The 57,671-nt window shown below is 31.0% G+C and carries 56 protein-coding genes and 1 tRNA gene (2 of these 57 cut by a window edge); 25 read left to right on the forward strand and 32 right to left on the reverse strand.

Going from position 1 to position 57,671, the window contains the following annotated elements; all coding sequences use genetic code 11:
- The 9 genes from J1D01_RS03655 to J1D01_RS03695 all read left to right on the forward strand — a co-directional run.
- Positions 1 to 972 carry the 3' portion of an ABC1 kinase family protein gene (locus J1D01_RS03655; RefSeq protein WP_421149869.1) on the forward strand. 339 nt of this gene lie to the left of the window's left edge, so 972 of the gene's 1,311 nt are visible here — the last part of the coding sequence; the start codon falls outside the window, past its left edge; the stop codon is at positions 970 to 972.
- 64 nt (positions 973 to 1,036) lie between these two features.
- The gene (locus J1D01_RS03660; RefSeq protein ID WP_372938322.1) at positions 1,037 to 2,467 is read left to right on the forward strand and encodes an SDR family oxidoreductase; all 1,431 of its coding nucleotides are present in this window, start codon (positions 1,037 to 1,039) and stop codon (positions 2,465 to 2,467) included.
- 80 nt (positions 2,468 to 2,547) lie between these two features.
- Positions 2,548 to 2,769 carry a hypothetical protein gene (locus J1D01_RS03665; protein WP_372938324.1) on the forward strand — a complete coding sequence of 74 codons (222 nt, stop codon included), beginning with the start codon at positions 2,548 to 2,550 and terminating at the stop codon, positions 2,767 to 2,769.
- Positions 2,770 to 2,796: 27 nt separating this feature from the next.
- Positions 2,797 to 3,480, forward strand: a complete 684-nt coding sequence (locus tag J1D01_RS03670) for an SDR family NAD(P)-dependent oxidoreductase (RefSeq protein WP_421149870.1) — start codon at positions 2,797 to 2,799, stop codon at positions 3,478 to 3,480.
- Between the two features lie 6 nt (positions 3,481 to 3,486).
- Positions 3,487 to 4,020 carry a glutathione peroxidase gene (locus tag J1D01_RS03675; protein WP_421149871.1) on the forward strand — a complete coding sequence of 178 codons (534 nt, stop codon included), beginning with the start codon at positions 3,487 to 3,489 and terminating at the stop codon, positions 4,018 to 4,020.
- A gap of 21 nt (positions 4,021 to 4,041) precedes the next feature.
- Positions 4,042 to 4,221 (forward strand): Lacal_2735 family protein, encoded by a 180-nt coding sequence (locus J1D01_RS03680; protein WP_421149872.1) that lies wholly within the window; start codon positions 4,042 to 4,044, stop codon positions 4,219 to 4,221.
- Positions 4,205 to 4,669: a TspO/MBR family protein gene (locus J1D01_RS03685; protein ID WP_421149873.1), complete on the forward strand. Its 465-nt coding sequence runs from the start codon at positions 4,205 to 4,207 to the stop codon at positions 4,667 to 4,669. The genes J1D01_RS03680 and J1D01_RS03685 overlap by 17 nt, the downstream gene beginning before the upstream one ends.
- Before the next feature lies 1 nt (position 4,670).
- Positions 4,671 to 5,138, forward strand: coding sequence for an SRPBCC family protein (locus J1D01_RS03690; RefSeq protein ID WP_421149874.1), 468 nt, complete (start codon positions 4,671 to 4,673; stop codon positions 5,136 to 5,138).
- A 174-nt stretch (positions 5,139 to 5,312) separates the two neighbouring features.
- Positions 5,313 to 5,531, forward strand: a complete 219-nt coding sequence (locus J1D01_RS03695) for a hypothetical protein (RefSeq protein ID WP_076702080.1) — start codon at positions 5,313 to 5,315, stop codon at positions 5,529 to 5,531.
- Positions 5,532 to 5,609: 78 nt separating this feature from the next.
- Here the strand turns inward: J1D01_RS03695 and murA are convergent, their stop codons facing one another.
- The 3 genes from murA to J1D01_RS03710 form a co-directional block, all read right to left on the reverse strand.
- Positions 5,610 to 6,920 (reverse strand): UDP-N-acetylglucosamine 1-carboxyvinyltransferase, encoded by a 1,311-nt coding sequence (gene murA, locus J1D01_RS03700; protein WP_421149875.1) that lies wholly within the window; start codon positions 6,918 to 6,920, stop codon positions 5,610 to 5,612.
- A 7-nt stretch (positions 6,921 to 6,927) separates the two neighbouring features.
- On the reverse strand, positions 6,928 to 7,557 hold the full coding sequence (locus tag J1D01_RS03705) for a DUF4290 domain-containing protein (RefSeq protein WP_076702085.1): 630 nt from the start codon (positions 7,555 to 7,557) through the stop codon (positions 6,928 to 6,930).
- A gap of 66 nt (positions 7,558 to 7,623) precedes the next feature.
- On the reverse strand, positions 7,624 to 7,917 hold the full coding sequence (locus J1D01_RS03710; RefSeq protein ID WP_372937732.1) for a DUF493 domain-containing protein: 294 nt from the start codon (positions 7,915 to 7,917) through the stop codon (positions 7,624 to 7,626).
- 190 nt (positions 7,918 to 8,107) lie between these two features.
- Here J1D01_RS03710 and J1D01_RS03715 point away from each other — a divergent pair, with 190 nt between their 5' ends.
- The 5 genes from J1D01_RS03715 to J1D01_RS03735 all read left to right on the forward strand — a co-directional run bounded on the left by J1D01_RS03715 (position 8,108) and on the right by J1D01_RS03735 (position 12,649).
- Positions 8,108 to 8,641, forward strand: coding sequence for an AAA family ATPase (locus tag J1D01_RS03715; protein ID WP_421149876.1), 534 nt, complete (start codon positions 8,108 to 8,110; stop codon positions 8,639 to 8,641).
- Positions 8,642 to 8,647: 6 nt separating this feature from the next.
- Positions 8,648 to 10,555: a RecQ family ATP-dependent DNA helicase gene (locus J1D01_RS03720; RefSeq protein ID WP_421149877.1), complete on the forward strand. Its 1,908-nt coding sequence runs from the start codon at positions 8,648 to 8,650 to the stop codon at positions 10,553 to 10,555.
- Positions 10,552 to 11,499, forward strand: coding sequence for a methionyl-tRNA formyltransferase (gene fmt / locus J1D01_RS03725; protein WP_372937729.1), 948 nt, complete (start codon positions 10,552 to 10,554; stop codon positions 11,497 to 11,499). Before J1D01_RS03720 ends, fmt begins: the two co-directional genes overlap by 4 nt.
- Positions 11,500 to 11,689: 190 nt before the next feature.
- A complete protein-coding gene (locus J1D01_RS03730) occupies positions 11,690 to 11,962 on the forward strand; it encodes an HU family DNA-binding protein (RefSeq protein WP_148541332.1) in 273 nt (90 codons plus the stop codon).
- 126 nt (positions 11,963 to 12,088) lie between these two features.
- The gene (locus J1D01_RS03735; protein ID WP_372937728.1) at positions 12,089 to 12,649 is read left to right on the forward strand and encodes a YqgE/AlgH family protein; all 561 of its coding nucleotides are present in this window, start codon (positions 12,089 to 12,091) and stop codon (positions 12,647 to 12,649) included.
- Here J1D01_RS03735 and J1D01_RS03740 read toward each other — a convergent pair.
- Together J1D01_RS03740 and J1D01_RS03745 are read right to left on the reverse strand one after the other, a co-directional pair.
- The gene (locus tag J1D01_RS03740) at positions 12,646 to 13,488 is read right to left on the reverse strand and encodes an aminotransferase class IV (RefSeq protein WP_421149878.1); all 843 of its coding nucleotides are present in this window, start codon (positions 13,486 to 13,488) and stop codon (positions 12,646 to 12,648) included. The two genes, J1D01_RS03735 and J1D01_RS03740, sit on opposite strands and share 4 nt — an antisense overlap.
- Positions 13,489 to 13,553: 65 nt before the next feature.
- Positions 13,554 to 13,946 (reverse strand): START-like domain-containing protein, encoded by a 393-nt coding sequence (locus J1D01_RS03745; RefSeq protein WP_372937726.1) that lies wholly within the window; start codon positions 13,944 to 13,946, stop codon positions 13,554 to 13,556.
- 134 nt (positions 13,947 to 14,080) lie between these two features.
- On the opposite strand from J1D01_RS03745, the gene J1D01_RS03750 reads away from it, so the two are divergent.
- The 6 genes from J1D01_RS03750 (at position 14,081) to J1D01_RS03775 (ending at position 18,378) form a co-directional block, all read left to right on the forward strand.
- Positions 14,081 to 14,154, forward strand: a tRNA-Met gene (locus J1D01_RS03750).
- A 54-nt stretch (positions 14,155 to 14,208) separates the two neighbouring features.
- Entirely contained in the window at positions 14,209 to 15,552 is a 1,344-nt protein-coding gene (locus tag J1D01_RS03755) for a tyrosine-type recombinase/integrase (protein WP_421149879.1), read from the forward strand.
- Positions 15,553 to 15,554: 2 nt separating this feature from the next.
- Positions 15,555 to 16,214, forward strand: coding sequence for a hypothetical protein (locus J1D01_RS03760; protein ID WP_421149880.1), 660 nt, complete (start codon positions 15,555 to 15,557; stop codon positions 16,212 to 16,214).
- Positions 16,215 to 16,271: 57 nt separating this feature from the next.
- The gene (locus J1D01_RS03765) at positions 16,272 to 16,688 is read left to right on the forward strand and encodes a hypothetical protein (protein WP_421149881.1); all 417 of its coding nucleotides are present in this window, start codon (positions 16,272 to 16,274) and stop codon (positions 16,686 to 16,688) included.
- Positions 16,689 to 17,057: 369 nt separating this feature from the next.
- Positions 17,058 to 17,651, forward strand: coding sequence for a YkgJ family cysteine cluster protein (locus tag J1D01_RS03770; RefSeq protein ID WP_421149882.1), 594 nt, complete (start codon positions 17,058 to 17,060; stop codon positions 17,649 to 17,651).
- 10 nt (positions 17,652 to 17,661) lie between these two features.
- The gene (locus J1D01_RS03775) at positions 17,662 to 18,378 is read left to right on the forward strand and encodes a hypothetical protein (protein WP_421149883.1); all 717 of its coding nucleotides are present in this window, start codon (positions 17,662 to 17,664) and stop codon (positions 18,376 to 18,378) included.
- Positions 18,379 to 18,715: 337 nt separating this feature from the next.
- Here the strand turns inward: J1D01_RS03775 and J1D01_RS03780 are convergent, their stop codons facing one another.
- The 20 genes from J1D01_RS03780 to J1D01_RS03875 all read right to left on the reverse strand — a co-directional run bounded on the left by J1D01_RS03780 (position 18,716) and on the right by J1D01_RS03875 (position 41,655).
- On the reverse strand, positions 18,716 to 21,124 hold the full coding sequence (locus J1D01_RS03780) for a UvrD-helicase domain-containing protein (RefSeq protein WP_421149884.1): 2,409 nt from the start codon (positions 21,122 to 21,124) through the stop codon (positions 18,716 to 18,718).
- Positions 21,125 to 21,147: 23 nt separating this feature from the next.
- Complete coding sequence (gene rnhA / locus J1D01_RS03785; RefSeq protein ID WP_421149885.1) at positions 21,148 to 21,852, reverse strand: ribonuclease HI; 705 nt, start codon at positions 21,850 to 21,852, stop codon at positions 21,148 to 21,150.
- A gap of 30 nt (positions 21,853 to 21,882) precedes the next feature.
- A complete protein-coding gene (locus J1D01_RS03790) occupies positions 21,883 to 22,293 on the reverse strand; it encodes a hypothetical protein (protein ID WP_421149886.1) in 411 nt (136 codons plus the stop codon).
- Between the two features lie 53 nt (positions 22,294 to 22,346).
- Positions 22,347 to 25,070, reverse strand: a complete 2,724-nt coding sequence (locus J1D01_RS03795; protein WP_421149887.1) for a DEAD/DEAH box helicase — start codon at positions 25,068 to 25,070, stop codon at positions 22,347 to 22,349.
- A 126-nt stretch (positions 25,071 to 25,196) separates the two neighbouring features.
- Entirely contained in the window at positions 25,197 to 25,439 is a 243-nt protein-coding gene (locus tag J1D01_RS03800; RefSeq protein ID WP_421149888.1) for a hypothetical protein, read from the reverse strand.
- 12 nt (positions 25,440 to 25,451) lie between these two features.
- The gene (locus J1D01_RS03805) at positions 25,452 to 25,631 is read right to left on the reverse strand and encodes a hypothetical protein (protein ID WP_421149889.1); all 180 of its coding nucleotides are present in this window, start codon (positions 25,629 to 25,631) and stop codon (positions 25,452 to 25,454) included.
- A complete protein-coding gene (locus J1D01_RS03810; RefSeq protein WP_421149890.1) occupies positions 25,613 to 26,212 on the reverse strand; it encodes a hypothetical protein in 600 nt (199 codons plus the stop codon). Before J1D01_RS03810 ends, J1D01_RS03805 begins: the two co-directional genes overlap by 19 nt.
- On the reverse strand, positions 26,209 to 27,849 hold the full coding sequence (locus tag J1D01_RS03815) for a restriction endonuclease subunit S (protein ID WP_421149891.1): 1,641 nt from the start codon (positions 27,847 to 27,849) through the stop codon (positions 26,209 to 26,211). Before J1D01_RS03815 ends, J1D01_RS03810 begins: the two co-directional genes overlap by 4 nt.
- A gap of 56 nt (positions 27,850 to 27,905) precedes the next feature.
- Positions 27,906 to 29,336, reverse strand: coding sequence for an N-6 DNA methylase (locus J1D01_RS03820; protein ID WP_421149892.1), 1,431 nt, complete (start codon positions 29,334 to 29,336; stop codon positions 27,906 to 27,908).
- Positions 29,333 to 30,535: a PD-(D/E)XK nuclease family protein gene (locus J1D01_RS03825; RefSeq protein WP_421149893.1), complete on the reverse strand. Its 1,203-nt coding sequence runs from the start codon at positions 30,533 to 30,535 to the stop codon at positions 29,333 to 29,335. The genes J1D01_RS03820 and J1D01_RS03825 overlap by 4 nt, the downstream gene beginning before the upstream one ends.
- A complete protein-coding gene (gene hsdR, locus J1D01_RS03830) occupies positions 30,536 to 32,908 on the reverse strand; it encodes an EcoAI/FtnUII family type I restriction enzme subunit R (protein WP_421149894.1) in 2,373 nt (790 codons plus the stop codon).
- 455 nt (positions 32,909 to 33,363) lie between these two features.
- Positions 33,364 to 33,684, reverse strand: coding sequence for a hypothetical protein (locus tag J1D01_RS03835; RefSeq protein ID WP_421149895.1), 321 nt, complete (start codon positions 33,682 to 33,684; stop codon positions 33,364 to 33,366).
- The gene (locus tag J1D01_RS03840) at positions 33,684 to 34,151 is read right to left on the reverse strand and encodes a thermonuclease family protein (RefSeq protein WP_421149896.1); all 468 of its coding nucleotides are present in this window, start codon (positions 34,149 to 34,151) and stop codon (positions 33,684 to 33,686) included. Before J1D01_RS03840 ends, J1D01_RS03835 begins: the two co-directional genes overlap by 1 nt.
- Positions 34,152 to 34,168: 17 nt before the next feature.
- On the reverse strand, positions 34,169 to 35,554 hold the full coding sequence (locus tag J1D01_RS03845) for a DUF4407 domain-containing protein (RefSeq protein WP_421149897.1): 1,386 nt from the start codon (positions 35,552 to 35,554) through the stop codon (positions 34,169 to 34,171).
- Positions 35,541 to 36,962, reverse strand: coding sequence for a protein kinase domain-containing protein (locus tag J1D01_RS03850; RefSeq protein WP_421149898.1), 1,422 nt, complete (start codon positions 36,960 to 36,962; stop codon positions 35,541 to 35,543). Before J1D01_RS03850 ends, J1D01_RS03845 begins: the two co-directional genes overlap by 14 nt.
- 2 nt (positions 36,963 to 36,964) lie before the next feature.
- Positions 36,965 to 37,534 (reverse strand): phospholipase D-like domain-containing protein, encoded by a 570-nt coding sequence (locus J1D01_RS03855; RefSeq protein WP_421149899.1) that lies wholly within the window; start codon positions 37,532 to 37,534, stop codon positions 36,965 to 36,967.
- The gene (locus J1D01_RS03860; RefSeq protein ID WP_421149900.1) at positions 37,534 to 38,541 is read right to left on the reverse strand and encodes a protein kinase domain-containing protein; all 1,008 of its coding nucleotides are present in this window, start codon (positions 38,539 to 38,541) and stop codon (positions 37,534 to 37,536) included. The genes J1D01_RS03855 and J1D01_RS03860 overlap by 1 nt, the downstream gene beginning before the upstream one ends.
- 2 nt (positions 38,542 to 38,543) lie before the next feature.
- Positions 38,544 to 39,884 carry a hypothetical protein gene (locus J1D01_RS03865; protein WP_421149901.1) on the reverse strand — a complete coding sequence of 447 codons (1,341 nt, stop codon included), beginning with the start codon at positions 39,882 to 39,884 and terminating at the stop codon, positions 38,544 to 38,546.
- A gap of 6 nt (positions 39,885 to 39,890) precedes the next feature.
- On the reverse strand, positions 39,891 to 40,739 hold the full coding sequence (locus J1D01_RS03870) for a hypothetical protein (protein ID WP_421149902.1): 849 nt from the start codon (positions 40,737 to 40,739) through the stop codon (positions 39,891 to 39,893).
- 751 nt (positions 40,740 to 41,490) lie between these two features.
- A complete protein-coding gene (locus J1D01_RS03875; protein ID WP_421149903.1) occupies positions 41,491 to 41,655 on the reverse strand; it encodes a hypothetical protein in 165 nt (54 codons plus the stop codon).
- Positions 41,656 to 41,995: 340 nt separating this feature from the next.
- Here J1D01_RS03875 and J1D01_RS03880 point away from each other — a divergent pair, with 340 nt between their 5' ends.
- Positions 41,996 to 42,682, forward strand: a complete 687-nt coding sequence (locus tag J1D01_RS03880) for a hypothetical protein (RefSeq protein WP_421149904.1) — start codon at positions 41,996 to 41,998, stop codon at positions 42,680 to 42,682.
- Between the two features lie 370 nt (positions 42,683 to 43,052).
- Here J1D01_RS03880 and J1D01_RS03885 read toward each other — a convergent pair whose 3' ends face one another.
- Entirely contained in the window at positions 43,053 to 43,328 is a 276-nt protein-coding gene (locus tag J1D01_RS03885; protein ID WP_421150197.1) for a winged helix-turn-helix transcriptional regulator, read from the reverse strand.
- Positions 43,329 to 43,485: 157 nt separating this feature from the next.
- Between J1D01_RS03885 and J1D01_RS03890 the strand changes: the two genes are divergently transcribed.
- Positions 43,486 to 43,998, forward strand: coding sequence for a VOC family protein (locus J1D01_RS03890; RefSeq protein WP_421149905.1), 513 nt, complete (start codon positions 43,486 to 43,488; stop codon positions 43,996 to 43,998).
- A 172-nt stretch (positions 43,999 to 44,170) separates the two neighbouring features.
- Here the strand turns inward: J1D01_RS03890 and J1D01_RS03895 are convergent, their stop codons facing one another.
- From J1D01_RS03895 to J1D01_RS03920, 6 genes are all read right to left on the reverse strand, one after another.
- Positions 44,171 to 44,629, reverse strand: coding sequence for a PEGA domain-containing protein (locus tag J1D01_RS03895; RefSeq protein WP_421149906.1), 459 nt, complete (start codon positions 44,627 to 44,629; stop codon positions 44,171 to 44,173).
- A gap of 247 nt (positions 44,630 to 44,876) precedes the next feature.
- On the reverse strand, positions 44,877 to 45,542 hold the full coding sequence (locus tag J1D01_RS03900) for a response regulator (protein ID WP_372938628.1): 666 nt from the start codon (positions 45,540 to 45,542) through the stop codon (positions 44,877 to 44,879).
- 2 nt (positions 45,543 to 45,544) lie between these two features.
- Entirely contained in the window at positions 45,545 to 47,200 is a 1,656-nt protein-coding gene (locus tag J1D01_RS03905) for a tetratricopeptide repeat-containing sensor histidine kinase (RefSeq protein WP_421149907.1), read from the reverse strand.
- 122 nt (positions 47,201 to 47,322) lie between these two features.
- Positions 47,323 to 49,392, reverse strand: coding sequence for a hypothetical protein (locus J1D01_RS03910; protein WP_421149908.1), 2,070 nt, complete (start codon positions 49,390 to 49,392; stop codon positions 47,323 to 47,325).
- Positions 49,393 to 49,425: 33 nt separating this feature from the next.
- Positions 49,426 to 49,872, reverse strand: a complete 447-nt coding sequence (locus J1D01_RS03915) for an acyl-CoA thioesterase (RefSeq protein WP_372937632.1) — start codon at positions 49,870 to 49,872, stop codon at positions 49,426 to 49,428.
- 9 nt (positions 49,873 to 49,881) lie between these two features.
- Positions 49,882 to 50,448: a DUF134 domain-containing protein gene (locus tag J1D01_RS03920; protein WP_421149909.1), complete on the reverse strand. Its 567-nt coding sequence runs from the start codon at positions 50,446 to 50,448 to the stop codon at positions 49,882 to 49,884.
- A gap of 238 nt (positions 50,449 to 50,686) precedes the next feature.
- Here J1D01_RS03920 and J1D01_RS03925 point away from each other — a divergent pair, with 238 nt between their 5' ends.
- The 3 genes from J1D01_RS03925 to J1D01_RS03935 form a co-directional block, all read left to right on the forward strand.
- Positions 50,687 to 54,247 carry a LamG-like jellyroll fold domain-containing protein gene (locus tag J1D01_RS03925; RefSeq protein ID WP_421149910.1) on the forward strand — a complete coding sequence of 1,187 codons (3,561 nt, stop codon included), beginning with the start codon at positions 50,687 to 50,689 and terminating at the stop codon, positions 54,245 to 54,247.
- Positions 54,248 to 54,548: 301 nt separating this feature from the next.
- On the forward strand, positions 54,549 to 56,207 hold the full coding sequence (locus J1D01_RS03930) for a PQQ-dependent sugar dehydrogenase (RefSeq protein WP_421149911.1): 1,659 nt from the start codon (positions 54,549 to 54,551) through the stop codon (positions 56,205 to 56,207).
- Positions 56,208 to 56,346: 139 nt separating this feature from the next.
- Positions 56,347 to 57,671, forward strand: the beginning of a protein-coding gene (locus J1D01_RS03935) for a LamG-like jellyroll fold domain-containing protein (protein ID WP_421149912.1). 3,568 nt of this gene lie beyond the right edge of the window; only the first 1,325 of its 4,893 coding nucleotides appear in the window; it begins with the start codon at positions 56,347 to 56,349; its stop codon lies beyond the right edge, outside the window.

Below are 57,671 nucleotides of genomic sequence, written 5' to 3' on the forward strand. Positions count from 1 at the left end.
AAACACCCCAATGAATTATTTGATACTTTCAATGCAACTTCTGTAAATGCTGCAAGCATCGGTCAGGTGCACATAGCAACTAAGAATGGGAAAAAACTTGCTGTGAAAATCCAATATCCAGGAGTTGCAGAAAGTATTGCATCAGATTTAGCCATGGTTAAACCTGTTGCCATGAGTATGTTTAATATTAAAGGAAAAGATTCTGACAAATACTTTAAAGAAGTAGAGCATAAACTTATTGAAGAAACCAATTATATTTTAGAGCTACAACAAAGCAAAGAAATTGCCTCCGCTTGTGCACACATTAACAATTTAAGATTTCCTGAATATTACCAAGAATTATCTTCTGAACGTATTATTACCATGGATTATATGGATGGCGAACATCTTTCAGAATTTACGTTGCACAATACCAATCAAGACACTGCAAATAAATTAGGACAAGCCCTTTGGGATTTTTACATGTACCAAATTCATAATTTAAAAAAAGTACATGCAGATCCTCATCCTGGGAATTTTCTAATTTCTAAAAAAGGTGAATTAATAGCTTTAGATTTTGGATGTATGAAATCTATTCCAGTAGAATTTTACATTCCTTATTTTGAATTAGCAAAACAAGAAAACATTGCTAATCGCAATTTTTTTATAGCTAAACTTCATGAGTTAGAAATTTTAAAAGTTAGTGATTCTAAAGAAGAAAAAGAATTTTTCACTAATATGTTTTACGAGATGCTAAGTTTGTTTACCCAACCTTTTCATCAAGAAAATTTCGACTTTTCTAATGCAGATTTCTTTGGGAAAATTGCACAATTAGGAGAACGCTATTCTAAAAATTCCGATTTAAAAAAGATGAATGGTAACCGTGGTTCTAAACATTTCATTTATATAAATAGAACATTTTTTGGTTTGTATAATTTAATGTTCGATTTAAAAGCGCAAAATATCAAAATAAACAACTACTTAAAATTATAATACTTAACAAAAGTAAAAATAACGCTACGGATGCAAAAAATCCAAAGCATTAATACAAAATAAAATGACCATTCTAGTAACAGGAGCTACCGGCTACATAGGCAAACGCTTAATACCTTTGTTATTAAACCAAGGTCATAAGGTAGTTTGTGTGGTTCGCGACAAATTACGTGCCGATAAAAATTACATAGAAGACCCTAATATTTTTGTTATTGAAGCTGATTTTTTAAACCACAAAACACTAAAAAACATTCCTCAGAACATAGATGTTGCGTATTATTTAATTCATTCTATGTCTAATTCTTCTAAAAACTTTGAGTCTTTAGAAAAACAATGTGCCTTTAATTTTAAAAATTACATAGAAACCACACAAACAAAACAAGTTATATACCTAAGTGGTATAACCAATGAAGATTATCTTTCTAAGCATTTACAATCTAGAAAAAATGTAGAAACCATATTAAAATCTAAACATTATGCTTTAACCATTTTTAAAGCAGGTATCATAGTGGGGTCTGGGAGTTCTTCTTTTGAAATTATTAGGGATTTAGTTGAAAAACTCCCCATTATGGTAACTCCAAAATGGTTAAATACCAAAACACAGCCCCTAGCTGTTAGAGATGTTTTAACCTTTTTATTTAGAGCAGCAGGAAATAAAAATGTGTTTAACCAAACGTATGATGTCTTTGGCCCAGAAATAATTACGTACAAAGAAATGTTACTACAATTTGCCGAAGTACGAGGTTTAAAACGATATATTTTAACCGTACCAGTAATGACACCAAAATTATCTTCTTACTGGCTTTATTTTGTAACCTCAACATCTTACAAACTAGCCACTTCTCTAGTTGCTAGTATGGGTGTACCAATTATAGGCAAACCAAGCAACATTAATACTATTTTAGAGGTTAATCCAATTACATACAAAGCAGCTGTAAAACTAGCTTTTGAAAAAATTGAGCAAAATAGTATTGTGTCTAGTTGGAAAGATTCTATGGTTAGTAGTGGTAAATTAAGAAAGCGTTTACACCAATACGTGAATGTTCCCAAATATGGTTGCTTTACTGATTATAAGGAACGCCCTGTTATTAATGCAGAAAAAACCATTAATAAAATTTGGAGCATTGGTGGAAAGAATGGCTGGTACTATGGTAATTTTTTATGGCGCATTAGAGGGTATATAGATAAACTTTTTGGTGGTATAGGTTTAAGGCGCGGACGTACTAACCCTACCCAACTAGACGCAGGAGACGCTTTAGACTTTTGGCGTGTTATTTTTGCAAATAAAAAACAACAAAAACTGTTACTTTATGCCGAAATGCGCTTACCCGGAGAAGCTTGGTTAGAGTTTAAAATAGAAGAACATAAACTTAAACAAACAGCAACATTTAGACCGCGCGGACTTTGGGGTAGATTGTATTGGTACTCTGTATGGCCGTTTCATGGCTTAATTTTTTCTGGTATGATTAATAAATTGACATACGTAGAAAATTAAACTTGAATTATCTCATTTAGCTACAGCCAATTTATTACTAATTAATAATATTTAAGACTCAATTAAAAATAATTAAAAACATGGATTTAATAAACAAAGCATTAGAATTTGAACAAAGAAAATTAAGATCGCTTTCAACAAGTGATCGTGTTAAAATTTCAAGAGAAGCCAAAGCGCTCATTTTAGGTTTAAATAAAATATATAAAGAAAAAAAAGATGAGAAAATTATGGATATCATGAAGCGCTTAACCGCTATTAAAAGAAAGGTTGAAAAACGACTAAAAGGTCATATCTCTATTTAAGTCAACAAATTAAAAGACCGGGATACTATGAGAACAATTATTGTAATTGGCGGAAGCAAAGGCATAGGTAACGCTATAATTACCAAACTTCTTACTTCCTGCAAAGTGATAAACATAAGTAGAACATCTCCTGAACTAGCACATGAAAATTTAACTCATTTTAGCTGCGATGTTACTCAGGATGAACTCCCTAGTATTAAGAATGCAGATACATTAATTTATTGTCCCGGAAGTATAAACTTAAAACCTATTTCTAGGTTATCTATTGATGATTTTAAAAATGATTTTGAAATAAACGTCCTTAGTGCTGTTAAAGCCATTCAAAAATACTTACCCATTCTTAAAAACGCCAATGCTCCCTCTATTCTTATGTTTAGTACAGTTGCAACTAAACTAGGCATGCCTTTTCATGCCAGTATAGCTGTGGCAAAATCTGGTGTAGAAGGTTTAGTAAAATCTTTAGGTGCAGAATTAGCTCCCAAAGTTCAAATTAATGCCATTGCCCCAACAGTTACCAATACACAATTGGCATCAAAACTACTTAGAAATGACAAGATGATTGAAAATATAACTGAACGTCACCCACTAAAAAGAATTTTGTCTCCTTATGAAGTTGCAGATATGGCGCTGTTTTTAATATCAGATAAAAACACAGCCATTTCAGGACAAATATTTGAAATGGATTGCGGTATTGTAAGCTTTAAAATTTAATTATATATGGACATATTCAAAACTTTTATAGCAACCCTTGGCAACAAAACAAAGTCTCATAAATTACCTGTTAATTCTATTTATGACATTAGTATCAACGCTCTTAATGGCACCCCAATAAATTTATCTAAATTTAAAGGAAAGTATATGCTATTTGTAAATGTTGCTTCTAAATGCGGTTTTACACCACAATATCAAGATTTACAAAAATTACATGAGCATTACGGTGAGAACTTACAAGTTATTGGTGTGCCTTGTAATCAATTTGGAAAACAAGAACCTGGTAATACAGATGAAATCAAATCATTTTGCGAAATTAATTATGGTGTTAGTTTTCTAATTACTGAAAAATTAAATGTTAAAGGTAAAAACCAACACCCCTTATACACTTGGTTAACTCAAAAAATTAATAACGAAAAAACAGACTCTACCGTTAAGTGGAACTTTCAAAAATATTTATTAGACCCAAATGGTAACTTAATTGATTTCTATTTACCTTATACCAAACCATTAAGTAAAAAAATTATTAAACATTTATAATAAACATAAAAACTTATTGCTATGTTCTCATTTTTTAAAAGAAAATCTAAAAAAGAAAAATTAGAAATAAAATTCAAAAAGCTTATGCAAGAATGGCATCAACTATCATCTGTAAATAGAGCTGCTAGTGATGAGAAGTTTGCAAAAGCTCAATTAATTGCGGCTCAAATAAAATCTCTTAAACATGAACAACTTGACTAAGTACATCCTTGTTTTTTTAACTATTAATTTTTTAGCCCTAGCTTTAGGCAATTGGCTAATGGCAGGTGGCCCTCAAAAAGACTGGTATTTATCATTAAACAAAGCCCCATGGACTCCGCCTGGGTGGGTGTTTGGTGCTGCTTGGTTTACTATTATGGTGTGCTTTTCCTTTTTCATGGGCCACCTATATAAACTACACCCTAAACCCGAAATTATTATACTGTTTATCATCCAATTTATATTAAATATAAGTTGGAATTACGTGTTTTTTAATAGGCATTTAATTGGTGTAGGATTTATTGTAATTCTTATGCTTACCGCTGTTGTAGGTATATTTATGATATTATACCGAAAAACTTTAAGCTCTACCACCCTACTCATTTTACCCTATTTTATTTGGCTATTAATAGCTTCATCTCTTAATGGCTATATTTTCTTTAAAAATTAACATGAAAATTTATACCTTACATAAAACCCAAAAGTTACCAATTTCAGTTACTGAAGCTTGGGATTTTCTAAGTAATCCAAAAAACTTAAAAACAATAACACCCAATTACATGGGGTTTCACATTCTATCTGGCGCAGATAAAACCATGTATGCTGGTCAAATAATTCAATATATAGTAACACCTGTATTAGGAATTAAAACCAAATGGGTTACAGAAATTACTCATTGTAAAGACAAGGTTTATTTTATTGATGAACAACGTTTTGGCCCCTATGCGCTTTGGCATCATAAACATTTTTTAAAACCCATTGATGGAGGTGTTGAAATGGAAGATATAATAGATTACAAACTGCCTTTTGGGTTTATTGGCCAAATGTTTCATCCTATTTTAGTAAAACCTAAACTAGAAGAAATCTTTAATTACCGCCAGAAAAAATTAATAACATTGTTTGGAGAATACCAAATCTAAAAATTTGCTACATTTTAATTAAATAAAATATTTAACTGCATAATTATAAAAAAAGGTTAAATATTTAATTTCGTACAAAAAATACTTTAAAAAAACATAAGTTTGGGAAATTTTGTTATATTGTGAAAATACAATAAAATTTATTGTAATTAGTATTAATAATTGAAAATGACTATGGAATTGATAGATAAAGCTTTAGAGTTTGAGCAACGCAAACACACTTTTAAAACTACTAGCGAGCGTATTGAATCGTCTCGTGAAGTAAAGGCACTTATTTTAGAAATAAACAATGTTTATAAAGAAAATAAAGATCCTGAACTTATGGACTTAATGAAACGTTTAACAGTTATAAAACAAAAAATTGAAAAGCGTTTAAAAGGTAGAAATGTATAAATGTTAACATACTCTTTAACTAAAACAAAACGCCTCAATTTTATTGAGGCGTTTTGTTTTAAAGTACTCTAAGAATATTTATTCTAAACGTTCAATTTTAGCACCAATAGCACGTAAACGTTCATCTATATTTTCGTAACCTCTATCTATTTGTTCTATATTCATTATAGTTGATGTTCCTTTAGCAGATAAGGCAGCAATAAGTAAGGACACACCTGCACGAATATCAGGCGAGGTCATAGTAGTAGCTTTTAACGAAGATTTAAAATCATGACCTATTACTGTAGCTCTATGCGGATCACATAAAATGATTTTAGCTCCCATATCTATTAACTTATCTACAAAGAACAAACGACTTTCAAACATTTTTTGATGAATTAAAACACTACCTCTTGCTTGGGTTGCTACTACCAAAATTATACTTAATAAATCTGGTGTAAACCCAGGCCAAGGTGCATCAGAAACGGTTAAAATAGATCCATCTATAAAACTTTGTATTTCATAGCCATTGGTATGCGCTGGTATATGAATATCATCACCTTGTTTTTCAACGGTAATACCTAACTTTCTAAACACATTTGGTATTAATCCTAAATCATCCCAAGAGACATTGGTAATAGTTAATTCACTTTTAGTCATTGCAGCTAAACCAATCCAACTACCAATTTCAATCATGTCTGGCAGCATGGTGTGATCTGTACCTACTAAACTTTCTACTCCATCAATAATTAACATATTAGACCCAACTCCACTAATTTTGGCTCCCATTCTATTTAGCATTTTACAAAGCTGTTGTAGGTAAGGTTCGCAAGCCGCATTATATATAGTTGTTTGTCCTTCTGCTAAAACCGCTGCCATAACAATATTAGCAGTTCCTGTAACAGACGCTTCCTCTAGCAACATGTAAGTTCCTTTAAGTTTTTTGGCTTCTACACCATAAAACTGGTCTTCTTTACTGTAACCAAATTTAGCCCCTAACTTTATAAAGCCTTCAAAATGGGTATCTAACCTACGGCGTCCTATTTTATCGCCACCAGGTTTAGGAATATAACCTCTACCAAAACGAGCTAATAGTGGCCCTACAATCATTATGGAACCACGTAAGCCACGACCATCAATTTTAAATTCGTCAGATTCTAAATATTCTAGGTTAAGATTATCTGCTTGAAATGAGTAGGTACCTTTTGAAAGTTTTTCAACCTTAACACCTAGTTTTTTTAGCAAATTAATAAGTTTATTAACATCTACAATATCTGGTATATTATAAATGGTAACTTTTTCTGGAGTTAGTAAAACAGCACATAAAATTTGTAATGCTTCGTTTTTTGCACCTTGTGGTTGTATGCTTCCTTTAAGTTGATGACCACCTTCTATTTTAAATACTCCCATGCTTTAACTAATAGCGTTTTCTTTGTCTGTTCTTTTTATGGTGTTTTTTGCCAGAATACTTGGTTTTGGTTCTTATTAAACTTGAAGCATCTGATAGATCTTCTTCTGAGTCTCTAAGGTTTATTTTTCCATCAGATAACTCAAATAAATGATCATAAATTACAATATCTTCAACAGTGTCTTTATTCCAATTTAAAAAACACTTTTTCATGTGGTTTGCAATAGTATAAACCAAGGCTTGTTTAAGTTCTCCTTCTTCCCAAGTATTTGCCACATCAATCATGGTTTTTATATTGTTTCCGTAAAAACGATATTTTGGATGATTTTGGGGGTATTTTAAAGGCTCTGGGCGTTCTGTTAATAACTCTTTTGTTGGTTTTGTATAGGGAGAATCTACATCTAATTCAAAATTAGACATAATGAAAAGCTGATCCCAAAGTTTATGCTGAAAGTCTGGAACATCACGTAAATGAGGCTGCATATTTCCCATTACAGATATAATGGCTTTAGCAAGTTTATTACGTTCTTCTCTATCTTCAACGGTTTTAGCATGGTTTATCATTTTTTGCATATGACGACCATATTCAGGAATAATTAAATGCTCCCGTTCTGTATTGTATTCTAAAGTATTTGTCAAAATAATTGTGTGGAATTAAAATTTATGCACGTAGTTATTTATGCTTTTGCAAAATACAAAAAAATTCTAAAGACTTATAACGCCTTCAACTTTTTCTGCAACTTCTTTATACTTTTCTATGACACTGTTTGGATCTCTCATTAATAAATTAACAGATACACTGGTATATTTACCGTTTTTAGACTCTACAGTATTAATAACAGCTCCCATATTATCAAATATAGCTTCTATTTTTGCTATTTTTTTAATATCTGATTTTACAATGAATTTATACAAATATTCTGCTGGCCAACTGGTAGTTTCATAAAGTTGACTTCTTAATTTTTTATAAAATTCTTCTGATTTTTGTGATGCATCCATAGCTATTTTATATGCTGCAAATATACACTTTCATGTATTTATTTTGTTGTTTTTTTAATGTTTCATGTAGGCTTGGGGAATCTAAATTAACTTCTCCTATTATTTTTTCAATAATTTTAAATGCGCTGATTTCAATTCTATTTTTTTTATCAATTCTAAATTCCGATTTTTACAGATAAATTATAAGGTATTGAGAGCAAAAAAAGTTGTAATTACAGGAGGCCCTGGAACTGGAAAATCTACTATTATAAATGAGCTTATTAAAAGAGGGTTTTATTGTTTTGAAGAAATATCAAGACAAGTTATTCTAGAAGCTCAAAAAGAAGGTATAGAGCAGCTCTTTTTAACAGATCCGTTATTATTTAGTGAGCGTCTTTTAAGTGGCAGACACAAACAATTTATTGAAGCTCTAAATGCTGATTCTGACCTTGTTTTTTTAGACCGAGGTGTGCATGATGTATTGGCTTATATGGATTTTATTGGAGATACTTATCCGCAACATTTTGTTGATGTTTGTAATAGCAGCACTTATGATTGTACCTTTATTTTAAAACCATGGGAAGCTATTTACACTAGCGATAATGAGCGTTATGAAAATTTTGAGCAGGCATTAAAAATTCATAAACACCTTTTAAACACTTATAAATCTTACAATTACAATTTAATAGATGTACCATTTGGTACTGTGAAAGAACGTACAGATTTTATTTTAAATTCGCTTTAATGGCTTATGGAACACCCAATTAACATATTAGAGCGTTATTGGAATTTTACTTCTTTTAAAAATAATCAAGAAGCCATTATAGAATCGGTTATTGCAGGAGAAGACACTTTTGTTCTTTTGCCCACTGGTGGTGGTAAATCGCTATGTTTTCAAATTCCGGCGTTAGCAAAAAAAGGTATTTGTATTGTTATTTCACCGCTTATAGCTTTAATGAAAGACCAAGTACAAACCTTAAACAATAAAGGTATTAAAGCTTTAGCCATAACAAGTGGTATTTCTCATAATGATTTAGATACACTTTTAGATAATTGTATTTATGGCAATTACAAGTTTTTATATTTATCTCCAGAGCGTTTACAACAAGAGTTAGTACAAGACCGTATCAGGCAAATGCATGTAAATCTTATTGCTGTAGATGAAGCACATTGTATCTCTCAATGGGGTAATGACTTTAGGCCTGCCTATAAAAACATTGCTCTTTTAAGACAGCTACAACCTTCTGTAAACGTTGTAGCATTAACCGCTTCGGCTAAAACAGAAGTAGTTGAAGATATTATTAAAGAACTAGATTTTATTCAACCTAAAATCTTTAAACAATCCTTTCTAAGACCCAATATTGGTTATATGGTTTATCATGAAAATGATAAATATTACAGATTAGAAACCATTTTAAAAAAATATACACAATCATCTATTGTATATGTTAGAAATAGAAAATCTACCCTAGAAGTTAGTTCATTTTTAAATTCTAAAAATATTACTGCTACTTATTATCATGGAGGACTTTCGAATGCCGAAAAAGAAACCCATATGGCAGCGTGGTTAAACAACCAAAAACAAGTTATGGTTGCTACCAATGCTTTTGGAATGGGTATTGATAAGCCCGATGTAAAAACCGTTATTCATATAAATTTACCCGAAAGTATTGAAAGTTATTTTCAAGAAGCAGGAAGAGCTGGCAGAAATGGAGAAAAATCTTTTGCTGTTATTTTAAAAAATAATAGCGATATAGAATTAGTTAAAAACCAGTTTTTAAATGTTTTACCAACGGTAGATTTTATAAAACAAGTATACCGAAAACTCTGTAACTACTTTCAAATATCATATGGCGAAGGCGCATATACCACGTATGATTTTAACTTTAATACCTTTTGTAAAACATATAAATTTAGTTCTGTTTTATGTTACAATGCCATTCAAATACTAGATAGAAATAGTATTATTAATCTTTCTAAACAGTTTAAAAACAAGGTTACCGTACAATTTATAATATCTAACACCGCTATTTTTAACTATTTAGATCATCATCCAGATTTAAACATCATAATTAAATCTATTCTTAGAATGTATGGTGGTATTTTTGATCACGAAACAAAAATAAACACACTTAAGGTGGCTGAAAAAGCGTCTGTTACAGAATCTACTATAATTAATGTATTGCAAAGGCTAGAAAAAGACCAAGTTATTAGCCTTAATTTAGCCAAAACTGATGCACAAATAACTTTTATACAACCTAGGGAAGATGAAAAAACTATTAATAGAATTGCCACTACTGTAAAACAACAAAACAATATAAAACAAGGTCAAGTCAAAGCTATCTTAGATTATATAGAAAATGATAGTGTTTGCAAAAGCATGCAACTTCTCTCCTATTTTGGTGAAAAAAAATTAGAACCTTGTGGTGTTTGTTCTGTATGTATTGCAACAAAAAAAAAGACTAAAAAAGTTGACTACAACACATTAAAAAGCCGTATTATTGAACTCCTAGAACAACAAGGCGATTTATCATCTAGAGCAATCGTTTCAAAATTAAATTGCTCTGAAAAAGATTTAAAAACTACATTAAAACTTTTGTTAGAACACCATATTATTACAATAACAAAAACAAATACCTATAAATTAAATCCATTATGAAAGATTTAAGCATTGTTTTTATGGGAACTCCAGATTTTGCTGTTGCCACCTTAAAAACGTTAGTAGATAACCATTATAACATTGTTGGGGTTATTACAGCCCCAGACAAACCAGCAGGCAGAGGCAGAAAGCTTAATGAAAGTGCTGTTAAAAAATATGCTAAAGAAAACAACCTTAACATTCTGCAACCTACTAATTTAAAAAGCGAATCTTTTTTAAAAGAACTAAAAGCGCTTAAAGCCAATCTTCAAATTGTAGTAGCTTTTAGAATGTTACCTAAAGTAGTTTGGCAAATGCCAAAATACGGCACGTTTAATTTACACGCCTCGTTATTACCAAACTATCGTGGTGCAGCCCCCATTAATTGGGCTATTATAAATGGCGAAACAAAAACGGGTGTATCTACCTTTTTTATTGATGAAAAAATTGATACTGGTGAAATGATTCTTCAAGAAGAAGTTGCCATTGAGCCCAAGGAAAATGCTGGCAGTTTACACGATAAATTAATGATAACCGGTAGCCAATTGGTTTTAAAAACCGTTGCTCTAATTAAAAAAGGCTCTGTTACAACTAAACCTCAAGTTGATACCGATGCCATTAAAACTGCTCACAAACTCAATAGAGACAATTGCAAAATAAATTGGAACGACACCATTGATAATATTTACAATTTAATACGTGGCTTAAGTCCATATCCAGCCGCTTGGTGTACATTAATTAATGGTAATGAGCAATTAGATATAAAAATTTATGAAGTAGAAAAAGAAATTGAAGCCCACACTTTGGAAATTGGTAGCATAATTTCAACCAAAAATCAGTTAAAAGTAGCTGTTAAAAATGGGTATATATTAATAAAGGAAATAAAACTTCCGGGTAAACGCACAATGCATGTAGGATCTTTACTAAATGGTTATTCTTTAGAAAAAAATGCTAAAATGCTCTAAACCCTTACTAACAGTGATATTAGGAAAATATCGGTGAAATACACCACCTTTATTAACAAATCTCCTAAGTTATTAACAAATATGGGTTTTTCCCTTGCTATTACTTGCGTGATTGCATAATCCGTATAAATTTGTAGAGGATTTAAACAAAAATGTTTTAACCAATTTATTAATAATTAAACTTTATATTATGAACAAAACAGATTTAATCGATGCAATGGCAGAACATGCAGGAATTACTAAGGCAGCTGCTAAAAAAGCTTTAGAATGTGCAATTATTGAAATAGAAGGTGCTTTACAAAAAGGTAACAGAGTTTCTTTAGTTGGTTTTGGTTCTTGGTCAGTTTCTAAAAGAGCTGCTAGAGAAGGAAGAAACCCACAAACTGGTGAGACTATCAAAATAAAAGCAAAAAATGTTGTTAAATTTAAAGCTGGTGCAGATTTATCTAACGCTGTAAACTAATTAGTTAACAACTTATTATAACATTAAAAAGCCTTCTAAATTTGAAGGCTTTTTTGTTTCTAATAGGTAAATAGTTGCTTTTTTAATAAATAAATACTAGATTTAATTACTAAATCATTAAAAAGCATGATTACAATAAAGCCAAAAAAAGGAAATTTGTTAATCGCTGAGCCTTCAATAATTGGTGATGTTTCTTTCAATCGTTCTATTGTACTTATTGCAGACTATTCAGAAGAAGGTTCTATAGGTTTTATTTTAAATAAACCCTTAGATTACACTATTAAAGAGCTTGTTCCTGAAATTGAGTCTGATTTTAAAGTTTACAACGGCGGACCTGTAGAACAAGATAATTTATATTTTATTCACAAAATACCTGATTTAATACCAAACAGTATTGAAATATCTTTAGGTATTTATTGGGGAGGTGATTTTAACAAAGTAGCAGAGCTTATTGCTAACCATAGTATAAACGAGAAAGATATTAAGTTCTTTTTAGGATATTCTGGGTGGAGCGCTTTTCAGTTAGAAGATGAACTAAAAGCCAACTCTTGGGTAGTAACTGAAAATATATACAAAAAGAACATTATAGAAAAAGATTATAAATCTTTCTGGAAAGAAAAAATGTTAGAATTTGGTGGCGAATATAGTATTTGGTCTAATGCCCCAGAAAATCCTAATTACAACTAGCTTAATCTTATTTTAGCATTTAATTTCCCTATTATTTCTTTAGAAACTACTGTTGAAAACTGTTTCTTTCTGTATTTAGATATTGGCTGAATGCCCACAATTACATTGGTAATAAATATTTCATCGGCTTTTTGAATCTCAAAAGGAGAAACCGAAGCCTCTTCAATTTCATAATTAGGTATTTTACTAAGAATATCTATAATTTGTTTTCGCATAATACCCTTTAAGCAACCATCAGAAATTGGTGGTGTTTTAATAATATTACCTTTTACTAAAAACACATTACCGTTTAAGGCCTCTACTACATGTTTATTTGTATTTAAAATTAAACAGTTGCTTAACTTGTTTTCTTTTGCAAAAATACTACCAACCACATTTAATGCTTTATTATTGGTTTTTAAGGTTGATAATAAACTTGGAGACAGGTAATAATCTTTAAACAAATCTACTTCATAAAAATGATCACTTAAGGTATAAAAATCATCTTCTAAAGGTTTAACAGCTACTATAAAACTAACACTGTTATTTGATGGTGTGTACAAACCTCCTTCCTCTCTAAAAACGGTAAATTTTACTCTAGCAGAAGCCTGCATGAGGTTATTTTTTTCTATGGTTAAAAGGATTTGAGATTCTAAATATTCCATAGTAAAATTCATAGGAATATCCATTCTCATAATTCGCATAGACGCCATTAATCTAAAATAATGATCTTCTAAAAACAAAATTTTTCCGTGGCTAGCTTTAATAGTTTCAAAAAGTGCATCGCCATAGGCAAATCCTCTATTTTCTGTAGAAATAACCTTGTTATTGTCTAAAATAGTACCGTTAAAATTTATCATAAAAAAATCCCATTTTCATGGTTATTGAAAACAGGACAAATATAATTTAATTATATCATTTAAACTTATGCAGAACCTAATACCTGCTTTAAATCTGATATTTGATTTTCCCAGAGCATTTTAGCTTCATCAATTTCATCTTCTTCAGCAAAATCTGTTATCATTAAAGATACGTCTTTAGTAATTTCATCAACTTGAATTCTAATTTCAAAATAATAAGATGCACCCTCTTCTTCATCGGCCAACCATCTAAATTTAACCCGCTCGCCACTCTTTTTACTTAATAATTTAGCTTGCTCTTCACTATCATCCCAAATAAATGTAAATAACTCACCACGCGAGTTTACGTTATCTGAAAACCATTCTGATAAACCTGATGGTGTTGAAATATATTGATACAATAATTGCGGCGAAGCCTGAATAGGGAACTCTATATCAAATCTAATTTTATCGTCCATAAATACTTTAAAAATTTAATGTTGCCTAATATATACATTAATTGATAAGTAGCGTAATTTTTTTAATAATAATTTTAATTAGTTTATGTTTGTTGAGATAAATATTGTTTTTATATTTGCAGCCACAAAATTATGGCGAGGTAGCTCAGTTGGTTAGAGCGTCGGATTCATAACCCGGAGGTCTCGAGTTCAAATCTCGATCTCGCTACAACAGGAAAATCACCCAAAATCAACGGTTTAGTTCACTCTAAACCGTTTTTTTATGGAAAATATTTTAGATTTAATTACTTTAGAAGTCCAAAATGAACACGATTTGGAACACGATTTGGAACACAAAAAGAATTTCTCTAATCCAAAAATTTATACTGCAAACGGCGATTTATCAAAGCGCTGGTATGTATATTATTCCTTCCGAAATCCTGAGACAGGTAAGCTACAACGAATGAAAAACATTTATGGTAAAGCTAATTCTTTTAAAACCAAAGAAGAAAGACTATCAGCCTTATCACTATACAGAAGAAGGTTACTTAAATTTTTAAAAGAGGGGTACAACCCTTATGTTAACAATACAGAATTTCATAAGAATAAATTAGCTAAACAAAATAAAACTCAAAGTAATCATAGTCTAAAAGAAGAAACCAAACCTTTAGTTAAAAATTTGGTAAAAGAATCTGTACCTACCACAGAACCTACTCCTCAAGAAGAAAGAATGAGCTTAAAAGAGGCTTTTGATTTCAGTTTAAAAATCAAACAAAACCAAATTAGCCAAAGATCTCTTCAAGATTACACTTATGCTTCTGAAGCCTTTATTAAATGGCTTAAAACAAATCATCCTGAGATAAAAACCATTGACCAGTTTACCAAGAAAATAGCCTTAAAGTTTTTAAATTCTATTTTACTAAAATCATCACCAAGAAATCGTAATAATTATCGGTTAAATTTAAGTAGTTTGCTACAAACAATGGAGGATAACGAAATAATTTCTAGTAATCCTATGAAAAAGATACCTCCTTTAAAAAGCATCCCTCAAAAAAACAAGGCCTATAATTTTGAAGAACTAGAAAAAATATTCACTCATTTAGAGAAAGAGGACCCCATATTACTATTCTTTATCAAATTTTTTGCCTATACCTGTTCCCGCCCAATTGAAGTTTGTAGATTGAAGATAAAAGACTTTGATCTTACCAATAACACCATTAGGTTTAAGGCTAAAAATAGCCCTCTAAAGACAAAAATTATTCCTAAAATATTATTAGACGAGTTACCTGATTTATCAAAACTAAATCCTGAACATTATTTATTTACTCCAAAAAAAATTGGTGGTACTTGGGAGGCTGCTGAAAAAAATAGAAGCAACTATTTTTCTAAACAATTTAATACTCTGATAAAAAAGCACTTTAATTTAGATGAAAACCAAACGTTATATAGTTTTAGACATACCATTATAACAAAGCTATACAGAGGTCTGATAAAAGAATCGTCTCCTTTTGCTGCTAAAAGTGCTCTTATGCAAATAACAGGGCATTCAACCATGACTGCTCTAGAAAAATATTTGAGAAATATAGATGCAGCATTACCTAATGATTATTCAAACCTTTTAAAATAAGCATGAATTTTAACAATGATATACAAGATTTAATTATGGGGCTGTATCGCCCTAGTATCTTTTATATACCTAGTAGTTTATTCCCAAATGCTTCTGAGAAAGCTAAAGAAGGTTTTAAAGAATTTAGAGTTACAGATGAGCTTGCTGTTTTAAAAATAACAGGAGATATCTCATATATTGAAAACTGTATTCTTACTATAGAACTTCTTAATAAGCAAAACAATTTAGATAATAACATTTTTCAATTACATAAATTTCAAGATCAACTCAAAAAAGATTCTTTTGAATTTATTTTGAATAACTACCTTAAAAATGTGGCTGCTTGTAAATATGTTTATGATTGGTTAAAAAATAATTTAAACTCTATAAGTAACGTAAATGAAGAAATTACAAACCTCTTTAATTTACAGTATGAACTCACTAAACAACATATAGAAAAGTTACAAAGCCTCTTTTTAGTTACTAAACCTATTGAAAATGAAAAACTAGAAAATGTCATTGAGCACACCTCAAATATTATTTCAGATAAAAAGTTTAATACTGTTATTAAAAACATTGGAAATAAAAAATATAGAAGAAGAAAACAAAAATTAACAGAAAAAGAAGTAGATGTGTATTTATTACAAACTGTTTTTCAAGTAGATTTTTCACAAATTAAGTGAATAAACACATAAAATTACACTAATTTAGCGTAAAACAAACGTTTATATTACGTTAAAATGAAAAATCAAAAATATTATACATGCCAATATTGCTATCAAGAATTTGTACCTAAGAGAAGACGAGTACAAAAATATTGTAGTAATACTTGTCGTTCTAAGGCCTATCATGAAAGAAAAACTAAAGGCAATTTACCTGTTACATCTGAAGAAAAATTACCTAAATCTGAAAACACAGAGCAAAAAGATTCTATGAGTCTATCTGGAGTTGGTAATGCTGCCGCAGGTAGTTTATTAGCAGATGGAATCAAAGCTCTTGTAACCAAAAATGATAATAAAGCCGCTACAAAAGGGGATATAAAAGAACTAATAAATAAATTGACCTCTAGATACTATGAGGTGAAAAACATTCCTCCGAGATCAGATGGGGCTATCCCCTATTTTGATATTGAAACTAACATGATTGTTTATTTTTAAAGAAAACAACTAAGTAATTTTAACTTATGTTAAAAAAATTAAACACATAATACTCAACCATTAATCTTTTTAGAATAGAAAATATAATAATCGCTCCATTATTATATGATAATAAAAAATACACACGTATTTCCTCATTTCTAATATACAACTACCCTTTCCTTTTAATGGAAAAATCTATGAATAAAATTCAACTTTTTTGAGAATATTTCTTTTTGAACTAAAGAAATATCCATTTAAAATTTTTAAAAAAAATTTCAATTTTATAAAAACTTTTCAAAAATGTAAGAATAATTACTATATTTAGGTAGCATTCTATAAATACAATTGTTATTATCTAGCCGTTGTTCATCATTGAAAACAAGAAAAATGGATAAAAATACTTTTGATCTATTTAATGAGGTTCATTCTAATTTCAAGGGTGATACTGAACAGACTTTTAAAGTCTGTCAAGATTGCGGTGGAAAATGCGAGTATAATAAAGTTAGTAGTTTATTACCAGGAGAAGCAGAATATATGGCTCACAAGCATGGTATTTCTGTAGAAACTTTTAGAGATAAATATCTAGATGGTGTTATGATTAATGGTGAAATTATTGATATTCTAAAATGTTCAGACCCATGCCCATTTCTTAAATTGGATTTTTCTTGTAATGTAAGAGGTTACAAACCAATTATGTGTCTTATTTATCCTCTAATATTTGAACCAGATAAAAAAGGAAATTGGTTGATTAAACTCGATAATTTATGTCCTCTAGCTCAAAATAATAAAACAGCTAATTATTTTAAAACAGATGGCATGAAAATAATAAATGATATGAACATTTCGAATAAATGGCTGCAAAAGGTATATGAAATTGACGAATATGATTATGATTATAAATCCATGGTTTCTCAAAGAAATGTTCCCATTAACAAGTATAAAATATTTGAACTGGATGAGTTATTGAGTTATAGAATTTGAATTTTTAGTTATGGATGTTATTGGTATTATTTCATTAATTATAGCAATTTTAGGTATCTATCCTCTAATCTTGTTTATAATATCATTTGTAAATAGACCATTTATTATTATTGGAATCTTACCGTTTGAGGAAATTGAAAGTGGAAAAATTGATATAAAAAAACTAGGTAAATATGACGAATTTGATGAATTCCATTTTAACCCCAAATTATTTTCAAAAAAAATTCAGAATTTAAAATACAGCAAATTAAACAAGTGGAAAGATAGGAATAGAATTTTAAAAGAATCAAAAGAAGAAATATATGAATTGCCTATAATATTCAATAATATTGGATATAGTGATTTAATGGATTACAATTTAGTTGTTTCATTCTGCAACATATCTAAGAGTAACGAAGTAATACAAATATTAGAAGTTGAAACTGAATCTGCCATTATTGATGCGTTATATTGTGATGACTCATATGAAGGTGAATTTGGAAAAGAACTAATCCCTTCTAAAGAGATTAGAAAATACTATAATTACCTAAACTTAAATGACCAGTTGGTAATTTTTAAAGGAAGTTTGGAAAGTTATGTTTTTGAGTTACTATACCTAAAAGTTAAGATTCCAAAAAGCATTTCAGAATTCTACATTACTTATAAAGTTTATCCAATAAATAAATGGAATAAATCATTTGGGTATTCACAAATAATAAAAATAAACGCTACACAAGAAAAAACTTAGATATAAAAACTTTTTATTGTTCTATTTAGGTACAATTTTTTTGTAGAATAATTTTTTGTAACTAACCTCACACTGGTTAAAAAATGCTACAAATCCATAACAACATCATTAATTTTTAGCCAATAAATTTGCGCATCATAATTAGGTGATATTTTCTAACCTTATTTCAAATTATTATGTATTAAGAACTAATTTGCGTAATACAATGTAATGAACTTGCAATAAAAAAATAGACAATTAATTAATTTTTTAGCCCCCTTAGAAAAATATGCAGTCTAATAAACTTGAGCTACACTCCTATTTTAATTTACAAGAAGGAATTGTATTTTTATATAAATCAAAAAACTGCTCCATCGTCTAATTTTCCTAACAAAGAGTCTTTGCTTCTTCCAAATAATTCACAAAGAGTTTCCATCTCAAACTTATCTTTACATTGTTCTAACAGCTCATACTCTCTTGAACTCCATGGCTCATAAGCTCTCGGATTTTCTAGTCTCGCTTTATAGATATGATACTCTAAATATCCCGTGTACTCTAATGGAATTGCTTGTATTTCTGTTTTAATTTTATTAAACAAATCAGCATCGTATAAAATTGGATTACCTCCAATCTTTTCACCACATTCCGGACAAAATTTAAAATGCTCTTCTAGTTTTGATTCACATTTTGAACAAAGTATAATTTTATTAGTTGTTTCATCTAATTCTGCTTGATCTTGAAAAACAAAATCATTTGGGATATCTCTTATAAAATCTGATACTGCCCCTTTTTGAGATATTAGATACAAATAATCTTTTGCTCTAGTTAAAGCTACATAAAATAACCTTCGTTCTTCTTCTAACAAGTAATCGTAATTTGTAGGTTTTATGACCTGATAAATTTTATCTTGTAACCAAGGGTCTGGAAAACCTCCTTTATTAGAATGCAATCCTAAAATAAATACAACTTTAGCCTCAAGCCCTTTAGCACTATGTATGGTTTTAAACTGTATTTTATGTCCACTACCCTTTAGTACCTGTTTTAAATCAGATGCCATTGCTGAACGTCTGTAAAGCACCAGTATCTCTTCAGGACTTATGCCTTCTTCGATATGCTTTTCAATGGTTTCCCAAATAAAGGAATTGGACTGCCCTTCTTGTTCTTCATAGAAAATTTTAATCTTTTGTCCACCACGCTTTACTGCTTTGATATCTTTAGGAATTTGAAACTTATTTTTCTTTATAGCTTCTGTTGATGCATTTACTATTGAATCCGTACTTCTATAATTTAGATTTAGGGTTAATAATTCTGAATCTGAAAAATGCTGTTTAAAATTGACTATGTATCCTATTTCAGAACCTCTAAAACCATATATACTTTGCCAATCATCGCCTACACAAAACAATTGTGTTTCTTTTTTTGTTAGCAGGTTTAACAACTTAACTTGTAAATTATTAACATCTTGAAATTCATCTACTAAAATATACTTATACTTATCTCGATATCTTTCTCTAATTTTAGGATATTCCTCTAATAGCTGAATACTTTTTGTTAATAAACCATCAAAATCTAAGTAAGACCTGTTTGTACAATATTCATTAAAGGCATTAATAATTGGAATTGCTAATTCATAGAACATACGTACTCTTTCAAACTCACTTTTTGAAGCTTCTTCTACAATTTGAGCTAATGGTTTTTCTGAATTTACTATTTTGTTTCTTACTTCATTAACTTCCCTAAAAAAACGTTTGATTTCCTTTCTGAAATTTGAAAACTCTTCTTCGTAACGCAATACAGTTGCGGAGCTTAAATCGGCACTTATTCTTCCTTTAATAACACGATCTAAAACCTCATTAAAAACCGCAGAATTATGAGTGGCATCATCAAAGGTTTTTATGCAGGTATTCCCAGCTATTTTCATTTTACCCTCTTTCCAAAAAGACGGATGACTTTTATTACTAATATGCTCTAAATACACATTAGCTTGGGGAATAAAGAAATCTGGGTGAAAGGTTGATTTACCAACCTTTACCTCGGGTTCGTAAACATAGTCTATACTATTACGATATAACCAATCTGCAATATATTGTTCTGATTTAGAACGTACTTTATCCCCTTTTAAACTCGTAAAAAACTTGCCTTCTGGTCTAAACTCTTCTTTTGCATTATCAATATGAACAAAATCAACAAAATAGTCTAATATGTAACGCTTTAACCTTAAAATAAATTCTTTATTTTGAGACAAGTTTATTGTGACCTTTTCAATAATATCGCTTACGGATTCTTCTGCTATATTTCCTATAAACTCGTTATTACCTTTTTTATCTGCAACTATTTTAAATTGATTATCAAATACATGTACACCATCTGTTTTAATAATCTGATAACAAAGACTATGAATTGTTTTTATAGTTAACCGACTTAACCATGGAAATTTATTTAAATAATTTTGTCGCTCTTTGTTTCTTTCGGAAACTGTAATCCCTTTTGTTTTTAAAAAGGTTTCATAATATCCTGTCTTGTCTGCTGAGACAATCATTCTATCTAGCATCTCATTTGCTGCATTCTTGGTAAACGTTACGGCAAGAATATTCTTAGCATCAACAAGTTTATCATCAATTAGATAGTTAATTTTATGAAGCAATGTTTTTGTTTTTCCTGAACCTGCACCTGCTAGCACAAGTAAACGCTTACTTTCAGATATTACAGCTTCACGTTGTTTATCATTTAAAGAAGTTAAATCTGTTTTGGTTGATAAATTTTTCATTAAGTAAATTTGATTTTGGTAATTTAAAACAAGGTGTTATTATTGTCTGACACTTCTCTTTTTGCATCCTCTACCATGTACATAGCCTTACAGTTTGGACAGTATAAATAATACTCATAATAATAAATCTGATTTTTTTTAACCTTTCGTTTTTTAGGTGTTTTTTTTATTGTTGGTGTATTACACTTTCTGCATAAATCTCCTTCTTTTTCTAGTTTTTTTTCTTGATAATCTTCAATATTATCCAAGTAATCTAAATAACCTTCATCCTTAATTTTATTGGCAGCGTTAATTCCTTTATTGGCTAGGGCATCACAACGTTCATTCTCCAAATGGCCAGCATGCCCTTTCACCCAGTTAAATTCAACTTCATGTTTATCTATAACATTTAACAATCTTTCCCATAGGTCTTTGTTGAGTACTAAATTACCCTTCTTTCGGATCCAATTGTTTTGTTCCCAATTTTCTGCCCATCCTTTTACAATACCATCTACCACATACTTAGAATCTGAATACACGGTAACCTTGGCTTTTACCTTAATTTTTTCCAAGCCAAAGATTACGGCCATTAGCTCCATTCGGTTATTGGTAGTTAATTCGTAACCTTCAAAAAACTCCTTTTTTCTTCCTTTATAGCTCAGAATAACGCCAAACCCACCTTTACCAGAATTGGGCTCTGCTCCGCCATCGGTAAAAAGCTCTATTTCAGGTATTTCTAAAGTTTTCATTATTGATTATTTCAAATAAAGTTAGCAGTACTAACTGCAAAACACTTTAAACTTTACTCCTAAAGATCTAATATTCGCCATTGTTCCTTCTAACGTTAAAGCCGCATGTTTTGAAACGGCAGATGGATTTTTACTGCTAATTTCTTCAAGAAACTTTTTTCTATTAAATGTATAACCCATTACTAACCAAACTTCCTTTGAAATATTCTCGTTCATTTTCTTATTCGCAACATAATCCCATATGGATTTTCCATCATCTTTATCAACAGCATCAGGTATTATTGACCTAATGCGTTTTACTGTATAATCACTATCCTTTTTCAATTTCCATGCGTTTTTCCAAGACTTATGATTGTGAGGAATTGAATTGTCGAATATTGATAAATAGTGGGCGTTTTTAAGCCCTTGATTACAAACTTCACCAATATTTGATGCTGACACATGACTCTTCTTGACGTCTGCGCTATTCCCTTTACCTTTTATATGGATAAAAGCTATCTTTTTATATGGATAAAAGCTATCTTTTTATTAGTGACCCATATGAAATCTGCCGGTTCTGTCTGCATATCAGTACATAATAAAAACTCTTCTTTTTCGCCTACATCAAGCATATGCTTTTCTAAATCCGAACCTTTACCTCGTTGATCAATTAAATTAAATAATGAATTTTCATCCCAGCCACCATCGTCATTGTTTTTAGTTCCTTTTTCCGAATGTAATTCATCCAGTTTATCTATGGAAAATATTGAATAGGCTAAAGGTGAAAGTGTTTCGTCAAAATGTTTTCCAAACTTGAAATGAGGTTTATAAAATCTACCTCCTGAGTATGATAGACCTTTCTCGGTAATAATTCTAAAACACTGCTTTCGGTTAATTGTTTTAAGAATTTGTATCACTTTTTGATTAGTTGTAGCATCTTCCAATTGAATATCTCCTTTTAGTGTATCAGACTCAAGCTTAAACTTTTTACGATTATCATCATACTTAATTATTATAGGATAATTCGTGTCGTTTATCTTTAAATTAAACTGATACTTACTATCATTAAAATCGATAAGATAAAATGTATCATTGAGTTGATAAATTTCTTTCTCTTCATCTATATATTCTTCTTCAATATTGCCTATTTTAAAATTATCAGACGATATCTCTATATCAAATAAATCAAGCATTATTGATTGAGGAATATCATCGCTTTCATTAGTTATTTCAGTAGTATATCTATTAAATACACTTGTCGAATCAGATTGACTTTCCAATGAGCTATTTAAATAGTCAAGCCAATCTAAAAATTCTTTGAACTTCACATTTTTCCCTTCACTTTGACTAACCCTGCCAGTACCAAACCCTAAATAAGTTCTAATCTGATATTCCTCATTTTTTAAATCTGGGTTTTTATATTCTTTATATACTTTTTTATCCTTATAATGTCCAAAAGTAGAACTCATAAAATGGGAAAAATCGTTTAAATAACCTGTTGTATCTTCAATGGATGAAGCCATGAATGAATGAGAGTGAGGTTCAGAAGACCCGATATTGGTATTTTTTAAAGCGATTCTACTAACTACGGTATCACCTGTTTCTTTAAATATTGATTTAAGAATATTAGAATCTATACCATATCTTAACCCTAAATCATCACGCCCTACGGGTAACATTTTGCCCGAATCATAGAAGAAAATGAAATTTTTCATTTCTTTTACAAAACAAATATGATGGGTTAATTCTGGAAAAAATGATTCTTTTAAATAAGGTGAGTTATTAATAGTAAAATACAGATATAAAAGTGATTTAGCACCAAATATGCTTTTGAATATATAGTGGTCTTTATCTTCTAATTCTTTATCCAAATAATTAACTTTAAAAGAATCAAAGTCAAATTCGCTGATTTTTGAAATTAAATTAACTTTTAAAGGAAGTAATAAATTTTCTTTAAGATCTTCTAATCTCCAATCTTCAAATGTCGTCCTTGTTAATGTAGATCTCATTTTTTTATCTACATAATAAGATTCATCAAGAGAATCTACGATTTGATTGTAGATATTATAGGCTAATGTTTGCGTTAGGTTTCCATTTGCATCAACTTCTAAAAACCTATTCCATTCATCTTTATAGTTATGTTCTGTATAATTAAAAACTTCACCTAACATTTCTTTATCATCAGGTATTCTTATAATCCTACCTATTTGTTGAACAAGGCTCCTTGTACTAGTCATAGGATCTATAATCGCCAAATATTTAAATTTAGAACTATCTATACCTTCTATTAACTTAAATTGATGAATCCAAATTTGCTCTGTTCGTTCATTTTGATTTTTTGGAACAGTTTGGTACAAATACTTACCAATAGCCTTATTCGCATCTTTAAATCTATTTTTAAAAGTTTCATGAATCGCAATAAAATCAATTGACTTATTTTTAAGAATTTTACATATTTTTAATATCGACTCTACATTATCACATTTAATAATTAATCTATTGTTTTCTGAGCTTTTAGTTGAATTAATTCTCGATAATAAATTATCTATTACATGTTCTATTTTGTTTTGACTTCCGATATCATGGATGTTGATACTTCTAATATATTTCCTTTTAATTAGTTCTTGGTAGCCGATTTTATAAACGTTATTTTTCCAATCTATATCAAACTTTTTGAAGTCGTTTCTAAAAGGAGTTGCACTAAAAATTATTCTTGGCACTGTAAATGATCTTACTGCATCACTCCATTTAGGTGCTGGTTCATAATGGCCTTCATCAAAGAGTATTAATTGTATATGTTTTTTTAGAAGGTTATAAATTTCATTTTTTTCTCTTTCGTTATATACAGAATTTAATTTCTGAATAGTCCAACAGATAATTGGATTTTCTTTTATTTGATCCTCAGTAACATCAATATCATAAACAGATTTAGTGGGCTTCTTCTTTAAATCTGTAAATTTCACATTGAATATTTCATTGGAAATTTCATTGAATAATTGATTTACGATTGGTCTTCTAGGTGATAAGATTAGAACACCTTTTACATCTTTTAGACAAGCAGCGAGCCCTGCAATTACAATTGTTTTACCACTTCCTGTTGGCATTGCGACTAAAGCAGAACCTTCTGTTTCTTTTGCTTTAAAGGAATCGATATAGGTTTTCATTTTCTTTACTGCGCTTAATTGATAATCACGAAAATGAGCTTCTACTTCTTTTGGTGTTAATATTGATTCCGACATATTTTGTTCAATTACTCTTCAAAAACCTACAGTAAACAACTTTGCAAGAGTTGCTCTACTTGGGTGTGACTCGTTTTTTCTATTCCTTTAATTCCAACACCTTAACCAGTGTCTTCTGTAATCAAATTAAGCAGTAAAATACAGTTTACGTGAACCTATCTTTTTATATTTTACTTTACCTTCATTTACAAGTAATCCGATGATAGACCAAGACAAATAATTCTTCTGGCTACCTTCAAAATCTGATTCAAGATGAAGCGAACGCGCAATATCACTATTACCAATCCCTTCAGGATGTTGTTTTATTACTTCTAAAATAGCCTCTTTTAAAAGTGAAACTGCATAAATTGATTTTTCTTTTGGGTTCATATTATTATGATTTTAATTCGCTGGCTCTAACACCTCACTTAAACAACTTTGCATGAGTTGCGCTATTTGGGTTTGGATGTTATCTATATGCTCTTTTAAACTATCGCATAAGGCCATTAAACTATTAACCTGCTTGACGATGGCTTTTTGTTCTTCAAGTTTGTCATTATTAATTATCTTTTCACGAACCAATAATACCAATTGTTTTTATTAGTCCATTCACAGATAAGCTCCTTTTTTAAAGTTATACTTGCATCTCTTGACACATTCCACTGTCCTTTCCAAGCCGGAACTATTGGTGTATTTGCATCATAACGTGTGCCATTTCTAGTGGTTACGGAAGATGCTTTTCCTTTATGTCTGTATTCCGCATAATAGCTTGAATCTGCTAAACATATAAAGTACTTTTCTTCATATTCATCGTAATTATCTAGTCGTTGTATATCCTTTAATGCATCATACATATCTAAATCCTTGGCTCTATTAGATTGTTTCCTAAAGCACTTTAATTCTAGTGCCGCTGTTGTATTACCAAGTGAGCATGTAATATCTATGCTTTTTCTACCAAGACCAGTTTCGAGCTCAACAACAAAAAACTCATTAGGATAGATACAATAAGCAGTTCCTATTTCTTGCATTAACTTCGCTAATTGAAGCTGTAAGGATGCTTCTTTGTTTATGTATTGAGTGCCTAATACAATTTTTGCAAATAGGATTGCCCAAGCTTGAGAAATGATGAACTCTAATCTATTATTTGGTAATTCTAAACTCATGCTGATACTCTTTCCTCAAAAACCTCCCTCAAACAACTTTGCATGAGTTGCGTTATTTGGGTGTGGCTGTTTTCTATATGTTCTTCCAAACTATCGCATAAGGCCATTAAAGCATTTACTTTTTCTACAATGGCTTTTTGTTCTTCTAGTGGTGGAAGTGGTAGAATCGTATTTTTAATTTTACCTACATTTAAATTTGGTTGTGCTCCACCTTCTGCTAAAAGCCTAATTTCATCGTAAATTTTCCTAAAGAAGTATTTAATATATTCTTTAAAGTCTTTTGAAGTTTTATAGAAAACCATTGCTGCAACAGCTTGATTTGTTGCTCCAGGGATAACTAATTCACTAATTTGACCACGTGTTTTTCCTTGACCATACATTGCTATAATTAATGTTCCTTTTGGGAACACTTTACAATTTGTTTCCTGTAACGCTTTTTCTGTAATAAGCTTTTCTGATTCTTTTGCATATAAATCATTGGTAGCAGAGCTCGTATACCAAGGTATTGTACCATTATAATAAGAAGAGTTTGATTTTGGTGGTGTTGAACCAGTTCCAACATTTACTAAATCTTGCAACCTACACCAAACCCAACCCTCAGGTAACTCATAAGGAATGTCTTCTTTGGTAATTGGGGGCAAGGGTTTTTCCTTTTTGATTTTCTTTTGGGCTATGAGTGCTTGTTTTTCGGTTTGGATGCGTTTTAAGAGCTCGCTAGCGTGGTGAGGCCCTGAAACGAATTCGGGGTGACGAGCGCGCCATTTTGACGTTAGTTTACCTTGAACGGCCAATTGCAATATGGCGTCCCGTAGTTGTTTTACATTCTCTTTTTCGGTAAAGAACTCCGTAAAATGGCTTTGTAACCATTGCCATTCTTGCTCAAGGTTATCAGCTTGTGACAAACGTTGCAACGCCGAGGTGGCAAAGTCTTTTTTAAGTTGTATTCTGGTTTTGGTTTGTTCTTCTAATTGCTCAACTTCTTTAAATAATTTATTGACGATTTCTACAATGGCTTTTTGTTCTTCGAGTGGTGGAACAGGAATTTTTAATCTTTGGATTTTTCCTTTATTCAAAGTTTTCCCCATGAGAGCGTTCACTTGAACTCCCCAATTTGAAATAATTGGTAAAAAACGGAATAAATAATCTTGTGTTATTTCATTCCCAGGATAAATTGAAATAATAGCTTCATTATGACATGCATCAACACCAAGAATTGAAGTTTTCCCAATTGTTAATTTAAAACTCATTATTAGAGTTCCTTGTTTAACTAAACCATTTTTAAAATAGTTTTTTAGCCCTAAATCACTTAACGTTTTTTTGGTTTCATAAATCGTTTTATAAGTATCCATATCAGCAATACTAATCCAAGGATGATCACCTTCCCAAAATTCAAAGCGTTTTGATGGAGGTGTTTTTCCCATTTGAAAATCAACGAGATTGTCAAACTCATCCCAATACCAATCTGCTGGTAACTCATAGTAGCCTTCAGTTTTATCAGCAATGGACTGAATTCGTTCTTTATTAAAATCATTAGTCAATTTTCCTCTTAACGCTAAATCCAGAATTAAGCTTTTTAATTCTTCAGCATTTTGTGGATGCTTACTAAGGGTTTTAAAATGTTGTAAGAGGTGTTTCATGTAAAGAGATACTTTGAGACCTCTCGACTGCGCTCGAGGTGACAAAGCAGTAATTTTTAGTTTAAGGCTTCGTTCAATACATCCATAATTTTTTGTTGGATGCTTTCAATGTTTTTTTCGGTGGCCTGGTATTGTTTTAAGATGTCTTCCGGTGAAGCTAAATCGTCTGCTTCTTGGTGGGGGTTTTTAATATCCAAGTTGTAGTTGCGCGCTACAATATCTGCTACTGGTACTTTCCAAGCGTATTTGTTTTCTTCGCGGTTGTTCCACCATTTCTTTTCTAAATCGAACTCCTTAATATGGATCGGCTTGGTTTTGTTATAGCTCTTTACACCTTCGGGATAGGGATGTTCAAAATACCATACCTCTTTGGTCGGTGTGCCCTTTTCAAAAAACAACAGGTTGGTCTTAATGCCCGTATAGGGGTTGAACACTCCATTGGGCAAGCGTACTATGGTATGCAGGTTGCAACGCTCCAACAATTCTTTTTTCAATCTGGTTTTTACCCCTTCGCCGAACAAAGTGCCATCGGGCAACACCACCGCAGCACGACCGTTAGCTTTTAAGAGTTTAATGATCAATGCCAAGAACAGGTCCGCCGTTTCCTTGGTCCTGAACTTGCTCGGAAAATTGGTTTCGGTACCGTCTTCCTCTACCCCTCCAAACGGTGGATTGGTCAATATTACATCTACCTTGTCCTTACTTCCCCAATCGGCATAGGGTTTGTTCAAGTAGTTGCCACGATTTACGGCAGGCAGATCAAAGCCGTGCAGCATAAGGTTGGTGGTGCACAGTAAATGCGGTAAGGGTTTTTTCTCAATGCCCCTGATGGCCTTTTGTAAGACATCGCGGTCTTTGGGTGTTTTTACCTGATTGCGCATGTGGTCTATGGTACAGGTCAAGAAACCGCCCGTACCGCATGCTGGGTCCAATACCGTTTCGCCCAATTGCGGGTCGATGATATCTACCATAAACTGGGTTACCGCTCTTGGAGTATAGTATTCCCCAGAACTACCGGCAGATTGCAGTTCTTTTAAGATGGTTTCGTATATATCGTTAAAAAGATGCCTGTCTTCCGAACTGTTGAAATCTATCTTGTCAATCTCGTTGATCACCTGACGGAACAGGGTTCCGTTTTTCATATAGTTGTAGGTATCCTCAAATACCGAACGTATGATTTTTGCTTGTGGACTTATGGTGATATCCAAGTCTTTTAGGGCAGGAAAAAGCTCGTTATTGACAAAATCCATCAAGGCATCGCCCGTTAAGCCTTCATCATCCTCTGCCCAGTTGCTCCATTTGAGGTGTTCTGGAATAGGACTTTCGTAATCGTCTATAGTGATTTCCCATTCTTCTTCTTTATCGGCAAATATTTTCATGAATAGCATCCATACCATTTGCGAGATACGTTGTGCATCTCCATCTACTCCCGTATCTTTTCGCATGATATCGCGAATGCCTTTTATGTTGGTTGTTATGTTGCTCATATTTTGTTTATTCCTTCTTTGAGTATTAAAAGTTCGTCTTTATATTTTAAAAGTTGTTTTTCTACTCTTTCCACAATAGGCTTTATAGCCTCAATAAAGGCATCCAATTTTTGTTGTTGTTTCTCATCTCCTTCAAGAATAAATGTTTCTAAGTTCCAACTCAAAACACTGCTAAAATGACATTTCCATTTAGCTCCTAAATTTTCTTTCGCACCATCTAATTCACTTAATATTTCTACAATCCGTCTATCGTAATCAAAATAATCTACAGCAGGAGACACCGTTGATCTAAAATATATTTTCTTTTTATTGTTAAAGTCAAACTCAAATAGGAAAGCCTCTTTATCTGGCCACCCATTTGCTTTTTTATACTTTAGAATTAAAGGTTCTAAACTAGGTGGAATAAACCTAACATATCCTTTATTTTTAGAGCCTAAAATCCACCCTTGTTTTATAACTTTCTCATTTAAAATTTCTGCACAATCAAACCATATATCAGGTTTATTTCTAAATACAAAGTCAAAAAAGTTTTTGTGATTCTTGTACAATTGTCTAGCCCAAATGTTTGAACTATCATCACTCATAATGTTTTGTTTTATTATTGTTAAATAATCTTTAATATATTGAAGTATCGCAGCATTAATAATCTTTGACCTACTATTCAAAATAGAGTTTAAAATTTCAGCAATTCTATTATAAGAATAAGAAATGTATATATCACTCTGTGAGGCATCCTGTCCCGTAGGACTTAGAAAAACAAAGCACTTTTTTTTCTTTGGGAAATTTTCTTCAACTATATTTTTATATTTTAATAATTGACCATGACTTTCGCTTGACCAAATTTTATTTTCAATAGAGACTACAAAATTCTTAGTAATAATCAAGATATCTATATTCTTCCATTCTCTTCTAATCTCGACATCACTTAAATTAAGATTACTGAGTTCTATAATAGAAATTCCTTTTGCTCTTTCATCGATTAGCACATCTTGTAAGACTCTCTGTAAGAACAAATCATTTAAGCCATGAAATTCGTGAGGGTCTAATAACCACCCCAAAAAATTTGAATGTCTAATCTCATAATCGGCAACTCCAAGAATAGTAAAAATGTTCGGTTCTTGAGTCCTTATTAACAATTGATCATACAAATCATCAGAAAGTAGATTTTTATATTCTTTCTCTAATTCTATTATTTCCATTTAAGCTCCCTCCTTATAAATTTCGTTTTCTAGTTCCTGAACAGCTTGTTCAAAATCTCTTTTCTTTCCAAATGCCTTAACTAGTTCTACTGGTGAACCTAATCGATTTAATGGTTGAACTTTAAGTATAGATCCTTTTTCAATAGACAAAATACCCTCTTGTTCATATTTATCTAAAAGTGTAAATAATATCCTTTGAGCGGTTTCTCCATATTTGGTAAAATAATTTCGCTTGCGTACATTATTGGCACGTTCTCGTCTAGTTAACGGTGGCTGGTCATAAGCTACATGACAAATAAGGTCGAAAGGATCTAGATCTTGACCTACTTCTTCTTTTAATGCTTCAATTAAAATTCCACAATCTACCAACTCAGCTAACAATTCTTCTTTACTTTCTGAGGTTTGCCATTTTTGAATAAAGGCATCTAACGATTCATATTCGTTTTTAATGTTAGACTTGGTATAATCTTTAAGAGATTCTGTAATTAGTTTACCATCCTTACCATAATACTGCACGCGCTCATTTGCAACGGTAACCTTGATATTATTTACATAGTATTTTTTCACTTCTTCTTCCTCTTCATCTATATCAATATTTGGGACACTTGTTGATATAAAGCCGCCTAAATCACTTTCTATAGAATCTATATCATCTGTTTCTTCAACATCTGGCGGCACAACTGTTTCTCCTTTATCTGGTTCATAGATTTGCACTGGGTCTCCATCAAAGTCTGGATCTGCAAACAAATTGGTGGCTTTACGAAAATCCATTATGGTAAAAAAGACCTTTCCTTCTGTTTCTCTAATACGTGTACCACGACCAACGATTTGTTTGAACTCAGTCATCGAACCTATATTAGCTTCTAGTACAATGAATTTAACCATTTTTGTATCGATACCAGTCGTTAACATTTTAGAGGTTGTTGCGATAACAGGGAAACGTTCTTCTACATCCGTAAAGTTGTCTAACTCCTGCTTGCCAACCTCATCATCACCTGTAATCTTAACGCAATAGTTCCAATGCTTAGCGACTAAGTCTGCATTTTCATTTATTAAGGCTTGACGCATTCGGTTTGCATGGTCTATATCTGTACAGAATACGATTGTTTTAGCAAAGCGGTCTGTTGCCTTGAGATATTCTGTTATTTTTTTTGCGACTTCAATGGTACGTTCATCAATAACCAAATTACGGTCGTAATCTTTAAGGTTATAGATACGGTCTTGCACTTCGTTACCATATTTATCTATGAGTCCAGTTATTGGTCTCCAGCCTTCGTCCACATTCATAGAAATACGCACCACTTTATATGGCGCCAAGAACCCATCTTCTATACCTTGCTTAAGGGAATATGTGTAAACAGGTTTACCAAAGTACTCCATATTGGATACGTCTTTGGTTTCCTTTGGTGTAGCGGTTAGTCCTATTTGTGTGGCTGCATTAAAATAATCCAACACTTCTCTCCAAGCCGAAGCTTCTGATGCCGAACCACGATGACACTCGTCTATGACTACTAAATCAAAAAAGTCTCTACTGAACTCTTTGTAAGCATTTTTAGATTCTTCAGTACCAGTTAAACCCTGATACAAGGCGAAATAGATCTGATAGGATTTGTCAATCTTCCGGTTTTTGATAATGTGCATGATGTCATTACCAAAAGCTGAAAAGTCTCCATTTTTAGTTTGTGTTAATAATGCATTTCTATCGGCTAAAAACAAAATACGTTTTTTAACACCGTTTTTCCAGAGTCTCCAAATGATGTTAAATGCTGTATAGGTCTTTCCTGTGCCTGTTGCCATAACTAAAAGAATACGATTTTGACCTTTTGCAATGGCTTCTATGGTTCTGTTGATTGCATTTTGCTGGTAATATCTTGGTGACATACCAGAATCATCAACATAGTAATCTTGAGTTACGACCTCCTGGATTTCTGGTTTATCAAGGTCTTCTTTTTTACTGTATTTATTCCAGAGGTCTTCTGGAGAAGGGAAACTGTCTAAGCCTATTTCTTCTTCAATGTTACCAGATAATTTTGTTTTGTCATGAAATACAAAAGAATCACCGTTTGAAGTAAACACAAAAGGGATTTGTAGTATTTCAGAATACTCTAAAGCTTGTTGCATTCCATCGCCCACTTTGTGTTTATTGTCTTTAACTTCAATAATAGCAATTGGAATGTTTGGTTTATAGTAAAGAATATAATCGGCTCTTTTCTTCTTACCACGCGTGTATAATTTCCCCTGAACTATGATCCTACCATCGGTAAAAGACACTTCTTCTCTTACTTGTGTACGTATATTCCACCCAGAACTTTGTATAGCTGGGTTTATGAATTTGGTACAAATATCTCTTTCTGTAAGATCTTTTTTATTCATTTAATGTAATAACTATTGAAATAAGCGCAATGAAATCTACTAATAATAAATTTTAAACAAACACTAAAGATATAAAAATTGATCTTTTGTCAAATTCCTGTTCTTATTAAAATTACTATACTTTCCATATCTAAAAAAGAGTGAAATTGCTAAAACTTTAGGTAATGTAATAATTCACCAAATATTGCTTCTAATTTTACCTAATTCAATTTAGTTTTGTTTTGCAAATAGTAGCTTCTTTAATATTTATACTAAGATTATCTAATTCATTATACACACTAATAAATTTTATGTGTATAGAAGTTATCTTTATTTTGACTGACATATTGATGATATTTTGCATTTAGCTATTTACAAGATATTGAAATTTTTAGAAGATTATTTGTGGTTTTCCGTATTCTGTCTAACTAATGCAGATAACACCTGCCATTGGCATTTTTAGTTTTGCACTTACATCATTCTCCTGACTTTGTTTTTCTTATGCATTGTATTGCTAAAGTTGTTTTTTGCTGGTGATGGTAAGTATTAGAACTATTAGAAGCTGAAAAAGAACTAACATTTTGTACATTGTAACCTATTGATTTGCATACTTTACAAGCTTGATAAGCTAACACTTTAGCTCTATCTAAGTTTATAGTCTTCTTTGAATATTTTAAATAACGACAAGTTTCTTTATGATATTTTTCTCCTGTTTTTGTTGTATAAACCGTTTGCCCTACAACACTAATATTAGATGTAACAAAAAGAATAAAGTATAATATTTTTAAAGACTTCATTATTTTGATTTTTTCTTCTTGTTACTTCTCCATTCCCAAGGTGCTATCGCATTTGGTTCAATCCATAACCCTCTTTTATCCTTCTTAGCACCATCTTCAAGGGTTTGCAACAAATCATCATCCGAATATCTAACATAGTGCCAAGCTAAGCCTGCTTTAAGCAATTCCTTGCTTAAATTTTTTGTGTCGTAGAAGACATAAGCAATCAACCTACCATAGCGGTCTTGTTTTAAGACGTTCAGTTTTATATGTTTTCCTAATATGGCGTCTGATGTAAATTGTTTCGCCTTTGCGGAAAAAGGTTGTTTCCTCTCAGGACAGTCTATATTGGCTAACCGTATCCGAACTAACGTAGAATCTTTGGTTAGGAGTTTAAATGTATCTCCGTCGGTTATGGAAACTGCTTTGCCTGATAGTGTTTGTGCGTAACATACAAACGGAAAAATAAAAATAATGATGAGGCGCATTTGATATTCTTTTTTAATTATATACTATTAATATTGGATGCTTTGTTGTTTACGATATGATTGACGCCATTTTTTAGTTTAATAATTTCTTCTTCTTTCCATTTTTCAACAGCTAATTCTGCTATTTCTGCTTGAGCTAAGGCGATTTTATTTAACAACGCCTTGTTAGCTGCAATTTCAGCATCCAGCCTATTTTGATTTTTTTCAGCAGATATTTTCATCGATGTGTTAATATTGTCATTTATATCCGAAATTTTTTGTTGCTCACTAACAAAAGATTCGTGTTTGAGTCTATCCATCATGTCATCATAAGGGCCTGACTCCGCCATAAGCTTAAACAATACAGGAGCTACCTCGATGAATATAAATAATAGGGTAATTAACCATTTAGCCCAAAAAATAGAAGGCTTCTCATCTGTTAAAATGTGCATAGCTTCTAAATGCGCAGCAAACCCGTCATAGTTTTCAGTTTTATTTTCATAATCTATGTTTTTTCTGTCTAAAGTTTTTTGTTTTGATTCTATTTGCTCATCTAAAGATGCCTTCTCCTGTTGTTTACTAGTAAGAAGATCATTAATCCGATTCTTTTCGTCTACTATTGCATTTCCTTTGTTTTTGTTAGTTTGTTCTATTTTATTTTGAATTAATTTAATTTCCTCTCTTGCCCTATTTCTTTTGGCTTGATTCGACCTCAATGTTGCCAATCTTTGATTGATAATTTTAGATGAAAGAGAATCTTTTTGAGCTTTTACAAATGAGTTATAAGATGAATTCACCTTATCCTGAAGCACTTTCAACAGAGATTCTTTATTTTTTAAGTCAACTTTTTGTTCGGTTATAGAGTTTTCAAAAAAAGCACCAGCATTCTCAGAAAGACTTGTTTTATCATAAGTCAACTTATTGATATCGTTTTCAATAGAAGCCCTTCTTTTTTTCAAACTATTTAAATTGTTAACGAAAGTACTATCTCCATTTTTTAAAATAACAGCTTCATCAATTTTCAGTCTTTCTACAACGGTTTTTATTTCTTTCTCAAAAATTTTTAATTCTAAAGGAGTAGATATCACCAACCCTAAAAGCACGGCCATCAATAACCTAGGAGCAGCTAACTTCCATTCTTCAATAGTGATTTTCTGTGTTCCGTCGCCTTTACCTATCGTAGAAACTATATATCTATCTAAGTTAAAAATCAATAAACCCCAAAATGCACCAAAGAATAAAGAGGGTAGTGCCGATTTAAAAGCTGTGTAAAAAGCATAGCCTCCTGCAAAACTAGCCATTAACGCTGTAAATACAATCGTACCACCTACTCCAAAATACTTAGCGTGGTCTGTTGGACATTTTTTTAAAATTTCAATATTAGCACCGGCACACCACCAGAAAAAACGGTTAATTCTGTTCATTGATTTGATTATTTAATATTTTAGAAATTACCCTATTATTTTTAATAGAGTTGAAAATTTTATTCAATTTATTTTCTTTTAGTTCTGTAGTTCCGAAACTAGGCTCAAGTTTGTTAAACTTGACTTTCTCAATTGATGAGTAATTTGAATTGTCAAAATTTACGTTTAGACTATTTGAAAAGCTTTTGATGCCCAATTCGATATTAGGAAATTCAGGAGTTTGGATTGCAAGATTTATTGTGTTCTCAAATACAGGAGTAGCAATTTGAATACTTTTAATTATAGGCGTAGGAAAAACTTGTATTTCTAATTTCTTTGATACGATTTCTTTAAATCCTTTTGCGGTAAGAATGTATTCAAAGCTATCACTTGGTTTAATTTCTAAATCACCTTTATTTTCGACAATTCCAATATTGTTGTTTAGAGAAACCTCTTGGGCATTTGTTACTTCCCATGATATGTTAATATTGCTGCCCTGAATTAAAACATCTTTATCGCTTTTAAACTCAATAATTTCAGGCGGCTTAAGGTAAGAGGTGAATGGAGCTAAATCTAAATAGTTTTCAATAGAAATATATTCTTTTAAAATCCCCAACAATAAAACCACTTCTTTAGAAAGAAGACTTAGGTCTTTATAAATATTGGAATTTTCAATATCTTCAAAATCCGTTTCTTTAAATAATAGGTATTGAGTGTCTTTAACTTGATACTTATTCCATAAGTCAGGTTTTTCGGCTAGGGCCAAAACTGAGATGTAAATTATTAACTCTGAAAAATAGTCAGCTTTTAGTGAAGCATTTTCTCCTTTAAAACGAGAGGGATGCTGATAACCTTTTAAACCTGTAACAAACTCTCGTTGACCTTCAATCTCAGGAATACAAATAGAATCGTAGTCAACTAGTTTTATTTCACCTTTTATGGTAATTAAAATATTACCCTCTTGTAAATCACCGTGTGATATTTGGTTATCTCTTAAATCCTGACACATTATTTGAAAATTTTCTGCCAAGGATTTTAATTTATCAGATTCTCCAAGATGCTTCTCAATATATTCTTTGAAAAGCACTCCGTCTAGCCATTCCATTCTAATGGTATCAACTAATTCCCCATTAACTAACAAGGCATTTTGATCATATATAAAATCAGCAAAATAGGGGAGTTTTTTAGAAGTTAGGTATTTTGAAATCCTTAGGAATCTATCCTGATTTTCACCCATTTGTACATGCCACACACGAAAAGCCCATTTTTTTGCTTGGTGAGTAAGTTGAAAAACCATATTAAAACCTCCTGCATAAACAAATGGACTTCCATTTTTATTAAGTCTAGCTTTTGCTCCTTTAAGTTCAGGAAGCTTAAGAAAAACATCTAAGTTTTTTATGGCGGTTAATATGTCTTGTTTATTCGGCATTTCTAAAACTTATTGAAAATGTTGGTTGTATTGGTTTTAGGGGGTTCTTTTGTTTGTGTTGGTTTCTTTTCCCATTTCATCATAATTTTTTCAATAGGTAAAAGAGAAACTTTATTATTCTTAATGGTAAATCCAAACTGAGGTTTTAAATCATTGAATTTAGATACAAATTGATCTGTTAGGTTTCTGTCATCCTTTATAACAAGGATATTTTCATCATTCAAGCGTGCTTTAAACGACCAATTATATGAACCTGTGATGACGGTATTGTTATCAATTACACAAAACTTATTGTGCATAAAGCTATCTTTTGAACCATCATTGATATTACCTAAATAACCAACTTTTCCGTTGTGCTTTAGGAATTCTTTAAAATCCACCCTACTAGCTTTGTTAAACTTGTGATTTGCGATAACTACTTCAATGTTAAGTCCTTGTTTTTGTTTTTCTACAAGTCTTTCATAGATTTCATAATCTGTAAACCAAGCCACACAAATCTTAATGTCATATAGAGCATTATCAATCTGATGGATAATTTGCAAATGAATATTATTGAAGTACGCTTTTACCATTAAAATTTATCTGTAATGTTATTTTTATTAGGAAGAGTAACTTCTTTTTTCTGAGCTGGATTTGGTTGTTTATCCCACTTACCAAATATATTCTCTTTAGTAACCTCTCTTTTGTCAATGAGCAAATCTTCTAAAGGTCTTAGTTTAGAAATGTCATTTGCTTTTAATTCAACCAATAATTCTTCTGTTAAATCAGTAATATTTTTATTTGGAGACTTTAAACAGGCTGATATTATTTTAGATGAATTTGGATTCGAAAAATCTTCCTTTGAAAAAAGTAAATCCTCTGTCTCATAATAGGTGTTCCATAATCCGGGCATTTCAGCAAAAACGAGAAGAGATAAATAGATAATTAATTCTGAGAAATAGTCTAAACTAGGATTTACAAACTTGTTAATTTGTCTCGCTGGATGTTGATACCCTGGTAAGCCTTTTATAGTATCTGCCATACCGTTTAATGGGGCTATAAACATGGAGTCATAATCTATAGCGACAATTGAACCATCATTTTTGACAAGTATATTTCCATGCTGTAAATCTCCATGAGCAATATTTTCCTGATGGAAATATTTAACCATTCGTTTGAACTTATCCGCTAAATCCAGAATTTTTGTTGAATCTGTAATATTTGAATTAATATACTCTTTAAGAGTTTTTCCGTCAACCCAATCCATTAACACTATCGGATGCAATGTTCCATTGACTAAGACAGCATCATCTATGTATTTAAAACCTGCGAAATATGAATTGTCTAATTTTTCTAGGTAATTAGAGATTTCAAGAGAACGTTTTTTTGCATCACCAATATCTGCAATCCATAAACGAACAGCAACTTTACTTCCCGTAGGTTTGTTAAACGGAAACACTGTCGTGTATCCTCCTGAATATTGGATAATTCTCGAACCCTTTTGAATCACGGAACCTCCAATAATTTCATTTGATTTGAAACTTACTTGGGGATTCCGCATTGCGGTTACAATATCTGTTCTAGAAGGATAATTTGACATAGCTAAAATTTATCAGTTATATTTTTGGAGTCTTTTTTTTGAGTTTGGTTTTTTGAATCAGTTGATTTGTTATCAATCACTTTTTCTTCAGACACTTTTGTTTGGTTCTCTATTGTAGAATTATCAGGCTTAGTTTCATTTTCATCATTTTGTGATGTTTTTTTGTTTTCACTTGGTACTAATTGGTTTACACTTACTTCTTTATTTTCATCTTTTACTGATTCTTCGTTAGTGTTGGTTACATCATTAACTTCAGGAGCGGTTTCATTATCAGCTTTTTCAAGCTGTTCTTTTGAGTTATCTATCTCAGAAACGGCTTCTTTTTTCCCTTTAACCATGTTTGAAATTGTTTCAATACCTTTTTTGCCCGTTTCAACACACTTTTGAATCAGGTTTTTATCAGGTTTTTCACCATTTTCAGAACTTTCTTCTTTGATTTCTTCTTCCGAAGTTTCATTTTCTGTAACCTCTTTTGAAGAAGCTTCTATTTCTTGTTCTTCCTGTTTTTTCTGATTAGCGATTTCTTCTAACTCTACTCGTTGTTTGTCAATAAGGTCATTAATATCAGAAACACTTTCTAGTTTGTAGGTAATATTATCTTTCTTATTGTCTTCAACTTTTATGATTAAAATAGCTGAGTCATCATTTCCAAGTTTGCTTAATCTTTCCTCCGCAATAAATCTTTCAAAGTCTAATTGGCTTTGCCAAACCTCTGTTTTATGAATTGCATTTTTTTGCTCATTTATGAACCATTCAGCCAGCGCATCTGTCATTAAAAAAAAAGTACCAGCAATAAGTGGCTCTGATTCAGTTTTTTTAGGTATTCCCTTGTGCTTTATAGTACTTCTACTTGAAACATAATCAGGGAAATTATCGAATTCAATTGGTTCTGATTTTGAAGACAATTTTATCACATCAGTCTGAAAATCTTTCAAATTTGAAGGAACAAAAAACAAAAAGCTATCACCTAAAGCATTTGCTTTCCAATACCATTTTTTTGATTTTTCATAAAACTGCAATCCAACAAAAGTTGCAAGTCCTGCTTCTTTTCTATTGAAAGCATTTCTTGTAAACCATTTTGTTTCAGGTTTATTTACGATTTCGGTTACTTTCTGTAGCCAGTCTCGTTGGCAATATTCTATATAGCACTCATCAGACTCCCACTCTTTTTCAACCCAATTTTCAACTAAAGATTCTGCCCAAACTTTTGGAAAAAAGGATTTTGATACACCGTCTGAAATAGCAAATTTGTTAAGCTCTTGATTGATTGCATATCTATCCGCACAATCATAAAACGATTCTGCCTCTTTTGGGGAGATGAATCCTTTAATTGTAATCTTCATACTAAATTAATTTCCCGTGGCATCCATACCACTCATAGAACCGAACTCAATAAATTCTATAAATGCTTCAGGCCTAGCGTTTGAAACAAATCCCTTTGCGTTATCTTTTATTTCTATTCCTTTTTTCTTTGCAGAAAGATTATGAGAATCAGGCACTGAGCTAGATATTTCATAAAGAAATTTAGCTTGTTCATCGGCAAGCTCAGTTTTTGTAGATGGGAACTTATGTTCTGTTCCAGAATCTCCTATATGTGCATTATATACTAAAGGATTTCCATCATCTGAAGTAATTGACATTATATCATTAGCTATAGTAATCGATTTTTTTATCTCCGATTCAACAGTATCACCAGTATATGGCAGTCCGTCTGATATGTTGATAATGATAGGTGCAGGATTGTCTGGTTTTTTCTGTAACCAACCTTGAATTAGCTCTTTGGCAAAAGAAAGTGCATCCGCCATTGGAGTTAAACCGTTTGCTACTGGTTCTATGAATATAGGCAGTTCCTCTTCGATTTCTACCAATCCACCTCCACCATCCGAGACTTTCTTCTTAATCTTTTCCAATTTTAAAGGTTTATCAGCAAATGTGCTTAAATATTCAGATCTTATGTCATCAACTGCTAGGGCTCTACTACCTCCATAGCCAATTATTGAGATAAAAACCCTGTCCTTTACCGTTTCACCATCCATATTTGCAAGGATTAGTGAATTGATAGTTCTATTAATTACTAATGAAGCAAATGATGCTTTATCGCCTTGTTCGGGATAATTTTCTTGCATAGAACCAGATTGGTCTACCAAGAAGATGATATAGCCAGGAGTAGCAGAACTCCATTGTTTTGAATTACTCATATTTATTTATTTAAGTTAGATTCAAATATTATTATTTTAAAAAAACATTATGATTCCTTTTTTTTACTCTAATCAAGAGTTATAGTCATATTGCATCCTCTTCCTTAATCTATAATTGAAAAGCATAATACCTTTTAAGATTTAAAATTTGTAAGAGGAAATTTTATAATTAATCTTGCTAAAGAAAATAACTAATTCATCAGGATAATAATACTTTTTTTCATGTTTATTAATTGTAAAAAAATGATAAATCAATATAACTACGCATTTAAAGCGGTATGAAATTCTCTTTTGATAAAATAAAACGACTTGATAAAATGCGTAAAAATTCTAATTATTATTTATAATAGAGAATTATAAATTACATAGCAATATTACGTTTTTAACTAGGTAAAATTTTACGGCTTTCCGTATTTAGAATATTTTTAAAGAAGCCCTAAATCTTAATCTTTTAAGATAGCTACCAAATGTATGGTTTTATTGATTTTAAATAGCGTACTGATTTAATCTTGAGAAATAGACCTAACAAAGAGTTTTAACTGTTAACTTTTTTGAAAGCTCTAAATGCACGAACATTATTTGTCTAACTTCCATCACAATCACCAAAACTAATTTAAATGATGAATAATTGCATAAGATTGTTTATTGTAAATAGTTGGTTTTTGGCGTGAACTCCATATTTTAAAACACAAAAATGAGGAATGATACTAAACAATAGTTTCATTCCTCTAAATTAATAGCCAATGGTGAATTATCCACCTGTATTTGGAGGCGGAGGAGGAATATTTCCTCCATTACCACAACACGCTTCCTCCCCATCAGAAACTACCCCATCAACTTGATTTACTTCTGGAGTACAAGAAAACAAGACTATATTAAGAAAAACCATAAACAGTATTAAAGATATTTTATTCATCTTATTTAATTTTTAAAATTTGACAATAGTGTTGCCTGTCGCTTTTTAGCAACAATTGTGTTTTATGACAACACATGATTTAAACAGAAGAGACGTCTCTCTTATGGGAAGTATGAAGCGTTGAAGTAAAGAGCCATGATTACTTCCCGAAAAACATAGCTGCTTTACTTCTCTACTTCATTAATGAATTGTAACCTTTTTTAAAGATTCATAATTCGATGACAAATGAAGAAAGAATAAGCTATTAAGGCCGGAAGTTTAAAGGAAGTAATTAGGAAAATTGTTTCCTGTAATTTTCCTAGAGATTTTTTGTAGATTTATATCTCTTAAACCAACCTTAATGCACAAAGATGTAGTTATTAAAGCCTTTGAAAAGGCACAAAAAGATATACCAGGAAAAACGAGTATAACAAATTGTTCTGAGCATATTTCAGCAGTTATGTTGGATGAATTACATTATCAAATTAGTGGAAAAACATTAAGAAATTTATATAAAGAAGCTATATCAGTTGGAGAAAACGACATAAACATTAATTCACGACATATAATAAATTTGTGTGATTATTTGGGTTACGAGAATTATGAAGATTTTTTAAGTCATAATTCATCAAAATATAATTCTCAAAATCAAAATGTTTTTTTTAATTTTTTTAAAAGAAACAAAGCCAGCTTAATAATAGCTTCCATTGTTATTTTGTTAGCTTATTTCATTACCTCTTTTAATAAACAAAGGTGGATGGTATGGCAAGATACAGAATATGTAGAAGTTGAATTTGACACCGAAAAACACACACTTTCTCAACTAAAAATATATAACGCAGACAGAATTGACAACTTTAAAAAGATTGAGCCAAATTGTGAAACACGGTTCTTCAATGAGCAAAAAGAAACTCTTATTTGGTATGGCAAAAATTCTGATGGCACCTACGAATATTTTACCGGACTTGGTAAACATCCACAAACTGGAAAAACCCTAAAAGCCATTACTACCTATATAATACGAAAGTATATTTGTGATACTTATTAATGAAACTAATACAATTTTAAAAGAATGATTTTTTTTTAGAGATTAAATAAAATCTCTTATATTTAAATTAATTTTTTTACTAACAAAAGTGAACACAAAACCGAACACGTTTTGGAACACGATTTTCAACACAGACCTCTGTAAACTACATAAAATAAGGCTAATAACTACCCTTTTTATAATTCATAACCCGGAGGTCTCGAGTTCAAATCTCGATCTCGCTACAACAGGAAAATCACCCAAAATCAACGGTTTAGTTCACTCTAAACCGTTTTTTATACTTACTACTTTCCCATATAAATTAACTCACTGAATGCCATAAACCACATTTAAAAACGTTACCAATAAGTTTGAAATAGAGCCTGTTAAATTAATTTTCACAATCTTCAGCCCCCCATTTATCTAAACTTCTTAAAATTTCTTCAAGAGATTTTCCTCTATTTGTTAAACTGTATTCAACTCTAGGAGGAACTACAGGAAAAACTTTTCTAGTAATAAGACCATCTTTTTCTAAATCTCTTACTGTTTGCGTAAACATTTTATTTGAAATCCCCGGGACTTTCTTTTGTAATACACCTGAACGTAAACCACCTTCTAATAAATGAAATAAGATTAAAGGTTTCCATTTAGTTCCTATTAAATTCATTGTGTAATTCAAAGGGCAATTATTTTCTTTATTCAAAATATGAAATTTATATTATTGATTTTCAATATTTTACTCTTTAAAGTAACTATACTACTTTTTAGTAAGTTATTGTCTATTAGACAAATATAGGTTAATTTTACAATCTAAAATATAACTTATGACAACTAATAAAAATTATCCAAAATCATTTTCGCATATAGGAATAACAGTTCCAAATTTAAAAGAAGCCGTAAAATTCTATTCGGAAGTCATGGGATGGTACATCATTATGGAGCCTTCAAAAGTAAAAAAGGAAAAGGAAACTGCTATTGGTAAAATGTGTATTGACGTTTTTGGAGACAATTGGACGGAATTTGAAATTGCTCATTTGGCAACTTCAGATGGTATTGGAGTTGAATTATTTTCCTTCCCAAATGGAATTAAAGAAGCTCCTGAATTTAATCCTTTCAATACTGGCCTATTTCATTTTTGTGTTCAAGACCCTAATATTGAAGAACTTATTGAAAAAATATTGTCTTATGGCGGAAAACAAAGAATGCCTATAAGAGCATACTATCCTAATGACAAACCATTCAAAATGTGCTATGTTGAAGACCCCTTTGGTATTGTATTTGAAATCTATACACATAGTTATGAATTGACATATTCTTCAGGTGCTTATTCAAAATAAAATCAATTGGCAATAAAGAGTTGAGTATATGGAAAATAGACTAAACAGCACCATATTTAATACTTCTAGTCTGATAAGTAACATTTTCTGATACTATATTGTCTATCTAATTAAAATTAATAAACAAACCCTTACATTGAATTGTAAGGGTTTGTTAAAAAAATAACTGTTTTTAATTATTTAATACGATTACAGTTTCAATAAGTTTATCATCTGTTTTAATGTCAACTTTTTTTATAGTACCGTTTTTTAAATAATTTTCAACCGCTACAGATTTTTCTTTTTCTTCTAAATCTACTTTCACATATTTAGTATCAACTCTTTTTAACGAACCTGTTAGAGCATCTACACCCCAGCCAATTATAGAAAACCCATTTAAAATAGATACTAAATTAAACTTACTGTCCATTACCACAACTCTTTCTTTATAATTATCTATTCTAAAATCAATCCGGTCGTCTGCCTTGACTTTAATTTGAGTTGGTGTAATTCCTTTTTCAAATCCATTTACATAAACCTTTGCTCCAGATGGATTTGACTCGAATAAAACATTTCTCTTTGAACCTGTGAAAATTGACGCGCAACTTGAAAAAAATAACGCTGATGTGAAAAGTAAAATAGCTTTTTTCATTTATAATAATATTTAATAATTTATCAGGTATAAATGTAATAATAGCTATATGTATTGCCTTACGGATTTCCGTATTAGAATTTAATAATAGTGTAGTTCTCATAATTAATTAATAAAAAACACGCCCCGGTTAAGGGGCGTGGAAATCCTAATCAAATATTATGATAGAGAATTATTAATAGCAAGACAATATTATGATTTTAATTAGATAAAACTTTACGGGTTTCCGTATCCGGATATGCTTTTTTTAAATAAGTCCTAAATCTTTTACAATGCTTACCAAATGTATGGTGTTATTGGCCTTAAAGATATCTTTTAGTTTATTAATACGCTTTTCTATAGAACTTAAACTAGATGGTGCTATATTTTGAGTTTTAAATAGGGTACTGATTTCTACTTGAGATAGCCCTAATGAGAGGTTTTTAATTAATTCTATATCATAGTCATCAATTTCTAAATCGTTTTTTTTGTTTAATGCATTTTGAACTTGCGGAGATAGGTATAATTTATTTTTAGCAACCTGAGTAAGGGCTATAGAAAGTTCAAAAGCGCCTTTTCTACCTTTACACACATAAGCGTTTACGCCGCTTGTATTAATTAAAGTACGTACTTTTTGCAAGCGTTCTTCCATAGAGTATATGATTACTGCGAGATTAGGGTACTCTGGTTTAATAGCAGCAACCAAATCTTCTCCGCTTTTTAATTTATTTTCTTTATAGTCTTCTTTAAAAGACAAATCGGAAATTAACAAATCAAATGGCTGGTTATTTAATGCTGCATTTTTAATTTTTAAAAAAGCTTCATCACAGTATTGTGCTTTTACTACATTATTTATGTTATTAGATTTAAGCACTCTTAATACGCCTTCGTTTACAACGTCGTGGTCATCAACCACTAATACTTTTTTAAACATAGCTAAATGGTTATTTTTGACTTAAAGCCTTTATTAGTTTCAGATTCAAAAATAATAGTTCCATTTATTGAATTTATACGGTTTTCCATATTCTGCAACCCAGAGCCTTTTTTAATAACACATCCTTTTCCGTTATCGGCATAAGAAATACTAATTTTTTTATTGATCTTCTTAAAGGATATAACAACACTTGTGCTAAGGCTATGTTTTTTCATGTTTACCAAAAGCTCTTGCAGAACCCTATAAAGGGTGATTTTTTTAATATCGTCCAAAGCTCTCCAATCAATAGTGCCTATACCTTTTGTGATAACGTTTACTGTTTGGGTATTATAACTTACAAATAGATCTTTGAGTAGATCTTCAAAATTATAACTAACATTAATAGAGCTATTGGCTTTTGAAATATCTCTGGTTTTAGTATAGATAAGCTCTAAATCATCTAGCATATCTTCTCTTATATTGGAGTTGCTTTGAAGTTTGGTCATAACCTGATATATATCATTAGCTAACTCATCATGCACTTTTTTAGATATACGAGACTCTGTATTATATACAATTTTAATTTTGTCTTTTTTATGTCTTGCTTGTATTATTAAAAAAGTAAAAATTGATGATATAAAAATTAAGCCCCCTAAAGCTTGATACATTATTTTATCTGCGCGTTCTTGTTCTTGTTTAATCTTGTTTTCATTAGCTATTTTCTCTTGCTTGTTATAATTAAATTTTATTAAAGCATATTTGTTTTCTGCTATTTGCTTTGCTTTATCTAAACTATCTTTTAGTTTTTGATATTCTAAAACTATTGGATTTGGGTTTAAGGAAATTAAAGAAGAAAGCGCATTCTCTAAAAATGAAGGGCTATTTAAAGTTTTAGCTATTTCATAAGCTTTTTTTGCGTATAACCTAGCTTTTTTAATATCACCAATTTCATTGTAAAATATTGAAAGGTTTTTATAGCTTGAATAAAGCCCAATTGAATCTTTAATTTTCAATCTTAATTCTAGTGCTTTTTTTAAGTTGTTTAAGGCTTCTGGTTTTTTAAGTTTTAATTGCGTAAACCCTAAATTGTTTAATGCTCTTGCTGTTTGGTTTTTATCATTAAGTGGTAGGCTATTTTGGTAAATACTTAAAAACGCAGCTTCTGCTTTTTTGTACTCTAACTTATCTATATAAATGAGTCCTATATTATTTCTTATAATATTAATATAGTTTTGATTTTTGGTATATTTTAATGCTTTTTTATAATATTTTATGGCTTCATCATATTCTAATAAATTATGATATATTCTACCTAATTGATTGTATATACCTACTTTACTTTCTGATGAAAAGTTTTCATCATTAATCTTTTCTAAAAATTCTAGTGCATGTACGTTGTTAGTTTCACTACCGTAATAATCTCCCAAACTAAATTGAATGATAGCTAATTGTCTAAGATTATTTATTACTGATAAGGTATCTTTTAAACCTATATTTTTTATAAACTCATTCTTAAAAAAGACATAAGACTTTACTAAACTTTCATTGTTTTTAGGGTTATTAGCTAAATTTGAATAGTAACTTATACTATCAACCTGTTGTTTAACCTCTTGATTTTTAGCGTAAACTCCTAAATTTAAAACACAAAAAAAGAGGCATGATACTAATACTTGTTTCATTCCTCTAAAATAATAACTAATGAAGAATTATGCACCCATATTTAGTTTTGATTGGCTCAACCTAATAAAGGGAAACTAAATATTTTTTTGATAGCCTCTATTTACACTATTACAGTAAAGTTTTAATTAAACAATCTTGGAGTATTTAAAAGCAGTTCTATTTTTTTAATTATTATAGTAACTTGATCCATTTGAGATTCAATATTTCTAAAATAAATGCTTATATCTCTATTCACCCAACTTTCTGAAATTACTCTAGCACCTAAACTTATTCTTAAAACAGCACTTTGGCTATCATGATATTTTGCATTAACTGCCTGACCTATGTGGCATTTTTGAGCTGCGAGTCTAATAGTTTCTAAGGGCGCTCCTTCAAATTCATTAGATAAATCTGAATTTAGCAATACATACAGTTTTTTTACCTGCTCTAAAGAAAGCGCTTCATTGTTTTTTAAGATGAAAAACGGGAAAATAGTTCTTATATTTCTAAGTCCAAATGCTTCCTTATTATACATGTTAATTTTAGATTCATTTCCAAAAAGTGGTTGTAAAAAAGGCGCATCATTAATTGAAGCTTTTACAAAATTGCAGAACATTTCTATACCTAAATTTCTGTATAAAATAGGTGTTTTATAATACCTATCCATTTCTACAATAGCGGCATTCCAGCGCATGTATGAGCCATAGTTAAATCCGTCTGATAAATCTTTAGAGCAAAACCAAGGTTGTGGCCAATCAATACTGTTGTAATAATTGTTAAGTCCTTCTGGTAATTTCTTTTCTACAGACGCTACAACTTGACTAACACTTTTAGGAATTATGAGTGCTCCTGCATACGGAGGACCTGTAAAAAACTTACTACCTGTTATAGTTACAATGTACCCTTTATTCAAGTAATTTTGAACATCTTTTGGGTCTAACCTAAGCTGTGACCCATCAACAATAACTTGAAGCGATAGGTTATCTATGGTTTTTAAATTTTCAAGCAACGTAGTAGTTGGTGATTGACATCCTAATTTTGATTGATCCATAACATGCAATACAGCATGCCTACCTAAAGCATTAGTTTTAGTAACCGCTGTAAAAACTTCTTCATCTAATTGAGCATCTAATTTTAGGTCTCCATGCTCATCTTTTAAAGGAATTTTAATGACATCAACTTCTCTAAAGCCTTCAATGGTATCTCCTTTTTTAACTGGATAATTTAAAGCAGTAGTATTCTCAAAATGACACCCTTTTAATGCTGCAGGCACTCCACTACCCGTTTCATCTGAAGCTACTAAAATATGTGTAATATCTTGTTTTGTAACAATTTGGGTTATTGCTGCTATTTGAAGTGCAGAATCTGTTCCTGAGGGTGAGAAAATTATCTGTGTTTCTTCGTTAATTTTAAGTGCTCTTCTAAGATTGCTTTTTAGTAGTTCTGTAAATTCAATAGATGAATTTTCAAATCCATTTTTTAAACTTTTTTGTATTAAAATGGTTCTTGCTTTATCTGTTCTATCATAAGCAAAATTAGAAATACTTGTAGCTGTGGATGATGCAAAAGTAAATGCTTCGGGTCTAGGAAAAGGGCGACAACCATATTTATTTAAAAGTTCATTTTCATCTACATTTAATCTAAGATCGCCTCCAGACATTAAAAGATATTCTGTTGGTACTGCTAAATTTTCAAGAATAGATTGCCAATCATCTTTTACTGTTCTATTTTTAGTAGTTATGCCATGAAAAGATTGAAATTCATTGTATTTAGATAAAAAGTCTACATTAAAATCTGTATTATGCTTTATTATGTTTATTAAAAAGTAATTGCAATTTTTTAATTTTTCTTTATCTCTTTTTTGCAATAAATTATAGAATATTTGGGTAACTTTTAATGCTGCTAAATCACACAGAATACTATTGTTTTTATCTTTACCTAAAGCTTTATACCATATTTGCCATTCTATGCCATACCTTAAATAAATTAATGCTAAAACAGGTTGTTCTAAAAACAACTCGCCTATTTTTATGGCTTTTCCTGGTATAATTTTAAACAGACTAGGCTCTTTGCTAGATGCTATTATGTTTATACTATTTATTTTGGGTACCGTGTTAAACCGCTTTAAAACTCTTACCAAATAGTTTACATTCTCTTTTTCAAATAAACTTGTTCTTTTATATTGATCTTCAATAAGTATATTTTTACTCATAATTAGAATAATAAGTTTTCTTAATATTTAAAGTTAGCGCAAAAGTTTTACTTTTAACTTTCTCTCGCAAGGGGTTTTAAAATAGTTTTTAAGTTTGTTTTCAACAAAATCTGGAATATTAATTGGTAAACGTGTTTTACTGTTTACAAACACTACTGTAGATTTGGCTTTTGATAATATTGTGTTTTGTTCATTTTTAATTTCAAACTCAAAATTAAAACGAACTTTAGGCAACTCTTTTATTGTGGTTTTTATACTAATGAGTTCATCATAATATGCTGGTTTCTTATAAAATATCTCAAAAGAAATTACTGGTAGCATAATATTTTTAGCCTCTAACTCACAATCATTTACACCTAACTTTCTCATTAATTCTGTACGTGCTTGGTGGCAATAGGCAACATAATTAGCATGATACACATAGCCCATTTGATCTACTTCTCCGTATCTGGGTCTTATTTTATAAGTATCGGTTATCATTTTAATTTACTATAAATCTGTTTGGTTATCATGGTCTTGTTTAGACTTAGAGCAGTTACACTTATGAGCTTTTTTATGGCCACAGCGATGATGTTCATTTAATGCTGTTGCGTCTTTTTTGCATTTTCCTAATTTTCTTTCTGCATTAGAATATAAACCTTTCATTGTTTTGTTATTTAAATTATCTAACCCATCTTCTCCGTAATCTTTACAGGCTCCGCAAAATTCTTTATTTATAGGGTTTTCAAATAAATTAAAACATTGCCTGCACCTGTACCATATTTTATCTAGTTTATAATTTCCTCCGTTAAATTCTATAGCTTTTCCTTCTATAAATGCTTTGGCTATGTTTTTTAGGGCTTTATTGTAAATGCGTGTTAAGGTAGGTCTTGATATATTCATTTTTTCAGCAGCTTGCTCTTGCTGAAGATTATTGTAAAGCACCAACCGAATACTTTCATATTCTTCAAAAGTTAAATTAATTTTTCCAATTTCAGACATTGGTATTCCGAAAGGCTTATAACCTTTCATAAGAGGAGGCTGATGAATTTTTCTACTTTTCTCTGGCCTTGGCATTATTTATAATTCACTTTTAAAATGATTTTACAAATATAATGAACCTACGTTCATAATAAAACTATTTAAGATGTATTTTAATAAAATTTAAAATAGAGTTCAAAAGAAGTAATATTTGTATTATTTTACTTATAAATAATTAAATCAAACTACATTTAATCGATTATATTTGCTTTTCACGGACTATTTACATTAAATTATTGTATTTTAGCTACATAATTCATTAACCCCAAATCTAATGAAACAAAATACCCTCACTTGTATAATCTTATTTTTGGCTACACATTTATCAGTCGCCCATATAGATATAGGCCATAGCACCTTACATGAATTACATAACAATCTATTTAAATCAGATTGCTACAAATTAAGTTTATTAGAAAATAACAACATTAACCATAAAGATAACAATCACATCATTAATGTTCTTAAAGAAAGAAACACTGCTCATTCTAATAAAAACGAGTTTAGGGTAAGTAATTTAAACAGTAATGTTACTAGTGAAGTTTCACACTCAACAACTAAAAACAATTCTAAAAATACAGATTCAAAAAACATAATTCAATCTTACCAAGCTATTAAAAATGGAATTACATTAAACCCAGATTCTAACGGCACAACAAAAGACTATATAAATTCTGATAACACTATAATTTGGGATCAATCTGAAAATGTTGGTTATAACCATGATATTGCAGGTATTGGTAAAGACAATGCTTATGAATTAAACCAAAAACAATCTAGCAGTGCTAATAACGCTATTGATGACTATGGTTCCATTGAGGGGATATTAACTATTGGTTTGACTGATATTTACGACTCTAATAACGACAATGTATCATCTAACCCAAGAACATTAGATGATAAAACATTTTTAATGTGGGGTAATAATGGCGCCAACTTAAACCTTGCTGCATCTACCATAAGTGTTGACATAAGTTCTGGTATTTCTGGTTTAGCAACACCTGTAAGTTTTATAGGCATACAACGCATTTGGAAATTAGTAGAAACTGGAGGCAACGTTTCTTCTTGTAAAATAAGAATACCTCAAAACGCCATAAGAAATACTTCTTCTTCTGGAAATTACTACATGTTTATATCTAATACTGAAGTTTTTGATTCTACAGCCGATTATAGATTAATGACTACTGACGGTAATGGAAATTTAGAAACAGATTACGATTTTAATGGCACTAAATACATAACTTTTGGGTACGCACCTCAAGTAGTTGTAGAACGCTCAATTTATTTTGATGGTGAAGAAGACTATATAGATATGGCTAACAACCTAGATTTAAATGCAACTAACTTCACAATTTCTGCTTGGATAAAAAGAGACATAGGAACTGTAAATGCTTCTATAATTTCAAAAAGAGATGCTGCTTTTACAGAAGGTTATGACTTTAAAATTAACAGTTTAGGCCAACTAGCTTTTTCTTTAAATGGAGGCGCAGCTACCCTAAACTCATCAGTTATTATTCCAGAAAATAAATGGCATCATGTGGCTGTTATTTATAATAATAAACATGCTACCTTATATATTGATGGTGTTGCTGATACTTCTGCTTCATCATTGCCATTACCAACAGCAACCTCTCAAAAATTCTTAATAGCAGCTGCAGATGGTAATGATACAAATACTACTGATTATTTTGCCGGAAATATTGATGAAGTTAGAATTTGGAAAACAGCATTATCTGTTAACCAATTAAGATACATCATGAATCAAGAAATAATAAATGATTGTTCATTAGCTCTTAAATACGGACATACTATACCTTCTTCTATACCTAAAAACGAAATTAACTCAATTCCATGGACAGATTTAGCAGCCTATTACCCTATGTCTGCATACACTTACACCAATACAGCAGATATGTCTGGAAACAACATAGAAGGATCTCTAAAAAATTTAAATACTGTAGATTTTCAAACAGCTCCTTTACCATACAAAACTCAAAGTTCAGGTTCTTGGGATGATGAAACCACTTGGTTAAATAATGCTGATATAGACCTTCCTAACTCATTATCAATTATAGACAGTATTACTCCCATAGAATGGAATATAGTTGAAATTAGCCATAACACCTACTTAGGCTCAACTTCTACTGCCAAAAGAGCTAGAGATTGTAAAGTACAAGCTTTAATTGTTAAACCAGAAGCAGATTTACAAGTAAATGGAGATATTGCTACTAACGAAGGTATAAGGCTAACTGTTACACATTATTTAAAACTTGATGGCTCAATAGATTTAGAAGGTGATTCTCAACTTGTACAAGACTTTAATAGTGAGTTAGATGTTACTAGTAAAGGTTATTTAGAACGCGACCAACATGGAACATCAGACACTTATACCTATAATTATTGGTCTTCTCCGGTAGGGCCTATAAATAACAGTTCTAACAATAATAATTATATGGTTGCTAATGTTTTCTCTAATATTAACTTCTTAACTTCTGGATATAATGGAACAACATCTCCCCTAGCAGTTGCAGATTACTGGATATGGAAATTTAGTAACTTACCAAATAAAGATTATGCCTCATGGCAACACGTAAGAAGTACCGGCACTCTTAAGGTTGGCGAAGGGTTTACAATGAAAGGACCAGGTACAGGTTCTATCTCTACTCCTCAAAATTATGTATTTAAAGGAAAACCTAATAATGGTACTATTAACATACCTATCATTGATGGTAATGACTACCTTGTTGGCAACCCATACCCATCTACTCTTGATGCAAAACAATTTATTTTAGATAATAGCAGTTCTATTGCTGGGGCTGGCACCACAACAGGCACCCTCTACTTTAGAAAGCATTGGAGCGGTGGTTCTCATAAATTAGGTGATTACGAAGGTGGTTACGCCACTTATTCACTTGCTGGTGGTACACCTGCAGCCTCCGTTGATATATTTGACCCAAATATTGTTTCTGATAGCTATCATCATGAAATACCTGGAAGATACATCCCTGTAGGTCAAGGTTTCTTTATTACCGCTAAAAGCACAGGTAACTTAGAATTTAATAACGGGCAAAGGCTTTTTGAATTAGAAGATGAAACAAGTGAGACCCTAAGTAAATCTAATAATTTAAAAAGTAAATCAAATGAAACTAGCGATTTAAGACCAAAATTAAGAATAGGCTTAAATTCTGTAAATGCTGTACACAGACAATTATTAGTTACAGTTGATAGTAATACAAGTACTGGTTATGATTGGGGTTATGATGCGCCTCATAATGATAATCAAATGGATGATATGTATTGGATGATTGATGATAAAAAGTTTACTATTCAAGGCATTAACAATATTGACAAACTAACAAAATTACCATTAGGTATTCATACCCTAAAGGATGGCTATAATGATATAAGCATAGAAAAATTAGAGCACATTACAGGTGACACAGAAATATATTTACACGATAAAAATCTAAACATCTATCATAATTTAAAGGATAGTAATTATAATGTTTTTTTAAATGCTGGCGAGTACTTAAATCGTTTTGAAATAACTTTTAGTAACTCACAATCTCTAAATGTTAATGAATTAAACAAAAATAATGTTAATGTATCCTATTCTAACGAAAGTGAAAATATTATTATCCACAACCCCAACTTTAAACATATTAATTCTGTTGAGTTGTATAATATTCTAGGACAAGCAGTAAAAAGATTCAGTACAAACTCAAATAACAATTATATAGAACACAACATTAAATCTATTAAAACAGCAGGTATCTATATAATTAAAGCATATTTTAACAATGATACAATAAGTAAAAAGGTTATTATTAGGTAACCCCTATTTTATGTTAAAACTTTTAAGCACCATAATTTAATCAATTATGGTGCTTTTTTTCTAACAAACTTAATTAACACCAAATTCTATCTTCCAATAAAGAACTTCTTAAACCCAAGAACAAAACACCTCTACCCCCTAGATAAAAAGTTTTATTAAATAAAATAATCACATCACTTTTAATAAAAATATTACATTTCATCGAATTTTTATGTATTTAATCGATTATATTAATATTTTTCCTATATTTGCTGTGCTATTAATCAATTTAAATATATCAGTCGCTCCAAATTCACCAACCATGAAAACAAAATTTCTTGTTATCACTTTACTTATATATTTACCTATTACAGCCCAAACACCAATCACAGATGGAGCTAACTGGACTGTAGTTAACATAACCGCCGATAATGAACTTGATTACCCTAACACAATCATTTACGGACCAGACAATTATTTATGGATAACGGAACGTAAAGGAAAAAAAGTTGTAAAAATTGATCCGAGTGCTTCTATTCCTATATCAAAAACCACTATGCTTGATTTAAGTACAGTTGTTTACCAAGATGCAGGACAAGATGGTCTTATGGGTATAGCAATTCACCCAGATTTATATTTAAACCTAAATACTTCAAATAATTATGTGTATATAGCTTACACTTATGATGATGATCTTGGAAGTGGTGTTTCAAGAAAACTTAGAATAGAGCGTTATACCTATAATTCTGGTACAGGTACTTTAAACAGCGGAAGTGCTACTACAATAATAGATGGATTAGACGCTAGCAATGACCATAACTCTGGAAAACTTCAAATTGGACCAGATTTAAAACTATATTACACCATTGGAGACCAAGGAGCCAACCAATTTGGTAATGCATGTAATGAAATACAAGCTCAAGACTTACCTACATCTACAACAGATTATGATACTTATAAAGGAAAAATATTAAGACTTAATTTAGATGGCTCAATCCCTTCAGACAACCCAACTATTGCCGGAATACAAAGTCATGTTTACAGTTATGGTCACAGAAATCCTCAGGGAATAATTTTTGGTTCAAACGGAACATTATACTCCTCTGAACATGGACCAAAAGTAGATGATGAAATAAATATTATTGAAGCCGGAAAAAACTATGGTTGGCCAGAAATAGCTGGTTATTATGATAACTTAGGTTATGGCTATTGTAATTGGTCTAGTACTCCTGAAGGCTGTACTACTAGCGGATTTAGTGATCATAATTGCCCTTCGGGTGTCACCCCTATAACAGAATTTACATCTGGAATGCCTCTAAACTTTAAAGAACCCATTGGAACATATAACAGTACTACAGCTATAGAACCTAGTGGAGATTGGCTTACATGGCCTACCGTAGGTCCTTCAAGTATAAATATTTATGAAGCTGGCTTAATTCCAGATTGGGGTACATCGCTTTTAATACCTACTTTAAAACGTGGCACTATATACAGAGTTAAATTAAACACTGCTGGTGATGGTTTAGAATCTCAAATCTATGAAGAGTTTCATTCTTCCAATGATAGATATAGAGACATTGCTTTAGATCCTGATGGTATAACCTTTTACGCTATAACAGACAACAGCGGCGGAACATCTGGTCCTTCAGGAACATCAAGCGTAAGTATTGAAAACCCTGGTGTTGTTATGAAAATTCAATACGTTGGCCCAACGTTAAACTCTTATGATTTAAGTAAAACCAATGAATTTTTACTTGTACCAAATCCTACAAAAAATTATACTAAAATTAGCTTTAACTTAAATACAAAAGCTTCTTTCGGCCTAATAGTTTCAGATATACACGGAAGAACTATTACACATATTAAAGAAATTAACAACAATTATAATTTACAAACCTCTAACCTATCAAACGGATTGTATTTTGTTAGGTTAATAGATAAAAATAAGGAAATAGCAACTAAAAAATTAGTAATACAATAATGATCCGTTAGCTGTGTACTGCTAACTATGAGTTAAGTTTAATTGCCTATGTAAATTTATTTTGCATTTAAACTTAAACCGCTAAAATATTATATAAAACTAAAAACAATTATTTAGCCCCAACTAAATAAATCTACTTATGAAAACGCTTACTCTCACCAGTCTTTTATTCACACTATTTTGTTATGTAGTTACACCTCTGAGTGTTGCTTCTCAAACGGTTTTATTATCAGATAATTTTAATTCAGGCTGGGGAAATTGGACTAGTGGAGGTGCTGATGCTTATTTAACAAACCCAACACCAATGAATAGTACTCAAGGTGTTAACCTTCGGTATGACAATAATGCTTCTTCATCAATAATTTCTAACACTGTCAATTTAACACCTTACGGAAGTGTATCTATTGATTTTGAATTTAGATTTAACAATTTTTGGAACGGATTAGATTTCTTTGTTGAATACTCCGATGATGGTGGCGGTACATGGACAGAAATTGGAAATTATGTGAGAGGTAACCCTTATGCTAACTATGTTAACTATACAGAATCTATCACCATAGATACTAATTCTTATACATTTACTTCAAATTCTAGATTTCGTATTCGAGCTAGCTGTCAATGGAGAACTATGTACATAGACAACGTAACAATAACCGGCTACCCGCCTGCTCCAGAAATAAATGTACAAGGAAATAGTGTTTCTATTACAAACGGAGACACAACACCTACACCTGCAGATCATACAGACTTTACAATTGCCAATGCTGGTATACAAATTACCAGAACTTTTACTATACAAAATACAGGAACAGCTAATTTAAATATTAGTTCTATAAATTTATCTAATAGCACAGACTTTTCTGTTATTGCTCCATTTTACACATCTCCAATTTCTACAGGCTCAAGCACAACATTTACTATACAATACAACGCTCTTACATTGGGCACTAAAACCTGTACGGTAACCATTAATAATAACGACGCTGATGAAGGAATCTATCAATTTGATATTCAAGCACGTACCGAACAAAATTTTTACGATAGTGATGGAGATGGTGTATTTGACAATGTTGATATTGATGATGATAACGATGGGATTTTAGATTCTGAAGAAGAACTCGCTTGTCAAACATCCAGTACCTCTACTGTAATGAATTACAAATTCCTTAATGAAACTTTTGGTACTGGAAACACAAGAACAACCATAAATACTACCTATGATGCCATTACCACCTATTGTTATGAAGACGGCGCTGGTTCTGGATGTGAAGGCGGCAATGATTTAAATGATGGCGAATATACAGTATATGATAGAATAGCCGATGGTGATGGAAACAATGACACACCTAATGATGATATTGGTTCTTGGGCAGATGACTTTTGGTACACAGGTGGAGACCATACCCCAGGAGACACCAATGGTAGAATGGCTATATTTAATGCCTCTTATGATCCTGGAGTGTT

Origin of the sequence: Seonamhaeicola sp. NFXS20 (assembly GCF_049132085.1) — a bacterium.
Lineage (GTDB): Bacteria > Bacteroidota > Bacteroidia > Flavobacteriales > Flavobacteriaceae > Seonamhaeicola.

Bases quoted from the DNA above. Each gene is read 5' to 3' on its own strand.
- J1D01_RS03795 (WP_421149887.1), bottom strand. From the start codon at position 25,070: ATGTCGGAATCAATATTAACACCAAAAGAAGTAGAAGCTCATTTTCGT.
- J1D01_RS03800 (WP_421149888.1), bottom strand. From the start codon at position 25,439: ATGAACCCAAAAGAAAAATCAATTTATGCAGTTTCACTTTTAAAAGAG.
- J1D01_RS03835 (WP_421149895.1), bottom strand. From the start codon at position 33,684: ATGAAGTCTTTAAAAATATTATACTTTATTCTTTTTGTTACATCTAAT.
- J1D01_RS03665 (WP_372938324.1), top strand. From the start codon at position 2,548: ATGGATTTAATAAACAAAGCATTAGAATTTGAACAAAGAAAATTAAGA.
- J1D01_RS03875 (WP_421149903.1), bottom strand. From the start codon at position 41,655: ATGAATAAAATATCTTTAATACTGTTTATGGTTTTTCTTAATATAGTC.
- J1D01_RS03760 (WP_421149880.1), top strand. From the start codon at position 15,555: ATGAATTTTAACAATGATATACAAGATTTAATTATGGGGCTGTATCGC.
- J1D01_RS03680 (WP_421149872.1), top strand. From the start codon at position 4,042: ATGTTCTCATTTTTTAAAAGAAAATCTAAAAAAGAAAAATTAGAAATA.
- J1D01_RS03880 (WP_421149904.1), top strand. From the start codon at position 41,996: ATGCACAAAGATGTAGTTATTAAAGCCTTTGAAAAGGCACAAAAAGAT.
- J1D01_RS03740 (WP_421149878.1), bottom strand. From the start codon at position 13,488: ATGATAAATTTTAACGGTACTATTTTAGACAATAACAAGGTTATTTCT.
- J1D01_RS03890 (WP_421149905.1), top strand. From the start codon at position 43,486: ATGACAACTAATAAAAATTATCCAAAATCATTTTCGCATATAGGAATA.
- J1D01_RS03910 (WP_421149908.1), bottom strand. From the start codon at position 49,392: ATGAGTAAAAATATACTTATTGAAGATCAATATAAAAGAACAAGTTTA.
- J1D01_RS03755 (WP_421149879.1), top strand. From the start codon at position 14,209: ATGGAAAATATTTTAGATTTAATTACTTTAGAAGTCCAAAATGAACAC.
- J1D01_RS03920 (WP_421149909.1), bottom strand. From the start codon at position 50,448: ATGCCAAGGCCAGAGAAAAGTAGAAAAATTCATCAGCCTCCTCTTATG.
- J1D01_RS03915 (WP_372937632.1), bottom strand. From the start codon at position 49,872: ATGATAACCGATACTTATAAAATAAGACCCAGATACGGAGAAGTAGAT.
- J1D01_RS03845 (WP_421149897.1), bottom strand. From the start codon at position 35,554: ATGAACAGAATTAACCGTTTTTTCTGGTGGTGTGCCGGTGCTAATATT.
- J1D01_RS03685 (WP_421149873.1), top strand. From the start codon at position 4,205: ATGAACAACTTGACTAAGTACATCCTTGTTTTTTTAACTATTAATTTT.
- J1D01_RS03735 (WP_372937728.1), top strand. From the start codon at position 12,089: ATGATTACAATAAAGCCAAAAAAAGGAAATTTGTTAATCGCTGAGCCT.
- J1D01_RS03765 (WP_421149881.1), top strand. From the start codon at position 16,272: ATGAAAAATCAAAAATATTATACATGCCAATATTGCTATCAAGAATTT.
- hsdR (WP_421149894.1), bottom strand. From the start codon at position 32,908: ATGAATAAAAAAGATCTTACAGAAAGAGATATTTGTACCAAATTCATA.
- fmt (WP_372937729.1), top strand. From the start codon at position 10,552: ATGAAAGATTTAAGCATTGTTTTTATGGGAACTCCAGATTTTGCTGTT.
- J1D01_RS03720 (WP_421149877.1), top strand. From the start codon at position 8,648: ATGGAACACCCAATTAACATATTAGAGCGTTATTGGAATTTTACTTCT.
- J1D01_RS03825 (WP_421149893.1), bottom strand. From the start codon at position 30,535: ATGGAAATAATAGAATTAGAGAAAGAATATAAAAATCTACTTTCTGAT.
- J1D01_RS03850 (WP_421149898.1), bottom strand. From the start codon at position 36,962: ATGCCGAATAAACAAGACATATTAACCGCCATAAAAAACTTAGATGTT.
- J1D01_RS03695 (WP_076702080.1), top strand. From the start codon at position 5,313: ATGGAATTGATAGATAAAGCTTTAGAGTTTGAGCAACGCAAACACACT.
- J1D01_RS03660 (WP_372938322.1), top strand. From the start codon at position 1,037: ATGACCATTCTAGTAACAGGAGCTACCGGCTACATAGGCAAACGCTTA.
- J1D01_RS03840 (WP_421149896.1), bottom strand. From the start codon at position 34,151: ATGCGCCTCATCATTATTTTTATTTTTCCGTTTGTATGTTACGCACAA.
- J1D01_RS03775 (WP_421149883.1), top strand. From the start codon at position 17,662: ATGGATGTTATTGGTATTATTTCATTAATTATAGCAATTTTAGGTATC.
- J1D01_RS03815 (WP_421149891.1), bottom strand. From the start codon at position 27,849: ATGAAACACCTCTTACAACATTTTAAAACCCTTAGTAAGCATCCACAA.
- J1D01_RS03885 (WP_421150197.1), bottom strand. From the start codon at position 43,328: ATGAATTTAATAGGAACTAAATGGAAACCTTTAATCTTATTTCATTTA.
- J1D01_RS03855 (WP_421149899.1), bottom strand. From the start codon at position 37,534: ATGGTAAAAGCGTACTTCAATAATATTCATTTGCAAATTATCCATCAG.
- J1D01_RS03860 (WP_421149900.1), bottom strand. From the start codon at position 38,541: ATGTCAAATTATCCTTCTAGAACAGATATTGTAACCGCAATGCGGAAT.
- J1D01_RS03675 (WP_421149871.1), top strand. From the start codon at position 3,487: ATGGACATATTCAAAACTTTTATAGCAACCCTTGGCAACAAAACAAAG.
- J1D01_RS03770 (WP_421149882.1), top strand. From the start codon at position 17,058: ATGGATAAAAATACTTTTGATCTATTTAATGAGGTTCATTCTAATTTC.
- J1D01_RS03930 (WP_421149911.1), top strand. From the start codon at position 54,549: ATGAAAACAAAATTTCTTGTTATCACTTTACTTATATATTTACCTATT.
- J1D01_RS03900 (WP_372938628.1), bottom strand. From the start codon at position 45,542: ATGTTTAAAAAAGTATTAGTGGTTGATGACCACGACGTTGTAAACGAA.
- rnhA (WP_421149885.1), bottom strand. From the start codon at position 21,852: ATGAAAACTTTAGAAATACCTGAAATAGAGCTTTTTACCGATGGCGGA.
- J1D01_RS03820 (WP_421149892.1), bottom strand. From the start codon at position 29,336: ATGAGCAACATAACAACCAACATAAAAGGCATTCGCGATATCATGCGA.
- J1D01_RS03925 (WP_421149910.1), top strand. From the start codon at position 50,687: ATGAAACAAAATACCCTCACTTGTATAATCTTATTTTTGGCTACACAT.
- J1D01_RS03670 (WP_421149870.1), top strand. From the start codon at position 2,797: ATGAGAACAATTATTGTAATTGGCGGAAGCAAAGGCATAGGTAACGCT.
- J1D01_RS03730 (WP_148541332.1), top strand. From the start codon at position 11,690: ATGAACAAAACAGATTTAATCGATGCAATGGCAGAACATGCAGGAATT.
- J1D01_RS03870 (WP_421149902.1), bottom strand. From the start codon at position 40,739: ATGAGTAATTCAAAACAATGGAGTTCTGCTACTCCTGGCTATATCATC.
- J1D01_RS03810 (WP_421149890.1), bottom strand. From the start codon at position 26,212: ATGAGTTTAGAATTACCAAATAATAGATTAGAGTTCATCATTTCTCAA.
- J1D01_RS03865 (WP_421149901.1), bottom strand. From the start codon at position 39,884: ATGAAGATTACAATTAAAGGATTCATCTCCCCAAAAGAGGCAGAATCG.
- murA (WP_421149875.1), bottom strand. From the start codon at position 6,920: ATGGGAGTATTTAAAATAGAAGGTGGTCATCAACTTAAAGGAAGCATA.
- J1D01_RS03905 (WP_421149907.1), bottom strand. From the start codon at position 47,200: ATGAAACAAGTATTAGTATCATGCCTCTTTTTTTGTGTTTTAAATTTA.
- J1D01_RS03780 (WP_421149884.1), bottom strand. From the start codon at position 21,124: ATGAAAAATTTATCAACCAAAACAGATTTAACTTCTTTAAATGATAAA.
- J1D01_RS03690 (WP_421149874.1), top strand. From the start codon at position 4,671: ATGAAAATTTATACCTTACATAAAACCCAAAAGTTACCAATTTCAGTT.
- J1D01_RS03895 (WP_421149906.1), bottom strand. From the start codon at position 44,629: ATGAAAAAAGCTATTTTACTTTTCACATCAGCGTTATTTTTTTCAAGT.
- J1D01_RS03710 (WP_372937732.1), bottom strand. From the start codon at position 7,917: ATGGATGCATCACAAAAATCAGAAGAATTTTATAAAAAATTAAGAAGT.
- J1D01_RS03745 (WP_372937726.1), bottom strand. From the start codon at position 13,946: ATGGACGATAAAATTAGATTTGATATAGAGTTCCCTATTCAGGCTTCG.